We start from the raw sequence: 57,671 nt of genomic DNA, 5'->3' as shown, positions 1-57,671 counted from the left end.
GGTAAAGAATACGCAGAACTTGAATGGCCAATCGATATTGCTATTACTCTTGTGTGGGTAGCTTATGCGGTCGTGTTCTTCGGAACCATGATTAAACGTAAGACATCGCACATTTACGTAGCAAACTGGTTCTTCGGAGCCTTCATTATCACGGTTGCCGTGTTGCACATCGTTAACAGCCTAGCTGTTCCTGTCTCTGCGTTTAAATCGTACTCGATTTATTCCGGAGCGATCGATGCAATGGTGCAATGGTGGTACGGACACAATGCGGTAGGCTTCCTATTGACAGCTGGTTTCCTAGGTATGATGTACTACTTCGTTCCTAAACAAGCTGGTCGCCCTGTTTACTCTTACCGTTTGTCGATTGTTCACTTCTGGGCTCTCGTGTCTCTGTATATCTGGGCTGGTCCTCACCACCTACACTACACTGCACTTCCTGACTGGACTCAATCTCTAGGTATGGTTATGTCTTTGGTTCTGTTTGCTCCATCTTGGGGTGGTATGATCAACGGTATTATGACTCTATCTGGTGCGTGGCATAAGCTTCGCTACGACCCAATCCTACGTTTCCTAATCGTTTCTCTATCATTCTACGGCATGTCGACTTTCGAAGGCCCAATGATGGCAATCAAAACGGTTAACGCACTATCTCACTACACGGACTGGACTATCGGTCACGTTCACTCTGGTGCGTTAGGTTGGGTTGCAATGGTTTCTATCGGTTCGGTTTACCACTTAGTTCCTAAACTATTTGGTCAAGAGCGTATGTACTCTGTATCCCTAATCAATGTTCACTTCTGGTTAGCAACGATTGGTACGGTTTTCTACATTGTAGCAATGTGGATCTCTGGCGTGATGCAAGGTCTGATGTGGCGTGCAGTTAACTCTGACGGTACATTAACTTACAGCTTCGTTGAATCTGTAGAAGCGTCTTACCCGTTCTACTTTGTACGTTTCTTAGGTGGTTTCATCTTCCTATCTGGTATGTTCTTAATGGCATACAACACGTACAAAACTGTTTCTGCACCTAAAGATAGCCTTAAAGCTATCCCTCAACCGGCTTAAGGAGATTTAGAATGAGCTCAAATTCAAATAATCGCCATGAGTTGGTAGAGAAGAATGTTGGCCTACTAGCGATTCTTATCGTTATTGCTATCAGTTTTGGTGCTTTAGTAGAAATTACCCCACTTATTTTCCAAAAGCAGACTACTGAACCTGTAGAAAATCTACGTGTTTACTCTGCTCTGGAAATGGAAGGTCGTGATATCTACATTCGCGAAGGTTGTAACGTATGTCACAGCCAAATGATTCGTCCTTTCCGCTCTGAAACTGAACGTTACGGTCACTACTCTGTAGCTGGCGAAAGCGTTTGGGAACACCCATTCCTATGGGGTTCTAAGCGTACTGGTCCTGATTTAGCGCGTGTTGGTGATCGTTACTCTGATGAGTGGCACCGCGTTCACCTTATCGACCCTCGCGAACTTGTTCCTGAATCAAACATGCCTGGTTTCCCATGGCTTGCTGAGAATGTACTTGATGGCAAATTGACTAAACAGAAGCTTGAAATCTTCCGTAATCAATTTGGTGTTCCTTACACAGACGAACAAATTGCTAACGCTAAACAAGATGTTGAAGGAAAAACAGAGATGGATGCAATCATCGCTTACCTTCAATCGCTTGGCCACGCAATGAAATAAGGAATAATTATGGACATTATTACATTTCAAAGTGTTTGGACTGTTACTGTTTTTGCTTGTTTCATCGGCATCGTTTGGTGGGCTTTCGGTAAAAATCGTAAGTCGCGCTTCGACGAAGATGCAAACCTAGTGTTCGCTGATGAAGCACCTGCGAAAGATAAAAATCAAGGAGTGACGAAGTAATGAGTACATTCTGGAGTATTTGGGTAACAGTAATCACAATCGGTACATTGATTGGCTGTGCAGCCTTACTTCGTTGGTGTTCCAACGATAAAACAGGTGTAGAAGAAGGTCAGGATATGGGCCATGAATACGATGGTATTCGTGAGCTTAATAACCCGCTACCTAAATGGTGGACATACCTTTTCGTTAGCACAATTGTGTTTGCAGCTGTTTATCTAGCTCTATACCCAGGCCTTGGCAACTTTAAAGGTCTACTAGGTTGGACGAGTTCAAACCAAACAGTTCGTAGCGTAGAAGAGTCTCGCTCTGCAATCGCTGCTGCGCAAGCAAACAAACAGTTAGACGCATACGCGAAAGAGCTTGATGATGCAGACACCTACTTTGGTGAAGCATTCAGAAAGCTAGCTCACGACGAAAATGGTCTACGTTCCGTCCCTGACATTGCATCAGATGCTGATGCAATCAAAGTGGGCCAACGTTTGTTCCTACAAAACTGTTCTCAGTGTCACGGCTCTGATGCACGTGGTCAGAAAGGTTTCCCGAACCTAACTGATGACGCATGGTTATATGGTGGTGAACCACAAGCTATCGTTACTACCATCATGCATGGTCGTGTCGGTCAAATGCCAGGTTGGAAAGACGCTCTTGGCGAAGAAGGCGTAAAAGAAGTAGTTAGCTACACGCTTAGCCTTTCAGGTCGTAGCGTAAACGCACGTGAAGCAGAAGCTGGTAAAGCGCGCTTTGTAGTGTGTGCAGCGTGTCACGGTACTGATGGTAAGGGTAACCCTGCTGTTGGCGCCCCTGACCTGACTGACCGCGACTGGCTATTCGGCGATTCTCGCGCTGATGTGACGGAAACAGTCATGTACGGACGTTCTGGTGTAATGCCGGCTTGGAAGGACATCCTCGGTGAGGATAAGGTTCAGCTCGTCTCTGCCTACGTCTGGAGCCTCAGTAACTCAGATAAAGAGTAACATAATAATAACAGCCCCTTCTTAAGGGGCTGTCTTTCTTTTACAGTTATAACCTTAAGTGTTTGTAAAAATTAGTTTTATTTCATTGTATATATTGAGAATAATAATATGGAACAACCTTGGTATAAGCAGTTTTGGCCGTGGTTTTTGATCTTCCTAACCGTTGGCGTTTCTATGCTGACATTGGTTCGAGTCGCGATACTTACCAACCATTCAGTTAACGTTGTCACTGAAGATTACTATAAAAAAGGTAAAGGTATTAATGTCGACATTTCGAAAGTAAATGTTGCTAAAGAGCTTGGCCTGTCAGCTTCAGTTAGCGAGAAAGGTAACTCAGTTATCATTACCCTAGACAAAGGCAAGCTAGACCACTTCCCTGCTATTAGCGCAATGTTCGTGCACCGAACGCTGCCTGACCGTGATTTTACTCAGCTACTGACCGCTGATGCGAGAGGCAACTACACGTTGACTCTGGACCATGAAATGCAAGGTCCATGGTTTATTGAGCTTTCTCCGCATGATTCTGAATGGTTAGTGCAAGGTCGCATGAACTTCCCTATTGATACTCCTACTCAACTAACGAACTAAAGCTTATGTGTGAATCCTGTTATCACTGCGGTGAAGATGTACCAGCGGAAACGGATTTTAAAGTAGAAATCTTAGGATCGGTGCGACCTATGTGTTGTCCGGGTTGCGAAACCGTAGCCCAGACAATCGTTGATAGCGGTTTGGTCTCTTACTACCAATATCGTACCGCTCCAGCTGAAAAAGCGGATCTCGTGCCAGAGCAACTTCTGGCACTTAGTCATTACGACAACGAAGATGTTCAATTGGAGTTCGTCCGTAACTCTGAAAACACCTCTGAAGTGACATTGTCACTAGAAGGTGTATCTTGTGCTGCTTGTGCATGGCTTATTGAGAAGCAAGTCTCTTCAAAGTTAGGGGTTGTTAGTATTCGTGTTAATACCACGACTAACCGCGCCCTGCTCAGTTGGGACAACACTCAGACGAAACTGAGCGAGCTGTTGTCTTCAATCCATACCCTAGGCTACAAAGCCGCACCTTTTGAGGCTGATCAACAAGAAGCCGCCTATCATCGTTCGATGAAGAATTATCTCTATCGTCTTGGTATTGCTGGTTTAGCAACCATGCAGGTCATGATGCTGGCTGTGGCGCTTTATCTTGAAGTCTTTGGTAACCTTGAACCCGAATTCAAAAGCTACTTCCGCTGGGTGAGCTTAATCTTCGCAACGCCGGTTCTGCTCTACTCTGCATTGCCTTTCTATATCAATGCGTGGCGTAGTCTCAAAGGTCGAACATTGGGTATGGATGTACCTGTATCGATCGCTCTGTTGTTTGCTTACGTTGCAAGTTTGGTCGCAACGGTGACTGAAAAAGGTGAAGTCTTCTTCGAATCTATCTCGATGTTTACCTTCTTCCTACTGCTTGGTCGTTTCCTTGAAATGCGCGCTCGTCGTAAAGCAGCCGCCGCTAGTGGTAACCTGCTTAAGCTTGTTCCTGCTATGGCAACAACGTTAGATGGCGAACAAGTTCCGGTAAAAACCTTAAAAGTTGGCGACCAAATTCGCGTGCTACCGGGTGAACACATTCCTGCCGATGGCAAAGTATTGTCTGGCAGAATTCATATCGATGAATCGATGCTGACTGGCGAATCTATCCATGTGGTCAAAAACGAAGGCGATACCGTCTTCGCTGGCACATTGAATGGTGATGAATCATTTGAATTGGAAGTAATGACGTCTAAAGCGGATTCGGTGATTTCCAACATCGTTCGCCTGCAAGACGAAGCGCAATTGTCTAAACCCCGCATTGCAGAAATTGCTGATGTTGTGGCTCGATACTTTGTTGCGGTGATCTTAATCATCTCATTCGGTACTTGGTTTTACTGGCACCAAACACGACCAGAAGACGCTTTCTGGATCATGCTTTCGGTATTGGTAGCAACGTGTCCTTGTGCTCTGTCACTGGCAACACCGACGGCGATTACTTGTTCAACGTCTCGCATGGGTAACTTCGGTATTTTGCTGCGCAAAGGCCACGTATTCGAAACCTTGTGCAAAGTGAATCACTTGATCATCGATAAAACAGGTACATTGACTGAGGGTGATATTCGTATCAGCCAAGTTGAAACCTTCGCTGAACTTGATAAAGACACTTGTCTCAAAGTAGCGGCGAGCCTGGAACAACACGCTAACCACCCTATCGCTAAAGCGTTTAAGACTCATATTTCAGATTATATCGAAGTAGAGTCAGTTAATAACGTGATTGGTTCAGGTATCACTGGTGAGTGGAATGGCCAAGAAGTTGCGATTGGTAGTAGTGAATTCATTCTAGGTGAAGCTCAACCATCGGAAAGCAACGGCATTTACTTGTCGATGGCGGGTCGTCATATCGCTACATTTACTTATGAAGATCCAATCCGTAAAGAATGCATCGAGTTTATTAAGCAATTTAAAGAAGCGGGCATCAAAACAACTCTGCTTACTGGCGATTCTTTGATTAACGCGAAGCCTGTTGCTGAAGAGATAGGTATTACCGATATTGTTGCTAACGCGAAACCTGAAGATAAACTTGCTTACCTGAACTCTCGAGATGCAAGTGACATTACCATGATGGTTGGCGATGGTATTAACGATGCCCCTATTCTTGCGGGTGCACACCTTTCAGTCGCTATGGGCGGCGGAACCGATGTGGCTAAAGCCTCTGCGGATATGGTGTTACTGGGTGATAAGCTTGATAGATTACTTAAGTCGCGTACTTTGGCATTAAAAACGCGTAAGATAATCCGTGAAAACCTAGCTTGGTCATTAGGATATAACTTACTTATCCTTCCATTGGCTGTCGCGGGTTTGGTTGCTCCATACATTGCCGTTGTTGGCATGTCTGCCAGCTCTATTATTGTTGTGTCTAACTCGTTAAGGCTTTTAAAAGAGCAAGGTAAATAATGGAAAGTTTATACATCCTGATTCCCATTGCGATTGTACTAGTGTGCATCGCTGTTGGTATTTTTCTATGGGCGGTGAAGAGCGAACAGTTTGAAGACTTAGAACGTCAAGGCCACAACATTCTATTTGATGAAGACGAAAAGGCTCACAACCATTCTGATAGCAAACCTGTCAATAATGAGAAAGCTTACAGCGAAAGCCAAACTAACGTAGACAAAAAGAACGATGACGCCTGATTGGATCGGAGCCTTTGTTGTTGGATTGATCGGCGCAGGCCACTGCATGGGAATGTGTGGTGGTATTGCGTCGCTTCTTTCGATTGGCAACAGTAAACCTTCCCCTGTTATTCCCCTACTTTATAACCTAGGCCGTTTGCTGAGCTATGCCATGATTGGCGGTGTGATTGGCGGTGCAATCTCTTCGATAGGTCAGCTAAGCGATTTTAACGCTCTGCTGGGTTGGCTGCGATTATTTGCTGCTGGCTTTATGATCGTCTTAGGTTTGTATATCGGTAAATGGTGGTTCGGCTTGTTGTTCTTTGAAAAAGTCGGACAGAAGCTATGGCGCTATATCTCTCCTTTAGGTAAATCATTTCTACCATTGAAGCGCCCTAGCCATGCTTTGCCGTTTGGCTTTATTTGGGGTTGGCTGCCATGCGGCTTGGTTTACTCTATGCTTACGTGGGCAGCCGTGTCAGGAAGTTGGTATAACGGAGCCGGTATCATGCTTGCTTTCGGTTTAGGTACGCTTCCGGCAATGCTCACAGTGGGTATGGGCGCTAATTTCCTCAAAAAACTGCAACAAACTGACTTATTTCGCCAATTAGGCGCAATTTTAATCCTCCTTTATGGTTTCTATACCGGATATATGGCATTGCAGCTCATTATTTATACCGTATAGGCAATCTTTAAATCCGGTTTTTTTACTACCCAACTGGATAAAGGAATGCTAAAATATTGACGTATATCAAATAGTGAAAGATTGTTATGATTTCTGAAAAGCCTGTGACGAAACGTGTTCAGTCTGGTGGCTGTGCGATCCATTGCCAGGATTGTAGTATTAGCCAGCTCTGTATTCCGTTTACTTTGAATGAATCTGAACTCGATCAACTTGATCAGATCATTGAGAGAAAAAAGCCTATTCAAAAAGGCCAAGAGTTATTTAAAGCTGGTGACGAGCTTAAATCTCTATATGCTATTCGCTCTGGAACGATCAAGAGCTACACGATTACTGAGCAAGGTGATGAGCAGATTACTGCGTTCCACCTAGCGGGCGATCTTGTTGGCTTCGATGCGATTACTGGTGACCAACACCCTAGTTTCGCACAAGCGCTAGAAACTTCTATGGTATGTGAAATCCCATATGAGATTCTTGATGACCTATCAGGAAAAATGCCTAAATTGCGTCAGCAAATTATGCGCCTGATGAGTAATGAGATTAAAGGTGACCAAGAAATGATTCTGCTTCTTTCTAAGAAGAACGCGGAAGAGCGCCTTGCTGCATTCCTTTACAACCTTTCGACTCGCTTCTCTCAACGTGGCTTCAGCCCGCGTGAGTTCCGCCTAACGATGACTCGTGGCGATATTGGTAACTACCTTGGTTTGACTGTTGAAACAATTAGCCGTCTTCTAGGCCGTTTCCAAAAAGCAGACATCTTGAGCGTTAAAGGCAAATATATCACTATCGAAGATCACGATGCGTTGATGGAACTTGCTGGCGTTTCAAAAGAATAGTCTAGATATCAATGATGTAGTTCAATAATGAGCTACATCATGTTTCTCTCTTAAAACCTCTTATATTTCTCTTAATCTCTCCATAACTACACTACATTATTTATATGTTCGGTCTGAAAAGTAGGCTTAGTTATGAGTATCTATAACAAAATTTTAGTTGTCGCAGACATTAATCACGATGAGCAACCTGCTCTAGTTCGTGCTATCCAACTTGCTAAGAAAAGCACCTCAACAAGCCACATCACTTTCTTTTTGTCGATATACGACTTCTCGTATGAAATGACATCTATGCTCTCTATCGATGAAAGAGACGCAATGCGCAAAGGCGTAATTCACCAACGCGAAATTTGGATGAATAAAGTCGCAGAACCTTACCTAGATGATTCTATTGAATTTAATGTACAAGTGGTTTGGCATAACCGCCCGTACGAAGCGATCATTGCTGAGGTTTACAGCGGCGAGCACGACATCTTAATCAAAGGTACGCGTAAACACGATACTTTGGAATCTGTCATCTTCACTCCAACCGATTGGCATCTGTTGAGAAAGTGCCCTAGCCCAGTGCTATTGGTTAAAAACGATTTCTGGCCAGATCACGCGAAGATTTTTGCTTCAGTTCATGTAGGTTCTGAAACAGAAGCTCATTTAGAGCTTAACGATACGATGGTCGACAGATTGCTAGAGATCACCGGTCGTTTGGATGCGGAACCGTTCTTGGTGAATGCCTACCCTGTGACACCTGCGAATATTACCATTGAACTGCCAGAGTTTGATCCAACGTCTTATACCGATGCGGTTCGTGGCCATCACTTAACGGCAATGAAAGCATTGCGTCAGAAGCACGGTATGTGTGAAGAACAAACTGTGGTTGAACAAGGCTTGCCAGAAGATGTTATTCCTCGCGTCGCTTCTGAAAATAACGCTGCGATGGTGATTCTGGGTACAACGGGTCGTACTGGCTTGTCAGCCGTGTTTATTGGTAATACCGCGGAACATGTTATCGATAAGATTAACTGTGATGTGTTGGCTCTTAAACCGTCTGGTTACGTCAGCCCACTAGACCCTAACCTTTCGAAAGGTTAGGTCAGGGATAGTTTAACTTATAAAAAAACGCCTCAAGCATTGCTTGAGGCGTTTTTGTTTGTCTGTTGTAGGCGCATCTATTGCTCTACAACGATTATTCTTATTATACGTTCGTTACGTCGATGAACATTGACTCATCGATGTTAGAAGATGAAATTTCAGCTTCTTCGAATTCGTACGCTTTGCGGTCTTCACTACGGTCTAGTGGAAGGTTCACGAAGTCAAACAGCTCGCGGTCAGCCAGTTGGCTTGGACTTACGTTCTGGATTGACTTGAAGATCTTCTCAACACGACCTGGCGTTTTCTTATCCCAATCAATTAGCATCGCTTTAATGTTCTGACGCTGTAGATTCTCTTGAGAGCCACATAGGTTACAAGGAATGATTGGGAACTCTTTATGTTCTGCGTATTTGATTAGGTCCGTTTCACGACAGTAAGTCAGTGGACGAATAACAACGTTACGACCATCATCTGAACGAAGCTTTGGTGGCATAGCCTTTAAGCGCGCACCGTGGAACATGTTTAGGAACATGGTCTCAACGATGTCGTCTAGGTGGTGACCCAGAGCGATCTTAGTTGCACCAATCTTCTCTGCGAATGAGTACAAAGTACCACGACGAAGACGAGAACATAGGCCACACGTTGTTTTACCTTCTGGCACTTTCTCTTTAACCACTGAATACGTGTCTTTATCTACGATGTAGTAAGGAATGTTCAGCGTTTCAAAGTACTCAGGAAGAATGTGTTCAGGGAACCCAGGTTGTTTTTGATCTAGGTTTACTGCCACAACATCAAATTTGATCGGTGCTGCTTCACGTAAACGTAGCAAAATATCTAACATCGCAAATGAATCTTTACCGCCACTAATACATGCCATTACTACGTCATTCTCTTCGATCATGTTGTAGTCGATGATGGCATTTCCAACATTTCTTCTCAGACGTTTCTGAAGTTTGTTGAATTCAAGTGTTTCTTTTCTATTATCGTTTTGGTTCATTGCGACTCTCACACCGTCGTATTACCGACTGTAGATTGCTAGTGGGACTGTTTTAGGGCGTGGATTATACGGATTTTTATTTGATGTTGAAATAGTAACGGCCGGATAAACAAGCTGAGTAATAGAAAGATTCTGCTTTTATTGTTCGATAAGCGCCTAAACGGCAGAGAAACGCGGCTTCACAAGCTCTCGGTTGGTATCATAGATAAAGAAAAGCAGCCTGCTCTAATTCGATCAGGCTGCTTTAAGATATGTCATGAAAGTTTGGAGACTGATTCTGCTAACAATAATTCCTTTAAAAATTATTGCGCGGGAATGTACGGCAATACGCGAACTGTTGGTTCTGGTAACGTGATGCTGTCACTTCCATTCAGTTCTTCTAAGGTGAATTTCGCTCGCCCTTCTTTGATTGGTAGTTGCTTGCCGTTTGAAAGCTCTATGTTGCCTTCAAGCTTATTAGCGAATTCCAGCGTTAACCCTTGGATATCAGGCGTGAACCAACCAGAGAACATACCGCTGACGTCTTCAAGCATCGCCTGCATCTGTGGCAATAGGTTTTCTATCTGTGCAACTTCTACTGTGCCAGCTAAAGGCTCTTGAGTCATCACCACAAAAGAATACGCACATTCCTGTTCTTGAGTTTGTACAAAGATAAGAGGGTTTGCTGAGCGTAGGTTTTGATCTACCGGTAGAAGCAGTTCATTGGCCGGAGAGACTTTTAGCTCTTCGTAGTGCTCTTCTTTTTCCATCCAAGCTTTGCTGATGTGACAGGTTTGCTGAGCTTGTTGATCAACAAAGAAGACCGCAACTTTGACATCATCATGCCCTTCTTTGGTGTTGTTTTTCAGCTGAGTATAAAGCTTAGAATACGTGAACATGTATTCTTGCGCTGAAGCAGGAAGAGAAACCCCAAGGCTTAATGAGGCTAATAAAGCGAGTGCTGTCTTTTTCATTATTATAATCTTGTCGAAGTTGAGCGTTTATAAATAGAAAGAGCAGCCAATGAGCTGCTCTTTTTGTGATATTACTGGTATAAGCCGACTATCGAAGGCAACCAAGTTGGTATCAAAATGAGTTACTTTTTCCAGTATACCTCGTTGTGACGGATCATAGCTTGTAAATCAGTCACATAGTCGGAACCTCGCTCAGAATATTTTAACAAACCATTGGTGAGCTCTGTCGCCGTTGCGGTTGTTAAAAGATCATCACCTTGCGCATCAAGTTTTGCACGAATCACTCTTAGATCGGCGTAAGCACGATTACGATTAAGGTTCATGAAATACCGATGTACGGATTCTTGGCTTGAAGAGAATGTTGCGACTTCATGCGAGCTACCTTCGTTACGTTGTAGCGGAACAAGGCCACAACCTTTGGTGTAACACCAGTGTCCAAAATAGTTATTTGCTTTAGTGGCGAAACGAGATGTACCCCAAGCTGATTCATTGGCCGCCTGAGTTAACACAAGCGCTTCAGGTAGCACGTTTACACGATTCAACATTTCTTTCAGCCAAGCGTCATCTAAGCCCGATGAAGGTACAGGCAGGCTATACAGCTTCCCTAGTCTCTTTGCGTATGACGCGTCTTCAGAGTCAACATTGTTCAACCCCGTCTCTGAAAGCTTGGTTAGAAACGCACGTTCTTTGGTGATTCGCTTGTTTTCGATGTTGATACTTGGGCGAAGATAAGAAAAGAAGGTGTCTTTCTTTTTATTTACATCTTCAATCGCTGCGAAATCTGGCTTATCAGAAGAGACGGTCAAGTCACCAACGTTTTGCTCTGAGTCTGGAGCCTTTTGCCCCGCTCGCCTGCGCTCTTCTTCTTGTTGGTAAAGCATTGGGCCAACTAACGAGATCGAGCCAACTAAGGCTAATGCTGTCACTTTTAGCGCAAGTGATTTACTTGCGCTTAATTTAGAGTTGTTATGCATCGAATACCTGTGGGTCTTTATTGTTGCTACCGTTGTGGTCGTCGTCGCTCTTTGGTCTGTCTGACGCGATCAGTTTGAGTTTAATGCCAAACATCTCGCGGTAAAGAATCCCTTTCACGTGGAAGAAGAAAGGTAAAACGAAGATAAGGCCAATGCCGTACATCATTGCCGCGACGATGAACATCAGCATTACTAATAGGTAGATAGAAGCAACGGTGAAGATTTTTTTGTTGACAGCACGCAGAGAAAGCAGCAGCGATTGCATTGGCGGCACTTTCTTATCACAAATCAGCAGAATCGAATGGCTGAACGCCAGTGAGAAGTAGATAGACAAGAACGGCAGAATCATACCTGCGATGCCTTGAAGCATCAGGCTGAACAGAGTCACAAGAATTACTGGAATCGTAAACTGTAAGCCTTTACCAATGTGGCGTACTTTGGTTTGTAGGCCAGCGGCGTGACTCATTGCCATTAAACAGATACCCGCATAGATAGGCGCACTGATCACTTCATAGCTAAAGTTCGCGATAAAAATCGATTCAACGATTTGTGGCGTAAACGACTCTGGGTCGATAACTGCATCTAAGATAACCGCGGGATCACCAAGCTGTAGTTTTAGTGCGATATAAAAGATAGCGAGTTGCACAAACATCAAAGCAATAATCGCAGGGGAAAACGAAAGAAAGTGACTTATCGTATGTTTCCAAGCTTCTTGGAATACAGCCGTTGCTTTGAGCTCATAATCGCCAGAAAGTGCACGGTTGATACTACCGCCCAAATTAAAATCTTTTTCGATGTCGTTGTTCATATTGATACCTAGGTGTGCCGATTAAGCGAAGCCACCTAACTTATTGATAAAAAATTACCTTCATTATACTCATATGTCGGATACAAACTAAAATATGAATCTGTAACAAGGCTTGCTTTTGCGTCTTGATGGTTAATAATTAGACACTTGTTAGGGTGTAAACCCAGTAAATAACAGTATGGTAAAGGATGTTTACTTTTACCTGCGAAATTTTTTATCTTCGAAAGGTAAAAAATGCTTTGAATTCACGTTTTTGGTGATTATGATGCGCGCCTTAAAGGTGTATAGCAACAGGTCTCAAATAGAACCAAGGTGGAGAAAAACAGACGTTGAACGCTAAAAAATCAGTAGGAAAGCCAGTAGTACAGCTAACTGGCATCAGTAAAAGTTTCGATGGTAAGGAAGTCATCGGCAATCTGGATTTAAACGTAAATCATGGTGAGTTTCTCACGATTTTAGGCCCATCAGGTTGTGGTAAAACAACCGTGCTAAGAATGATTGCGGGTTTTGAAACGGCAGATAGTGGTCAAATACTATTAGCTGAACAAAACGTAACCCAAGTTCCTGCTGAACAAAGGCATGTAAACACTGTATTCCAAAGCTATGCCCTATTCCCGCATATGACCGTTTTCGACAATGTGGCATTTGGCTTACGCATGCAGAAAGTTCCAAACAGAGAGATTGAACCTCGTGTAATGGATGCTTTGAAAATGGTGCGCCTAGAACAAATGGCACAACGAAAGCCACACCAGCTATCTGGTGGCCAACAGCAACGTATCGCAATCGCTCGTGCTGTCGTTAATAAGCCTAAAGTTCTTTTGTTGGATGAATCTCTATCTGCTCTGGATTACAAACTACGTAAACAGATGCAAATCGAGCTGAAACAATTACAACGCCAACTTGGTATCACGTTCATTTTTGTAACGCATGACCAAGAAGAGGCGCTGTCTATGTCTGACCGTATTATTGTTATGCGTGATGGCGTGATTGAACAAGACGGAACACCAAGAGAGATCTACGAAGAGCCTAAGAACCTATTTGTAGCGCGTTTCATTGGTGAAATTAACGTATTCGAAGCGACAGCGAAATCTCGTCAAGATTCAAAACGCATTGTTGCGACAATCGAAGGTGAAGAGTCCATTATCTATCACGATAAAGACGTAACACCGGGTCAAAAACTGCAAGTATTGCTTCGCCCTGAAGATCTTCGAATCGAAGAAATTAAAGAGTCAGAGCAACGCGGTATTGTTGGCCACATTGTCGAGCGAACCTATAAAGGCATGACATTAGATTCAGTCGTAGAACTTGAATCTGGTATGCGTGTCATGGTTAGCGAATTCTTCAACGAAGATGACCCTGATGTTGATCACTCACTGGGCCAAAAAGTTGCAGTAACTTGGGTTGAGAGCTGGGAAGTGGTATTAGAAGATGAGCAAGAAGTTTAATTTACAAAACGCAATTGTTGCTTTAATCACAGGTTGGTTAGTGTTGTTCGTGATGATTCCAAACATCATGATCATTGGTACTAGCTTCTTAACTCGTGATGAAGCGAACTTGATCGAGATGACCTTCACTCTCGATAACTACGTGCGTTTGGCTGACCCGCTGTATTTTAAAGTGTTGATGCACTCTTTCTATATGGCAATTGTCGCAACCCTACTTTGTTTGATTATTGGTTACCCATTCGCTTACATCGTGGCAAAAATGCCGGCGAAGTGGCGTCCAATCATGTTGTTCCTAGTGATAGTACCATTCTGGACGAACTCTTTGATTCGTACATACGGATTAAAAATTGTACTGGGTACGCAAGGTGTCTTGAACAAAAGCTTGTTAGCGTTAGATATCATTGATAAACCGCTACGTATCATGTACTCAGAAACCGCAGTAATGATCGGTTTAGTGTACATCCTACTTCCGTTTATGATTCTGCCGCTGTATTCAGCGATTGAAAAACTGGACGATACGTATTTAGAAGCGGCTAAAGATTTAGGTGCGAACAAACTGCAAACGCTATTGAAAGTGGTACTACCACTAACAATGCCGGGCATTATTGGCGGCTGTTTGTTAGTGCTACTGCCAGCGTTAGGTATGTTCTACATCTCTGACCTATTAGGCGGAGCTAAGAACCTATTGATTGGTAACGTGATTAAGAGCCAAGTGCTCAACGCTCGAGACTGGCCGTTTGGCGCAGCGACGAGTATCGCACTGACCATGGCAATGGCTGTGATGCTGTATGCCTACTACCGAGCAGGTAAGCTATTGAACAAGAAAGTGGAGCTAGACTAATGGGGCGCACAGTTAAGTTCAGCTTTATGGCGCTGGTATACGCCTTTCTATACCTACCTATTATCGTATTGATCGCTAACTCGTTTAATGCCAATAAGTTTGGTATGAAATGGGGTGGCTTCACCACTAAATGGTATGACGCGCTTATTAACAACGACAGCCTAATGCAGGCTGCGTGGCACTCGATCAACGTAGCGGTGTTCTCAGCAACAGCCGCAACGATTGTCGGGAGCCTTACAGCAGTAGCCCTATTCCGTTACCAATTTAAAGGGAAAGGCATCGTAAATGGCATGCTGTTCATCGTAATGATGTCTCCAGATATCGTAATGGCGATTTCGCTTCTTGCGCTATTCTTGGTAATGGGTGTTCAACTTGGGTTCTTTACCCTACTTGCTGCTCACATTACCTTCTGTCTACCGTTTGTTGTAGTAACGGTATACAGTCGCTTGAATGGCTTTGATGTGAAGATGCTAGAAGCAGCAAAAGACTTAGGTGCAAGTGAATGGACGATTCTAAAACAGATCATTCTGCCTCTTGCTAAGCCAGCGGTTGCTGCGGGTTGGTTATTGAGCTTCACTCTGTCTTTGGACGATGTAATCATTAGCTCTTTCGTAACCGGCCCAACGTATGAAATCTTACCACTGAAGATTTACTCAATGGTTAAAGTGGGTATCTCTCCTGAGGTAAACGCCCTAGCAACAGTGATGTTAGTGGTGTCGTTAATACTGGTGATCATTTCTCAGTCATTAGCGAGAGAAAAAATCAAGTAAGTCTCCTACTCTATATAGAGACTGGCTTGATTAAGAAGTTAAGAGACTTCAAGTTCAAAAAAAGTGTTAATCATAAACAGAATGGTAAATTGCCATTCTGTTTTTCTATCTACTGCCTTCGGGCAACGTTTAGTTTGGAGCTAACGTCAATGAAAAAATGGGCTACTCTATTAGCTGGTAGTGCATGTGCGCTTTCAATGTTATCTGCACCATCATTTGCAAAAGATAACAAAGAATTGGTATTCATGAATTGGGGACCTTACATCAACAGTGAGATTCTAGAACAGTTCACTGATGAAACTGGTATCAAGGTGATCTACTCGACTTACGAGTCGAACGAAACCCTGTACGCAAAGCTAAAAACACACAACAAAGGCTATGATCTAGTTGTGCCGTCGACTTACTTCGTATCTAAGATGCGTGACGAAGGTATGCTACAAAAGATCGACAAAACTAAGCTGAACAACTTCAAGAATCTAGATACTAACTATCTAGATAAGCCGTACGACCCAAGCAACGACTACTCTATTCCACACGTAGTTGCGATCACAGGTCTTGCTGTTAACACTGACATGTACGATCCAGAAGATTTCCAAAGCTGGGCTGATCTATGGAAGCCAGAGCTTGAAGGTCAACTGATGATGATGGACGACACTCGTGAAGTGTTCCACATCGCACTGCGTAAGTTAGGTTACTCTGGTAACACAACCAACGAAAAAGAGATCGACGAAGCGTACGCTGAGCTACAAAAGCTTATGCCAAACGTTCTAGTATTTAACTCAGACAACCCAGGCGCGCCTTACATGTCTGGTGAAGTGGGTCTTGGTATGCTGTGGAACGGTTCTGCTGCTGCAGCGCAAAACGAAGGTCTACCAATCAAACTGGTTTTCCCTAAAGAAGGCGGTATCGGTTGGGTTGATAACTTTGCGATTAGCTCTGGTGCGGTAAACGTAGAAGCAGCTCATAAGATGATTGATTTCCTACTTCGCCCTGAAATTGCTGAGCAAATTTCTCGTGACACAGGCTACCTAACGGCCGTTAAAGCGTCTAACGAGAAGTTCAAAGATAGCCCTGCGCTATTCCCATCGCAAGAAGACCTTGATCGTGTTGAATGGCAAGCTGCGGTTGGCGATAAGACAGTGAAGTACGAAGATTACTTCATGAAACTTAAAGCAGGTCAGTAATTTAGCTTATTATCTAACTGTGGCTAAGTAACCAGTTTACTTAACAGGTCAACGTAGATAATCAATAAGTTAAAAATAAGAATATCAATGAATAGGCAGCTTAGGCTGCCTATTTTATTATATCGCTGCTATAATATAGCGCGATTTTTCGAAATCCTTTACCTTGGGTTCACTACCCAGCTCCAAATCAAACAAATGAACGGAACAGTAATGAAAAAAACACTGTATACCGGCGCATTGTGTGCTGCTACTTTACTTTCTACACCCTCTTTCGCAGCTGACCAAGAACTGTATTTTTACAACTGGTCTGAATATATTCCAAATGAAGTACTAGAAGACTTCACAGAAGAGACGGGCATTAAAGTCTACTACTCAACTTATGAGTCTAACGAAAGCATGTACGCTAAGTTAAAAACTCAAGGTACGGGTTACGACTTAGTGGTTCCTTCTACTTACTTCGTTTCTAAGATGCGTAAAGAAGGCATGCTTCAAGAGCTTGATAAAACCAAGCTAAGCCACTTTGCAGATTTGGATCCAAATTACTTAGATAAGCCATTTGACCCAAATAACAACTACTCAATCCCATACATCTGGGGTGCGACGGGTATTGGTATCAACTCAGACATGCTAGACAAGTCTTCAGTTAAAAACTGGGGCGATCTGTGGGATACGCAGTGGGAAGGTCAACTGATGATGATGGATGACTCTCGTGAGGTTTTCCATATCGCTCTATCTAAACTGGGCTACTCTCCAAACACGACTAACCCTGAAGAAATCAAAGAAGCCTACGAAGAACTTCGTAAGCTAATGCCAAACGTATTGGTATTTAACTCAGATTTCCCAGCGAACCCTTACCTAGCAGGTGAAGTGTCTCTTGGTATGCTTTGGAATGGTTCTGCTTACATGGCACGCCAAGAAGGCGCAACGATTGACATTATCTGGCCAGAAAAAGGCGCTATCTTCTGGATGGACAGCCTAGCAATTCCAGCAGGCGCTAAGAACACTGAAGCGGCTCATAAGATGATCGACTTCCTTCTTCGCCCAGAGAACGCTGCGAAAATTGCTCTAGAGATCGGTTACCCGACACCAGTTAAAACCGCTTACCCTCTTCTTCCTAAAGAATTTGCTGAAGACAAGAACGTTTTCCCACCACAATCAGTGATGGATAACGGTGTGTGGCAAGATGAAGTTGGTGAAGCGAGCGTTATTTATGACGAGTACTTCCAAAAACTTAAAGTAAACAACTAAGTTATTGTTAGTTAAGAAGTTAAGTAAATAAAGCGGCGTAAGCCGCTTTATTTTTTCAGATTCAGAAACTGATGTGTGTTATTAAAGACAAGGCTTAGGCCGTTAAAGAACCTTTCTCTGAACATAATAACTCGCCAACCAGTTTAGGCACCTCGATACTCGCCTTGCCGTAGCGCTTCTCTTCAAATTCACTTTCAACCGCACTTGGTTCGAGGTTTATCTCGATAGTATGTGCACCATGCATTTTCGCATCGTGAACAAAGCCTGCCGCTGGATAAACAACACCTGAAGTTCCGATAGAGATAAACAGATCCGCTTCTTCCAGTGCGGAATAAATGTCGCCCATTCTTAGTGGCATTTCGCCAAACCAAACAATATGTGGACGCATTTGTGCAGGGATTTGGCAGCAATGACAAAGTTCACCCGTTTCAATATCGCCTTTGTGCTCTACAACTTGATTGGATTCACTGCAACGCGCTTTTAAAAGTTCACCATGCATGTGAATAATGTTGTTGCTACCGCCTCTCTCGTGCAAATTGTCGATGTTTTGAGTAATGATGGTAACTTTGCCATCAAGCTTGTCTTCGAGCTCTCCTAGCGCCTTGTGGGCTGAATTGGGCTGAATGCTCTCACTTTGCAGGCCGTGACGACGCTTGTTATAGAAGGCTTGTACCAAGTCAGGATCTTTTGCGAACCCTTCAGGCGTCGCTACATCTTCGATTTTGTGGTTTTCCCATAGCCCGTCTTGTGCTCGGAATGTTTGTATCCCCGACTCTGCAGAGATGCCAGCGCCAGTAAGAATTACGATATTTCGATATGGGAAATGCATATAACGTCCTTTTAGATATGTCACTTTGTAACAGCTTAGCACTGTTCAAATTCCAACAATAGTTTTGGGGATTAGACCATAGTCTTAGGCAACTGAATTCATTGGCTATTTGTGACATAACTCGCTTGATAGTTGTGGTTGTTGTTACTCAAATTCTCTGTTTTGCTATCCATAGAAACAAAAAAGCGACCGAAGCCGCTTAGTTCTGTTCAACAGTTGTCTACTTGATGTGCTTTACCCCACCAAGTGAACAACGTTAGTCTTCGTTGATAGAAGAGATCTTATGGATAGAAAGATCCGCACCGTTGAATTCATCTTCTTCACTTAAGCGTAGGCCTGTTAGTTTGCTCAACACACCGTATACGATTAACGCGCCGACGAAAGCAACAGCAACACCTGCGACTGTACCAATCAACTGAGAAGCAAAGCTCACGCCGCCTAGACCCCAGAAAGCTTGTTGGCCGAAGATACCAGCAGCAACGCCACCCCAGGCACCACATACGCCGTGTAGAGGCCATACACCCAGTACATCATCGATCTGTGTTTTGTTTTGCATATAAGTAAATAGGTAAACAAACAGCGCACCTGCCACACCGCCCGTCACCAAAGCGCCAAGTGGGTGCATCAAATCTGAGCCCGCACAGATAGCGACGAGACCAGCCAAAGGACCATTGTGGATGAAGCCCGGGTCATTTTTACCTGCAATTAGAGCCGCAAGAATACCGCCAACCATGGCCATGAGAGAGTTCATTGCCACGAGACCGCTGATGCCATTGATCGCTTGAGCTGACATCACGTTAAAGCCAAACCAACCCACACATAAGATCCAAGAGCCTAGTGCTAAGAATGGGATATTCGATGGTGCGAAGTTGGTGTGTTTGCCTGCACGGATTCGACCTTTACGCATCCCTAAGAAGTAAACTGCGACCAAAGCAATCCAACCACCTACGCCGTGAACCACTACCGAGCCTGCGAAGTCATGGAACACGTAACCAAACTGACCTTCTAGCCAATCTTGGAATCCAAAGTTGCCGTTCCAAATGATGCCTTCAAAAAATGGATAGATGAAACCAACCGTAAACAGTGTCGCAATCAAAATTGGATAGAAACGAGCACGCTCTGCGATACCACCAGAAACAATCGCAGGAATTGCCGCTGCGAATGTCATTAGGAAGAAGAACTTAACCAGTTCATATCCGTTGCCTTGCGAAAGTGTTTCTGCGTCTGCAAAAAAGTGTGCACCGTAAGCAACCCAGTAACCGATAAAGAAGTAAGCAATGGCGGAGACACCAAAGTCGGAAAGGATCTTAACCAGCGCGTTGACTTGGTTCTTCTTTCGAACGGTACCGACTTCTAGAAATGCAAAGCCAGCGTGCATCAAGAAAACCATGATGGCGCCGAGTAATAGGAATAAAGTATCTGAACTTTGGGTAAGGGTTTGTACTGCACTATGAACTTGAGTCACCGTTTCACTCATTAAAGCATTCTCCTTCGCTTTATTTGATTTGCACTGATATCGTGCGATTCAATGTTGTAATTAATTAAAGACTCAACAGTGAACGCAAGATGCGTTCCAAGTGTGTGGTGTAATTTTCGTGCAACAGTTTTTGCTTTTAACTTACTGATTAATTGATAATAAATTTATCGGTGCACTTTCTTGGTTCTTAATGAGCGTGAAAATGGAAACAAGAATTGCACCAATTAAGGGAGTTGCACCATATTGAAGCGGTCAATACTATGCTTCATTAAGTTTCGTTGCTGATTAGAAACAAAAAGCCCAATGACCGAAATCATTGGGCTTTCAAAAGGACTATTGTGCTAGATAATTCGCTATCTAGTGAGCCGATACTCGACTACAAGTTTGGACCTGTTGTCGGGTTTTGCGGTAGGTTTTGACTTAAACGCTGCATACCTTGATACATGCGGATAAACCAGACCACAATCGCAACACCACCAAACAGCATGCCTACATACGGAATGTAGTAAGCGATGTCATCGATAATATGGTTTTGATACCAGTAATCGTTCACACCGATTAACACCCCGTTAGAGGTCGCTACCGTTACGATAAGAACGACGAAGAACGTCAGGTTCAAGAAGAAAGAGCGAATTAATCCGTAGTAATGAGTATCCACTACTTCGCCATCTTCGCCTTTGTCTAAACGATAACCCGCGTAGATAATCGCAATCACACCAGAGATAAGACAAGTAAATGGCGTAAAGCAGCTTAGTATGTAAGCGACCCAAATACCTTTATGAGGTTTGTTCATTCTTATTCACCCCTTCCGTTTTCTCTGTTGCTGCGTTAGCGCTTTGTTCAACGCCGTTTTTCTCTTGTTCCATCACTTCTTTGTACCAAAGATCATGGTGCTCTTTAGCCCAAGTCTCATCAACTTCGCCTGTTACCATGCCTTCTAGTGCCCCTTCCATACCGAACAAGCCGATGTAGATGTGGAACACAAAGCCACAGATAAGGATCAAAGCAGCCAACATGTGGACTAGGTTTGAAAGCTCCATATCACGACGCGTTTGACCGAAGATTGGGAAGTCTAAAACCAAGCCACTGATCGCAGCCACACTACCCATTACAATCAATAGCCAGAACAGCGCTTTTTCACCCGCGTTCGAAAACTCTGCAGATGGATGAGAACCTTTATGTTTCCCAACCATACCGCCCAGTTTCATGAACCACTGTACATCGACCATCTTGAAAATAGACTTGCGCCACCACTTGATGAGAACAGCCATCAACAGCACATAGAAAATCGGGCCGATGTAGTTGTGGTATTGCTTCGCCAATAGAACGATGAAGCCCCAAAGGTCTGTTGGAATGTACGGCTTCAAGAAGTGCTTACCGTAAACCAACATCAAACCACTGAACGCCAGTGTTAAGAAGGTAAACGCCATACTCCAGTGCAAGGCACGGTCTAGTCGAGACCAACGTTTGATCTTACGGCCTGTTCTTGGCGCGCTTAGCATTAGCGGGCCAATCACAACGTACATCAAAGTCACGAAAGCAATACTGCCAAAGATAGCGACAGCACCGGCTGGTGACATCCACTTCTCTTTCAATATGTACCACGTTTGACCTGGAGTACTGATCAACACACCATGCTCAGCTGATTGAGATGTGGTGTAACCTTCCTCACCGTTTCTCACTTGTCGCCAAAAATCGGCGCCAGCAAGTTGTGTGATTTCTCGTTGAGCAGAGCTCGATTGAGTTTGTGATGAGTTCGTCTCAGATGCATGACTCATAGGAGAAAGCATTGTTAGTGCTGCCAACATTGGCAGCACTACAAGGAAGAGACGCTTAAACATTGTAAGCATATGTCTCTCCTACTTAGCTCTTAGTCGCATCGTAAGAAAGGTCGTTGCCGTCTGTCCAACCTGCACCTTTCGCACCACGTTCAACAACACGCTGACGGAAAACATCAGAAACTTTCTCTGCGTCACCCGCTAGCAGTGCCTTAGTTGAACAAAGCGAAGCACACATTGGCAGTTTGCCTTCAGCAATACGGTTCGCACCGTATTTTTGACGCTCTTCAACAGAACCTGGCTCTGTTTCTGGGCCGCCAGCACAGAAGGTACATTTGTCCATTTTACCGCGCTCACCAAAGGCTTCCTGTTTAGGAAATTGAGGTGCGCCAAACGGACAAGCAAACAAGCAGTAACCACAACCGATACACAGATCTTTATTGTGAAGTACGATGCCGTCTTCCGTATGTTCAAAACAGTCTGCCGGGCAAACTGCCATACAAGGGGCATCAGTACAGTGCATACATGCGACTGAGATAGAGTTTTCACCCGGTTCGCCATCGTTCAGTGTGACAACGCGGCGACGTTGAATACCCCATTCCAGAGCATCATCATTTTCATTCTTACATGCAGTGACACAACCGTTACATTCGATACAACGCTTGGTGTCACAAAGAAATTTCATTCTAGCCATTTTAAGACTCCTTACGCTTTACGAATATTACAAAGGGTTACTTTCGTTTCCTGCATCAACGTGACAGGGTCGTAACCGTATGTGGTTGCTGTGTTAGCAGCTTCACCAATAACGTAAGGATCAGTGCCTTCTGGGTATTTAGAACGCAAATCTTCGCCTTGGAACTTACCACCGAAGTGGAATGGGATGAATGCCAGACCCGGTTTCACACGACGTGTAACCATCGCTTTCACCTTAATACGGCCCTTCTCTGCACCCTCAACCCAAACATCGTCACCGTCTTTAAAGCCGATGTCGTTTGCATCTTTCGGGTTCACTTCAACAAACATCTCTTGCTGTAGTTCTGCTAGCCAAGGGTTAGAACGGGTTTCTTCACCACCACCTTCGTACTCAACCAAACGACCAGAGGTCAGGATAATCGGGTATTCACCAGATTTGTCTTGCTCTTGAATCGACTTGTAAAGCGTAGGAACACGGAAGATAGCTTCTTTGTCGTCCCACGTTGGGTAATCAGCAACTAGGTCGCGACGTGGCGTGTAAAGTGGCTCACGGTGCAGTGGTACACGGTCTGGGAATGTCCAAACAATCGCACGTGCTTTCGCATTACCAAATGGGATACAGCCGTGTTTAATTGCCACACGTTGGATACCACCTGAAACGTCAGTCTTCCAGTTTTTGCCTTCAGCAGCCGCTTTCTCTTCTGCAGTTAGATCATCCCACCAACCCAGTTGTTTCAGTAGTTTGTCACTGAACTCTGGGTAGCCGTCTTTGATCTCACAGCCTTTCGAGTAGCTGTCTTCTGCCAGTAGGCTTTGACCTTCAAACTCAACACCAAAACGAGTACGGAAGTTACCACCACCTTCAGCAACCGTCTTAGACGTATCGTAAAGGATGTGTGTACCCGGATGTTTCATCTCTGGTGTGCCCCAACATGGCCAAGGTAGACCGTAAGTCTCGCCATTTGCTGGACCGCCTTCTGCTTCTAGAGACGTTTTGTGGAATGTGTGCCAATTCTGTTGGTGTTCTTTCAAACGCTCAGGGCTTTGGCCTGTGTAGCCGATTGTCCACATACCTTTGTTGAATTCACGTGTAATATCTTCAATCAGTGGTTGGTTGTTCTCAACACGGATGTTTTTGAACAGCTGATCAGAGAAACCAAGCTTCTTAGAAAGCAGGTACATGATTTCGTGGTCAGGTTTAGATTCGAATAGAGGATCAACAACCTTGTCACGCCACTGTAGAGAACGGTTTGACGCCGTTACACTGCCGTAGGTTTCAAACTGAGTCGTTGCTGGTAGCAGGTAAACGCCGTCGGTACGATCATTCATTACCGCTGCAACCGTTGGGTATGGGTCAACAATAACCATCATATCCAGCTTCTGCATCGCTTTTTTCATCTCTGGACCACGAGTCTGAGAGTTCACCGCGTGACCCCAGTAGAACATGGCACGGATGTTTTCGCGTTGGCGAATCTTGTCTTTGTCTTCAAGTACGCCATCAACCCAACGAGATACAGGAATACCTGCACTGTTCATTGGTTTTTGACCGCCGTATGCGTTGTCGTCGAAACGGCCTTTCACCCAGTCAAAGTCGATATCCCAAACTTTTGACCAGTGACGCCAAGAACCTTCAGACAAGCCGTAGTAGCCTGGAAGTGTGTCTGACAGTACGCCAAGGTCAGTTGCGCCCTGTACGTTATCGTGACCACGGAAGATGTTTGCACCGCCGCCTGACTTGCCGATGTTACCTAGCGCAAGCTCAAGTACACAGTAAGCACGTGTGTTGTTGTTACCCGTCGTGTGTTGAGTACCACCCATACACCAAACGATACAACCCGGACGGTTTTCAGAAAGCAGTTTTGCTGTGTGGTAAACGTCTTGTTCACTTACGCCAGTAACGCGCTCAACTTCAGCTGGGCTCCACTTCGCGACTTCTTCACGGATCTCGTCCATGCCGAATACACGTTGGCGGATGAACTCTTGGTCTTCCCATTTGTTAGCAAAGACATGCCATAACACACCCCAGATAAACGCAACGTCTGAACCTGGGCGAAGAGAAACATAGTGATCAGATTTCGCAGCAGTACGCGTACGACGAGGATCCGCAACAACGATCTTACAGTTGTTCTTCTCTTTCGCGATCAAGATGTGCTGCATCGCAACCGGGTGAGCTTCTGCTGGGTTCGAACCAATGAACAGCATCGATTTACAGTTGTGCATGTCATTGAACGAGTTTGTCATTGCACCGTAACCCCAAGTGTTCGCAACACCGGCTACTGTGGTTGAGTGACAAATACGTGCTTGGTGGTCAACGTTGTTGGTGCCCCAAAGCGAAGCCATCTTACGGAATGCATAAGCTTGCTCGTTACTGTGTTTCGCACTACCTAGGAAGTAAACTGAATCAGGGCCAGACTCTTTACGAAGTTCTAGCGCTTTGTTACCGATCTCTTCAATCGCTTGTTCCCAAGAAAGCTTCTTCCACTTACCGCCTTCCAATTTCATTGGGTACTTAAGACGACGTTCACCGTGGCCGTGCTCACGCAGAGCTGCGCCTTTCGCACAGTGTCCACCAGCGTTGAATGGGTGATCGAATGCAGGCTCTTGACCCGTCCAAACACCGTTTTGAACTTCAGCGTAAATACCACAACCCACAGAACAGTGGGAACAGATAGTGCGTTTCACTTCTGTTTTCGCTTCAGGGTCGACTGACTTAGCTTGTGCCTTTTTCATCATACCCGGAGCGAATAGACCAGCGCCTACTACCGCACCACCAGCCGCTAGAGAGGTGTTTTTCATGAAGGCACGTCGAGACACACCCAGTTGATTGGTTTCTTTGCTCACACTATCGGAGCGTTTGACAAGTTTCATCCGTTATCTCCTAAAGCGTGTCGTAGTAATCGCGAATGTGTTGCGTTTCACGATAGCCCGTCTTCTTCATGTCTTCTTTCGGCATTTCAACCGTTTCTGAAGCAGTTGCCACTTTCGTTGTTCCAGCGACAACGGCACCCGCTACGGCTGCAGTTGTTAAGCCTTTGAGTAAGTCCCTACGGCTTGTGTTTATTTCTTTATTATCTTTCATCATTGCTTCCTTACCTTGCGGTAGATCTTTTTGGAGGCTTAATGCCCCTCTATCGATATAATCGCGTACTGCTCGATTACTCGTAATCAGTGACGTTTTTCACATCAATCTTTAATTTGTGCTTACTGCTTTTTGTATTCACGCTAAAACGCACTTGTTCTAACGTTAAGAATGCTTCACACAGTTGAGCGGCCGATTTGTAGAAGTTCGCGCTTTCTGCCCCTTCAAGCTGACGCGTGAAAGAGTTAAACCAAGGGCCAAGGTGCTTATTGAATACCGCCTGTTGCAGTACTTCTTCTTCAGCCGTTAGCATCGCCATCACTTCACACAGTGCTGCGATATGATCTTCCGGCTCTTTCACTTGATCGTCACGCTCAATGCCTAAAAGCTCTAAGTCATGACGAATCTCTGCCAATGGTTTTTCCATCATGGCGCCAGTGCGATGCCAAGAACCAAATGGAACGACTTCTCCACGCCCAATACCGATGAACAAATCTTGATATTCGTCTTCAAGAGCTTCACGGTTTGATTCTGTTGCCGCTTGTTGAATGGCAATCCAAGCCTTTTGCATTGCGCTTTCAGACGCTTCAATATCGAGTGTTTTTAGAAAGTCGATCACCTCTTCAGAAGGTGCGCTGCGAAACAGTGCGGATAGAACCAAATAGATCTCAGTTCTTAGTGTCTGTTCTTGTGCCTGATCCAAATTCGTTTCCAAGGCTAACTCCTAGTATTTCAATTGTTTCAATGGGTCTTGAGCCATTGAATCGAACATATCCACCACACGGCAGTCTTCACACATAGCAATACGATTAATCGCTGCTTCATCTGAAAAGTGAGAGTGACCGCGTAACTTGTTCTGTAACATGTCAATCATAGACTGAGGTGCGAATGGTTTATGGCAACGTACACATTCCGCAGCTTTCTCTTCATGAATCACAACTGCTTTTTGACGTTCTTCTTTTACCCAGTTCATACGAGGCGTAAGAGTCAGAACATTTTCAGGACATGCCTTTTCACACAAGCCACATTGAATACAGTCTTGTTCTACAAATTTAAGTGATGGAGAAGCCCCGTCGGTATGAAGTGCACGTGTCGGACACACAGCCACACAGCTCATACATAACGTACAATCTTTGCTATCACACGAAACGTTGCCGTAAGGTGCGTTTGACGGAAGCTCAACAATATTTTCAACAGGAATACGAGCTGAAGACATCGCATCAAGTGCTGTAAATAGACGTTGGCGCTTGTTGCCTTGAAGATCGCCAAGTGCAAGGTCGAATGAATCCACACAAAGTGTTGGAGGACATTCACGTAGAGATTCTAAGTACAGAATATCGATGGTTTCTTTTGGAATACCGATTTGATCTAGTAGTTCTTGAGCAATCCCTACTTCGTTATTTAGAACACGAATGATCGTTTCTGGCATAAAGCGAGATGCGGCAAACAGAACCTGAGTTGCGCCATTAACTAAAGCTGCAAACCAAGTATCGATACCAATAGATGGCAGTTCTTCTACGACAATTGGAATCACGTTATCTGGTAGCGCTTTAAGAGCCATCACGTTGTAAGTCTCATGACGTGAGCTACAGATAAGCACTATGGGATCCAGACCACCCGCTTGCTCGTAGTTAGCTAGCGTACGTTCAATGAATTTTTGAGTATCGTCAGGGTTAGGTAATGCGTAAGAGATAGCTTCTGTCGGACAGCTCGTTGCACAAGTACCCACGCCTTGACATAGGTAAGGGTTAATCTCGATCTTGTGACCCGTCTTATCAGAGCCTTCACTTGATAGTGCGCCAGCAGGACAAGCATCTACACAACGCTCACAGCCTTTTACGCCACGAGAACTGTGCGCGCAAAGGTCAGTGTCGAGACGGAAGAACTTAGGCTTATCAAATGTGCCCATAAGCGTTGGAATCTCTTCCAGTGCTTCAGCAAGTTTTGGATAGCCACGACCTACTGGGTAATAACCCGGTACAGGTACTTCTTCTGTCATGCAGCTATTCAGACATAGGTCTAAAACAACATCGAAACAATCGTGATTAATCGCGACTTTCGCTAGATTGCTTGATGTGCCTTTGTTTTCGATCACAACTTCAAACGTGCCAAGGAAACCGGATACTTGAACCGAATTCGCGAAGTACAGTTCTGGGTTTGTGCCCTTTTCGCCATCTGTTGACAATAAGGTTAGGCTCGTCAATTGAGGTAATTGAGCCGCAGCACTTTCAATGATCGCAGTTGGACCAATAACAAGTGTATTACCGCCGCTTTCGTAGCTAACAGTAGGTGGAATCAGATTTGTTAACTCAACTGTATTTTCAAATGCATACAGTCTTGCTTTAGCGTTATTTGAATTTGCTTGTTCTAATAATTGTTTAAGCATTGCTCAGTTCCATCTTTGGACATGGATAATCTGTTCAACCTTTATTGTAGTAAGCGAGAGAGAACTTGCTGAGTAATCCGTTAACAACTAACCCTTTAGCCAGTGTGTCGTTCGTCAGACCGTGAACTCGTCTATCTACAAAAAAGTTGATAATGAACGTTATTTTGCAAATGCCATGCCAATTTAATATGCCTTATATTTCAGTGATTTAATCCTATATAACGTTTATTGTGCGTATAAAAAAACCGCTTGGGACATTTTGTCGCAAGCGGTTCATTGAGTGTTTAGTCAAAATGTACCTATTCTTTGTGTGGTATATTTTGTCCCACCTCTTTCAGGTCTGCTTCGTCTGACATTGTAGCGTTATTATCCGATACTGTTTTTTTATACAGTTCTTTTTCTTGTTCGGTTATTTCGGCACTTTCTGACGTTTCAAGTTTATTATCAGATACCTCAAGATCGCTTTCAGAATTTTCTAAAACTTCACCTTCGTCTTTATTATCAATGATTTGCTCTTCTTCTGGCGCAGTTTCTTCTTCCGTTTTGTCTTTAACCCAATCACGCAAGGTTTCCGCAACCCCTTCAGAAAGAGACTTCAAATTACTGTAATCGTCGTCGTAATCATCTAAACCATCACGAACGTTGAATTCTTCTGAGAGGAATAATTTACGCAATGCCGCTTTTTTTACGCTTTCTGAAGCTTCTGACACCAATAATTGAGCAACAGACAAGTCTTCAGTCGTTTCTGATGCTATCTCCTGAGAGTCAATAGTTTGAGAATCGACAGCGTGTTCTGGAGACTCTTTTTCCAAAGTTCCACGTTCTAGTGACTCCGATGTTTCTGCGTCTATAGATGAAGCAGCAGACGAAGCCTCAGTGGAAGTAAGCTCAGTTTCCTCAAGCGTTTGTTGCGCTTCTAAAGGTTGGTCGGTTGATTCATCAAGCTTTCGTTGAGACCAACGGCTAAAAAAGTTAGTTGCCATTTGATCGACCCGCGCCTTTACGTTTCTTACGTCTTGCTTCTAATAACTCGCCATGACGACCGATGAATGCTTCCATCCAAGCTTGTACAGGCAATGGCATGTCGTAAGACAATACTTGGTTATCTCCGTCCATGTATTGGCCTGCGACTGTTTGTGATGCTGTCAGTAATTGAATAATAGGTTTACCGGAGTCAACATTATCCATAACTAAGAATAGCTTAGGTTGTTGAGAGCTTAGATTGAAGCGGTAGTCGGTACGTTCGTCTTTGTGCAACTGAAGCAAACATACGTCTGGGGTTTCATGTTCAGGTGATAATTCAAAACCGATGAGTTCCCATTGAGTTGTTACCCAAATGCCAGTTTTGATCTCTTTCTCTATTCTTTGGACACCGATTGGCCAAGCTGCTTCTGTTTTTTCATATTGTTCTTTGAATTCTTTTATCTCAGACATACTTCACCCAATTGATTTTCTTTGGTCTGAATGCACTTAGGACATTTTGTACTGTGTGCATTCATATACACCCCATAAAGCAATAAACACGCCAATACGGATTAACTGCGAGAGCGTATCTATAGCGTTCGTTATCAAGTTGTCACTATAACGTTAGTCGATACTGGTTATTTCAGACAACTCCACCCGGTGAACTCTCATATTTTGCGCTATTTTAATCTAATGCTTCATGTTTCCATCAATCCCCGTTATTTTGGAATAAGATTTGCTTTAGCTAATTCGCTAATGTTCTTCACAGAGCTATGTATTCACAGATCTATGGCATGTTCGAGAACGATAATCGAAATCTAGGCCATAGCGAATCAACAAACTAGCGCATTAATGAATGAGAGCCTTATTGCTCTTGTTGACTTCTTATCTCATAAAATCGCTATCTCATTAAGTAGGAAATGACTGTGGTAAAACCAAACATAATAAAAACCAGTGAAAACCCACTTCAGACCATCGAAGTTGAAGTGTTTGATGAATATGGCGAAAAGCTAACGAAACAAATTGCGTGCGAGCGCCCTCTTACCGTTATGTTGAACTGGAAAGAGATCGTAACTCTAATGACATTGGGTTCACGCCCGGAAGCATTAGTCTTGGGTTATTTGAAAAACCAAAGCTTCCTTTCTGATCCAGAAGCCGTTGAATCAATCATCATCGACTGGGAAACCAGCTCAGCAGCGGTTATCACCAAAGAAGATACGAGCCAACTTGAGCAAGCGCTTAAGAAGAAGACAGTTACCTCTGGCTGTGGCCAAGGTACCATGTATGGCAACGTGATGAAGCAATTGGAAGATTACCAAGTGCCTCAAACCAAGATTAAGCAATCTGAAATCTATACGGCTCTAGAAGCGCTGACTCATTATAACGACACCTACAAGAAAGCGGGTGCGGTTCATGGCTGTGCTGTTTGCAAAGACGACAAGGTTCTATCGTTTGTTGAAGATGTTGGCCGACACAATGCCGTTGATACATTGGCTGGTGAGATGTGGCTTAACAAAGAGACAGGTGAAGATAAGATCTTCTACACCACAGGCCGTTTAACGTCTGAGATGGTGATTAAGGTTGCGCAGATGGGAATCCCTGTTCTACTGTCACGCTCTGGCGTTACACAAATGGGCTTAGATTTAGCGCAGAAGTTCGGCATAACAACGATTGCTCGTGCTAAAGGCTTGCGCTTCCAAGTCTTTACAGGTGCAGACAAGATAGATTTTGACGTCAAAGGCGAGCAGTAAACGTAAAGTTAACTCGTGCTTAGTTAATTTGTTAAACGGGTGCAGTATCAGCTGCACCTTTTTTATATCCTTAAGTTTCCATTCCAATTCGTCCCCGATACAGGTTTCACGCTTCAGACCATCTAAACCTACACGTATCATGTCTTAAATTAGCTTTTCCTAAAGCAAATCTTGATTTAACACTCCAATAAGCTATTAGTTACATATTCATCAATTTAATGAATCTATTAATAAAAGTTAAAGATGAATATCAACGTCACCGGCTTAAAGGGAATTAACCATGAGTAATCAATCGGAACCTCAGCGTAGACCGCTGTCTCTTTCTATTCGCAGTAAGTTTATTTTAATCAACCTCACCCTGTTTATTTCTGTTTTTATCTATGCCATCTACGAGCAGTTCAGCTTAGACAAATTGGAATCATTGGAGATCGCTGCAACCGAAAACCTCAGAAGCTCAGTCGATTTATTAACGCTTAGGCGACATGAGAAAGACTTCTTGTCTCGCCACGATCAAAAATACGCAGAGCGTTTCGATAAAACCGCCGCCACATTGAATCAAAGATTGGTAACGTTGAACCAAACCCTAACCTCGCACGAACTTCACCTGACCGATCAAATGACCAAGATCTCCGATACTCTTCATCAGTACCAGAAACAGTTCCACCAGATCGTCAATCAAGTGAACGACATTGAACGTACAACCCCACCTTTGGGTTTTGTAGCAGCTCTTGATGGAAAAAGAACAGCGCTAAAATCAGCAATCGAATCAGAATCAGAATCAGAATCAAGTTTGGCACTGGAACTTGCGTTGTTAGAACTGATCGAAAAAGACTTCCATTACCTCGCACATATTAATAGCCAAACGAATGCGGCGTTAACCACTGCTCTTGTTGAGTTTGAACCCTACTCCCAAACCTCGATTGCGACTGAACAAGCCTATTCCGAATATAAGGCTGCGGTTGAAACTCTGTTGGTTGCTAACAGCAATCTAGGTTTGTCTGCAGAGTTGGGGCTTAGAGGCGCCTTACGTAGCAATGTCCATAAAACGGAACAAGCCATTGAAGAAGTGCAGAATGAGATAAGCCAAGCGATTACAGCGGCAGTTAGAAACACACAAAACATGTTACATCTGTTTGGTGCCGCTATCGTCGCTCTACTTTCTCTGTTATTGGTGTTCATCGGTCGCAACATCCTGGGTCGTATCAAAGCGATAAACGTGATGATGGAGTCTATTGCAAATGGAGATGGAGACTTAACCGTCAGAATGAACGCCAAAGGTAACGACGAGCTCGCTCAACTTGCCCGCTCGTTCGATACCTTCATCGATAAACTGCACGGTAACATCAAAGAGCTATCCGGCGTGATGACGGTGCTGACAGACAGTTCATGCAGCTCTGAAGAAGCGGCAGTCAAAAGCATGAGCAATGCAGAGAAACAAAAGCAGCAATCTGAATCGGTAGCGACGGCAGTTAACGAGTTAGTGATGACGAGTAATGAGGTGACGGCGAACATCGAAAATGCCGCAACCAATGCCGAGAAGATCAAAGAAAATGCCCATCAAGCGCTGCAAAAGACACAATCAACAAACGACAGTATTAATGTCTTGGTAGAAAACATTGCAGAGTCTCAGGATCTCATCGTTCAGCTCGAAGAACAGAGTCGTGAAATCAATCAGGTGGTGACGACTATTCAAGGTATTGCTGAGCAAACTAACCTATTGGCGCTTAATGCTGCGATTGAAGCAGCGCGTGCTGGCGATCATGGACGAGGTTTCGCTGTGGTTGCCTCGGAAGTGCGAGAGCTTTCGTTAATGACTAACGATTCAACCCATCAAATAGAATCAACGATTCATGGTTTAACCACTGGGATAGACAAGACTGTCGCTAAGATGACAGCGAGCTTAGAACAAACTGAGCTGGTGAAAAGCCAAACCAAAGACGTGGTGAATGCGATAGAAGGAATACACTTCCAAGTTGGCGAGATGTTCGACTTAAACAGTCAGATCTCAACAGCGTCCGAAGAGCAATCGATGGTTTCCGTTGAGATTGACCGAAACATTACAGATATCGCTCACCTTGCCAGTGATACTTATACCGTGGTTTCTGGATCAGTGCGTTGCAGTGAACAAGTCTCGAGTGTGAGTGTGAAGCTAGAGAAGATTGTGGCGCAATTTAAGTACTAGCGATTAGTGATTAACGCAAGCTAGTTGATTTATGCGGTATGGAAAAACAAAAGGCCTCTATCTGATTGCTAAGATAGAGGCCTTTCTAATTTTGAATACGTACTAACGTGTTATTACGTATTAGCTCTTGCTATACGGTATTAGCCGCGTGCTTTCAAGAACTCAGCGTAAGTACCGCGGAAATCGTTGATCTTGCCATCTTTGATTTCAAGGATACGAGTTGCAAGCGAGTCTACGAATACACGGTCGTGAGATACGAAGAACAATGTGCCTTTGTAGTTCTCAAGAGCCAAGTTAAGCGCTTCGATAGATTCCATATCCATGTGGTTTGTTGGCTCATCCATTAGCAGGATGTTTGGTTTATGCATCATGATCTTACCAAGAAGCATACGACCTTGCTCACCACCAGAGATAACCTTTACAGATTTCTTAATGTCGTCTTGACCAAATAGCATACGACCTAGGAAGCCACGAACAACTTGCTCGTCTTCGCCTTCTTGGCGCCATTGGCTCATCCAATCAAACAAGTTCATGTCTGTCTCGAAATCGTGTGCGTGATCTTGAGCGTAGTAACCGATGTTTGAGTTTTCAGACCACTTGTACTCACCTGTGCGAGGCTCAAGAGCGCCAGCTAGTGTGTTAAGTAGTGTTGTTTTACCCACACCGTTCTCACCGATGATAGCAACACGCTCACCTACTTCGAAAATACCGTCGAACTTGTTGTATAGGTCTTCTTCAAAACCTTGAGATAGGTTTTCAACCACAAGTGCGTTACGGAATAGCTCTTTAGACTGTTCGAAACGGATGAATGGGTTTTGACGGCTAGACGCTTTAACTTCGTCTAGTTGGATCTTATCGATCTGCTTAGCACGTGACGTTGCTTGCTTCGCTTTAGATGCGTTAGCAGAGAAACGAGATACGAACGTTTGAAGTTCAGCAATTTGTGCTTTCTTCTTAGCGTTGTCAGACAGTAGACGCTCACGAGCTTGAGTCGCAGCCGTCATGTACTCATCGTAGTTACCTGGGAATAGACGAAGTTCGCCGTAATCAAGGTCAGCCATGTGTGTACAAACAGAGTTTAGGAAGTGACGGTCGTGCGAAATGATGATCATTGTGCAGTTACGTTGGTTTAGCGTGTCTTCCAACCACTTGATGGTGTCCATGTCCAGGTTGTTCGTTGGTTCGTCAAGAAGCATGATATGCGGGTCTGCAAACAGTACTTGAGACAATAGAACACGAAGTTTCCAACCCGGTGCTACTTCGCTCATCAGACCGAAGTGCATTGATTCTTCAATACCCACCGCTAGAAGAAGCTCACCAGCTTTAGCTTCTGCCATGTAACCGTCCATTTCAGCGAACTGAACTTCAAGGTCAGCCACTTTCATGCCGTCTTCTTCGCTCATTTCTGGCAAAGAGTAAATGCGGTCACGCTCTTGCTTAATAGCCCAAAGCTCTTTGTGACCCATGATAACCGTGTCGATTACCGTGAATTCTTCGTAAGCAAACTGGTCTTGGTTTAGCTTAGCAACGCGCTCGTTTGGATCGTAGCTTACGTTACCAGCACTTGGCTCAAGTTCACCAGATAGGATCTTCATGAACGTCGATTTACCACAGCCATTCGCGCCGATTAAACCGTAGCGGTTGCCTTCGCCGAACTTAACTGAAATATTTTCGAAAAGTGGCTTAGCGCCGAATTGTTGGGTGATATTTGCTGTGGAGATCAATGCCATTACCTTTTTAATGTGAAAAACGCCGCAACGTTACTTGTTCAGGGCTTTAACTGCAAGTATTGATTGCAATTACTGGCCATTAAGTGAGTGATAACCTAGCCAAATCATAGTTTGAACTGACTCACATTTTTGGTTTTCTATTTATCGCCGTAAAACCGTCGATTTTAAGGAAAAACAAAATATCGAACAGCGCACCATAATGGGCGGTATATAACGTCCCAAATCATGCCAACCATTGAATATATCGTATGCTGATTGGTCACAGTAAAAGCCAACCCGATCAACGCAACAGAAGACATAATAAAGATGCTCAAATACTAGCCTAATCCCTGACAATTTCATGACAAAATCGCTCGAAACAGGAATAAAGTACTCGCCCCCGACACGGGGTTGGATTTCACAAAGTCAGATTATCTAACTATAGTAATCCTAACCTCATAATTCTAAGAGACTTTTATGCGTTCACTATCGCGCTTCTTAATCCTCACTTTGGCCATTCTCTCTTGGCCTAGTCATGCCAACTTGGAATATGACTTACAATCTCAGCCGCAGGTATCCGATTCTGCTGTTGATCTCGATGATCGAATTGATTCGTTACCCGACCCCCTCTTTATGGAACCGTCGGACAGACGCCAAGTCAATATATTGCTCGCTGAAGTGCTACAAGTTCAAAAGCAGGAAATCAAAACCTTCGAGCAACAGATAAAAGCCTACAGAGCGAACAACGACGCCGATCAATGGTTTGCCGTTCAAACCAGTTACGTCACTTTGAATAGCTTGAATGTGAGCAAGCAACACCTGTTAGAGCAGACGAATTCCGCTAATAAAGAGCGCCTAACGGGTTTTGGCCCCTACGGCGTAACTCAATTTAAGCAAGAGTGGGAATTAACCAAGCTCAACATTGAGTATCTTGTTTACTTCCAAATTCGTAGCTTTAAAGCGCTCGTTAAAGACATCTTTATTTCGCCAGTGCCTGTGATTGGTGCATCGTTAAAAGTGTTGTTTATCTATTTTGGTTTAGCGTGGTGGCTTGCCAATAGCACTCGTTTGATTGAGTTGTTCAGAATTAATTTTCTTGAAGCGAAAACGAACCCTCCATTTTTAGTACGTGTGATCTGGTACATCAGCCGCGCTGATCGTGCGATTGCTTGGTTAATTGCGATTACGCTTTCTCTAAGAGTGCTCTCCAGCATCCCTAGCCTGCAACACCTGATTTTCCTTGAGATCTTCACTTGGTGGATTCTAGGTGGTTCGATTGCTATCAGCTTTATTTTGGAATTTGCGTATCGTTTGGGCCGCACATCTAATCAAGAAGTGATTGCGCTGCGCCTATCGACCATTCGCCGTTATGTTTGGAGCTTCATTGTTGCGGGTGTGACTTTGCAAATATCGAGTATCACGCTAGGCAAAGGCACTATCTATAGCTGGATCTACAGCGCCCTATTTTTCTGGTTTGTACTGGTTACCATTTCAGTGCTTAGATTATGGCGTGCGAAAGTCTTCGATACGCTGCAACACATCTCTGATCGTCCGGTATGGGTGAACTGGGCAGTAAACCGCAAGGATACCTTCTTACTTAATATATTGGCGACGGCCATTGGCATCGTATGGTTGAGTGTTTACAACTTCCAACACCGCATCATGGCCTTACTGTCTAATTACACACTGTTTAGCCAAGCTTTGGCGTACCTGTTTAGAATTGAAGTGGCTAAGCAGTCTGACCTTGACAAGAATCAGCAAAACTTGGTTCGAATCAAAGGCGATCAAACCTATGAATACATTCTTCCGGGTAATATCGACAGCACGCTGATTGATTACGCCGGTGATGAGGTTAAGCAACTGTCTCGCTACTTGATGTCAGACAGCCCTGCTATCTGTATTGTTTCAGGTGAACGTGGTGTGGGCGCAACAACGCTGCTTTATACACTGCTGCACAAAGTCTCTAACGCTGAACCTGTCTACGTAAGTTGCCCTTACGCTGGTTATCAAGAGCTGTTAGCGCATCTAGCGGTGAGCATCGGCTTGGAAGAAAAAGCGACTGAGATTCAGATCTTGGCACACCTTCGTAAAAGCAAGACCACGTACTTGATTGCGATCGACAATGCACAGCGATTGGTTAAACCAATGGTTGGCGGCCTGTCTGATTTGATCCGTTTAACCAACCTACTGCGTCGCTCTAAAAAGAACCACCGTATCGTGATTTCGATTGCTAAGTCGAGCTGGCGATTTGTTGATAGAGCGCGTGGTGAGCGTCTGCTGTTTGATTTGGTGTGTTTCCTACCACGTTGGACAGAAAAACAAGTCGGTGAGCTTCTAAATAGCCGTATCAATACCGAACTTGAAAAGCCGTTATCGTTTGATGGTTTAGTTGTCCCTAAGCAGTGGGATCAAGATGACATGAGTGAAGAAGAACGCGCACGCCAAGGCTTCTATCGAATCTTGTGGCACTACTCTGATGGCAACCCTACCGTTGCGCTGCGATTCTTTAGGCTCTCTTTGAACCGCAATAAAGAGACAGATCAAGCCGTGGTACGTTTGTTCCATGTTCCTGAAGCGCAGGAACTCGAGAACATGCCGAAACCTATGTTGGCTGTACTTCGTTCTATCGTGCAATTGGAAATAGCTTCTCCGGAAGTGTTGTCTGAATGTACTCAGCTGAGCATTGCAGAGATAACCGGGATTCTACGTTATTTTGAAAGCCGTGGTTATATTGGTTGGCATGAAGAAAAGGCTCGAATTTCTGAGCACTGGTTCCGCCACATTACAAACGTTCTCGACCGTCAACATCTACTGGTGAAGTAAAATGAAGAAGTTATTTATCCTACTATTTGTTGGCTTGGCAAGTGCTGTCAGTTTCCCGACCTTTGCGACGGAAGAGTTAGCTAACGTAGAAAACATCTCAAAGATTGCGAGTTTGGTGCGTTGGAGCGGTGTGTTCTTCTCCATGATCGTTATTGCCGCAATGTGGTTGTTACTTAAGTTCATCAATTCGTTGGTGACCAGTTTTGGTAGTCAGTTCGTGCAATATCGAATGCTGCTACAGAAACTGCAGTCATTTACTCAGTTCTTTATTTACGTGAGCACCGGCCTTATTGTGTTCATGATGAGTTTTCGAATCAACGATCAAATACTGGCTTTGATTGGTGGTACCCTCGCCGTGTCGGTCGGCTTTGCGCTTAAAGACTTGGCTGCGTCATTCATTGCTGGTATCACGGTGATGATTGATAGACCTTTTCAAGTTGGTGACCGCGTCACGTTCGAAGGTAACTATGGCGACATCATTACCATTGGTTTGCGTTCTGTTCGAATGAGAACCCTGAACGACGACATTATCACGATCCCGAACAACAAGTTCTTAAACGAAGTAACGACCAGTGGTAACTATGGCGCGCTGGATATGCAGGTGGTGATTCCATTTTATGTCGGTATGAATGAAGACATCACCCTAGCCCGTGACTTGATTCAAGAAGCGGCGTCTTCAAGTCGTTACATCCACTTGCCGAAGCCTGTTACGGTTCTAGTCAAACAGACGATTACGGATAATTACTTAGCGATACAGTTAACTTGTAAGGCCTATGTGGTCGACACGGCGTATGAGAAGCTGTTTGAAACCGATATTACCTTGCGTGTGATGAAAGAGTTTAGAAAACACAATATCAACCCTCCGAAGATTTCAGTGACTGCACATTAACAAGATTGGCTTAACGCGCTTCTTTTTCTTAACGCTCTTCTTTTGTTGAGCAAGTTAACAATCCAGTCATCTACAAACAAAAACACCTCCGAACTTGTCTCAAGTGCGGAGGTGTTTTTTTATGGGCTTCTCGGATTCATCTCTTGAAGATAAGAAACCTGTGACTGGCATAGCCCGGTATGAAAAGCCTTTGCGGTTAAACCTTAAAGTACTTTAACTGATCAGTAAGGTGTTCTGTAGTGTTGGCCATTTTCTGGCTATCCTCAGCTAACGACTGTGAAGCTTGCAGTACTTCGTTAGCCGCCAGATGAATCCCAGTGACACTTTCACTCATTTCGGTTGCTACCGTGCTTTGTTGCTCTGAGGCTGCGGCGATCTGCGCGACCATGTCGTTAGCGTTGTGCAGTTCATTTACAATCACATCGAGTTGTTGGCGAGTTTCGTTAGACGCGACAACACTGTGATCGACTTTCTCATTGCTGCTTTGCATTGCTTTAAAGGTACGCTCGGCTTGCTGAGTCAGTTTTTCAATCGTCGATTGAACTTCATTGGTTGAGTTTTGAGTGCGGCTTGCGAGGTTACGTACTTCATCTGCGACTACCGCGAACCCTCTTCCTTGCTCACCTGCTCGGGCTGCTTCTATTGCCGCATTAAGTGCTAACAAGTTCGTTTGCTCAGAGACATCACGTATCACGCTCACCACTTGGCTTATCTCTGTGACACCAGATTGTAAGTCTCTGACGAGATCGTTCGCCGTCGAAATATTTTCTGAAACTTGAGATATGGTTTTAGACGTTACTTGCATGTTCTGGTCGTTCTGATTTGCGTGCTCGACAACCTTATTGGTGCTTGCGGCAGTATTTTCAGCATTAACAGCGACATCAGAAATGGTGGCACTCATTTCTGTCATCGCTGTCGATAGCAACTCAAGCTGTGCATGCTGTGAGTTAACACTGGTCGCAGCCTCTTCACTGGCCTGTGCAATGTGACTCGCCATATTGCTGGATAAACCTGCTGATTCATTCGCTGTACGAAGCGTGCTTTGTAACTTGTTGAGCATGGTATCAATTTGATTACTCATATCGCCCAGTTCATCTTTGCGTGTCATGTTCATGCGTACACGAAGATCCCCATCGGCAATCTTATGGGTGTTGTCGATAAGCTTGTTAAGTGGCACAAGGATATTGTTAGAAATCGCGTAGCCCATAGCAAATAACAGGCCTGATAATACAACCGCGACCAGTCCTTCTTTGAGCGCTAGTGCATAGAAAGCATCTTGAATATCCGCAACTAAGATTCCCGAGCCAACAATCCAATTCCACTCAGGGAATAGCTGTACATATGAGATCTTGTCTTTGAGTTCACCTTGCGGGCTCATCCATTGATAATCAAGAAACCCTTTCTCCTCTGGGGTACGTGAAATGTTGACCATCTCACGCCAGTGGTGTTTACCTGCACCATCTTGAAAGTTACCTGCGTTCTTGCCATTGAGTTCAGGTTTTAATGGATGGATAACAACGTTGAGTTGTTGGTTTAAGATCCAGAAATAATTGGTGGTGTCGTAACGAAGCGTTTCAATCGCTTGCAGTGCTTGTTTCTTTGCTACTTCTTCACCGAGTACGTTACGTTGGCTGTAATAGTAGCTCGCTAAGCTGACCGCGGTTTCGACTTGAGCACTGAGTTTATCTTGGCGCTCTTGCATTGAGCTTTCACGTTGTTGCATTAGGTTGAAAGATGACGCCATTACCAATAGAACAACCGATAAAATGACGATGGAGATAAGTTTTGATTTAATAGATAGATTACTTAATTTCATAGCTGACTGACTTTATTATATTTTTTGATTATGAATTTGGGGTCAATGTATCAAAAATCCGTACAGTTCAGATGATATGCATCAAGATCAAAAGATATACACTGTGTTACATATTCAAAAAGAGGTGCTCGTCAAACAGTCAGAGGTTGAGATTTAGTTGGCGATAGTTTAGTAGTGCAGGATTTTCGTGCTTGGGCTGAAACGTTCATGTAACAGCCCAAGCGCAGTAGAAATATTATCAGGTGATAATATGGTTGGATTCGATTCGAGCTTAAAGCTAAAAAAATTATAGGTTAGACACCAACAACTGCGGTGTGGCCTTTTGTTGAAGATAGATGCTAAAGCGACTTCCTTTGCCTACCTCAGATTCAACTCGGATCTCGCCACCCGTTTGGCTCAAGATACTTTGAGATACTGATAAGCCTAAGCCTGTACCGTCACGTTTGGTGGTGTAGAAAGGTGAAAAGATGCGTTTCAATTGTTCTTCTTTGATACCACACCCTTCATCTTGAACATGAACGATTGCACCATGAGACACGCCATTCTCCACCCAGTCTTCACTTGAGATAGTCAATGTGCCCTGTCCGTCCATGGCATGAATCGCGTTCATCTGTAGGTTAACCAAAATCTGCAAAAGTTGGTTTCGATTAACTTCCACAGACGTTTTAGCATGCAGTTGTGATACGTAGACAATGCCTTTCTTTTTCGCGCCTGTTTTTACGAGCGTAATACTTTCATCCACGATTGGATTAATGTGTTGCCAAGTGATCTCATCTTGTACACCGCCATGACGGCTATATTGAAGCAGGCTTCGTGTGATATTTCGAATTCGGTCGATCTGTTCCATGATGGCGTGGACTTCTTCGTCTACACGAGCGACTTCATCACCGAGTTCAAACTTCATTAATTCGACATTGCCAAGAATCACCGCTGTCGGATTATTAATCTCATGGGCAATGCCCGCGGTTAATTCGCCTAGCGCGGCTAACTTTTCGTTGACCACCAGCTTGTCTCGAGCTTGGTTTAATAGTTTGATATGCAGTTCGAGTTCTTCGGTTTTCTCTTTCAAGCTAGCAGTACGAGAATGAACCTTACATTCGAGTTCTGAAGCGGCTTGTTGGATCTCTTGATTACGTTCGTGCAGCAAATCCAACATCTTATCGAATTGTTTAGCGAGCAAAGTCAGCTCGTGTTGATCGTTCAAACCAAGAGTACCAATTCGCTTGTCTTGCCCCATCTGGACTAGCTTCACCACTTTGTGAATGCGTTCAATTGGGTTGAAAAGATCACGCGCACCACGGTGAACGATCAAACCAGAAGCCAGTAACAACAACACAATCGTAATGCTGATTTCACCAAGGTTGGTTAAGTACGTTTCCACCAATGGCCAAATCAGATAACCGGTATAGAGCATGCCGATGACGTTATCGAATTGGTCATGAATCGGTTGATACGCAGTGATGTACCAAGCGTCGTAAACATACGCTCTATCTAGCCACTCTTTGCCTTCATTCAATACTTTAGAATGAACCTCGTGAGAAACACGAGTACCAATTGCGCGCCCTGCACTTTCTTCGCTGCTCAACGGTACATTAGTGCTGACACGTAGGTCATCAAGGAACACAGTGACGGTACCAATGCGGCGATTAAAGCCCTCGCGTTGCGGATAAATGAGATTGCTGATCTGATCAACTAACTGTGTGCTGTTATTAAGGAGGATCCCGCCATCAAGAAAACCAATTACATGATCATTCTTGTCACGAATCGACACAACGGTGCGGCTAACTAAACCTCGAGTTTCAACATTTTGACTATTGAGCATTGGGACTTCGGCTTGCCTGGCAAGGTTTTGGTCTAAATCGTTGAGTTCGTTTTGGCTCAATACACTAAAGAACGATTCTTTGTGTGTCAGGTTGAGGTATTCAAGCTTTTTCTCCATGCTCTCGACGCTACGCCAGCGTAGAAAATCGAGTTCATAGCGAGATTTGTTTTCTGAAACCCAACGTGTGAGCTCTTCTTTCGAAATATCACTCGTGAGTTTGATTCGGAAGTTGTAAGACTCAGCAAATGCTTGAACGTTATAGGCCTGTTGGTTCTGAATTAAATGGATACTGTTGTCGGCAACATCCAAACGCTCATCGACATCAATCAGAGCACCCTGCCACGTGTAATGTACTGACCAATACAGTGTTATAGCGACAAGCGCACACAAAGTAAGAATGATGGGAGCGGATGTTAGAAATAGCAGGCGATAACGCACCATGGTTTTGAACCGGAACGCCCACTTTGTCCACCAATGACGTCTAATCGGCATATTCAGAGCCTTCTGTGTTCCATTCTTTGTACTTACGCTCTAGTGTTTTACGCGCCACACCGAGATCTCTCGCTGCTGCAGATTTATTGCCATCATGAAAACTCACCAGTTGTTCTATGTGAGATTTCTCGACTTCTTTGAGTGTCCAAGTGTTCGGGTAACCCTCAGCTGCGTCTACATTATTCAAGTTTGGTATTTCCGCCCCATGTGACACCGTCACTGAAATGCTGGTTGGGGCTGGATCACCATTCACTTCTCGCCAATAGTGTGCTGGTGGCTTGTCTAAAAGAATGCATCTTTCGACTAAGTTCTTAAGTTCGCGGATATTGCCCGGCCATTCGTATTCATTCATTGCCAAGATATCTTCATGTGCCCAGTTTGGAACCGGCATACCCAGTTCACTAGATAAAAGACGAGTGAAGTATGGAACAAGCTCTATCAGATCAGACGGTCGTTCTCTCAATGGCACAACATCAATCTTAAGTACATTGAGTCGGTAGAACAGATCGCGACGGAAGTGGCCTTTATCGACCTCTTCTTGAAGGTTTCGGTTTGTTGCTGCGACGACACGTACATCGACAGCGATCTCTTTCTCACTGCCAACTGGACGAATAGTACGTTGCTCTAACACACGTAACAGCGCTGCTTGCATTGGCAGTGGCATTTCACCTATTTCATCTAGGAACAAGGTGCCGCCACTTGCGACTCTGAACAGACCTTCACGGTTTTTCTTCGCACCAGTAAAGGCACCAGACGTGTGGCCAAACAATTCGCTTTCTAAAAGTTCAGGCGCAATTGCACCACAGTTGATTGGTACAAATGGGCCGCTACGCTTGCTGGCTTCATGTACACCACGAGCAACTAACTCTTTACCCGTACCCGACTCACCTTCTATAAGAACTGATGCTCTTGACGGTGCAAATTGACTGATCAGCAATTTGAGCTGTTTAGTCTTGTCTGAATTGCCGATCAATTCGGTCTTGATATGACGGCTAACATCGCGCTTCAACGCGTACTGCATTCTTTGGTCAAGGCGCTTGTCCATACAACGCAGAACCGCTTGTATCATTTGTTCGAGGTTGAACGGCTTAAGAATAAAATCTGAAGCACCAAGCTTAAGCGCGGATATAGTCATCTCTAAATCAGCATAACCTGTCATGAAAATCACATCGGCACGTTTGTCGTTGTCGTTAAACGCCTCTTCCCACTCAATACCAGACCGACCTGGCAGGTTGATATCAAGAACAATCAGATCAAAATGTTCGCTCGAACGCAGTATTTCGGCTTCTTCAACCGACCCTGCACTCGATACCTTGCCAAAGAACTTACCCAGAGCTTTCTTTAAAATAGCCTGCATACCCATTTCATCATCCACAACCAAGACGGAAAACGCTTGATATTGAGTCAATGTGTTCGGATTGAGGTTAGGTGCAGATGAACTAGGTGAAGACATAATGATTAGCCGGTGGGGAAAGTTGGGACAGAGTGTACCAATTAACCTTTTGTGCAACAGGGACAATGTGCGACATTTTGTCCTAGCTCATGTTTTGATTCATTTTAGAGGGCTAAATGACGCAGTTTTGTCCGAAATAACAGCAATTTAATGAGATCTGATGCATGATTTATTGGCATTAAGATTGCTTATAAGGTGTAGATTTCTAATTACAACAATTAGCGTCTTATGCACATGCCCTTTTTTGAGCCCTTTAAAACTGAAGGCATGTCATTCATTTATAACAGAATGGACATAATAATAATGAAAGCAATTCCCCTAACTATTGCAGCTCTATCTATCGTCAGTTACACGGCTAGCAGCGCGGAAGACACCACCCATATCAAATTGGCGACAACCACAAGTACCTACCACTCAGGTCTACTTGACTACTTATTACCTGAGTTCGAAAAAGATTCTGGTATCAAAGTTGATGTTCTAGCGGCGGGTACAGGTAAATCACTTCGCATGGGTGAGAATGGCGATGTAGACCTAGTGATGACTCACGCACCAAAGGCTGAAGCGAATTTCGTTGAGCAAGGTTACGGGGTTCTACCTCGCAAGCTGATGTACAACGACTTTGTCATTGTTGGTCCTCAAAGCGATCCAGCGAAGATTGAATCTCAAAAAGCAGTGACTGATGTGTTCAAAGCAATCGCGAACAATAACGTGACCTTTGTTTCTCGTGGTGACGACTCTGGTACTCATAAGAAAGAGATGGGTATTTGGGCACAAACTAAAATGGAACCAAACTTCGGTGGTTATCGCAGTGTTGGTCAAGGCATGGGCCCTACTTTGAACATGGCGTCAGAGATGCAAGGCTACACCATGACAGACCGTGGTACTTGGTTGGCTTACCAAAACAAATTGGATCTTAAAATCCTTTTCCAAGGTGACAAAAACCTGTTTAACCCTTACCAAGTGATTCTTGTTAACCCAGAACGCTACCCGAGCATCAACTACCAAGCTGCGAAAGTATTCAGTGATTGGCTGGTTAACCCTAAAGGTCAGAAACTGATTAACGACTTTAAACTGCACGGCAAACAGCTGTTTGTTGCGAGCGCAGAATAGCTGATTGTAAGCAATGAGTCGTTGCTTGTAAGTAAAGCGTAGCGTTGAAGGTGTAGTCAAAACCAACAAGCACTACACTTAGCTAAACAGTTAACGAAACACTCTTAAAAACAATAGCTGGCCAATTCAAGCTCAAATAGTTTGTGTCAGCTATGATTAACATCAGTCATTACCGATAAAGATCTATTATCGATTCACACGAGATACTTCATGACCCTATGGCAAACAACGATTGATGCAATGAACCTACTAGTGAGTTTTGACCACGAATTGTGGAAAATCGTCGCGGTATCCTTCAGCGTATCTTTGTCCGCCATCTCATTAGTGATTGTTCCTGCAATCCTTATGGCTTTCTTATTGGCTTATACTGAGTTCCCCGGGAAGTGGGCATTGTTATCGGTGATCAACACCCTGCAAGCTATCCCAACCGTGGTTATCGGTTTGTTGATGTACATGATGCTCTCTCGTTCTGGCCCACTCGGTGATTGGGAATTACTGTTCACCCAAAAGGCGATGATTCTAGGTCAGATGCTGATCTGTTTCCCAATCCTAGTCGCGATGATGCACGGCGCTCTCCAAGCCAGTGACCGCCGAGCGGTTGAAACGGCGCGCACGCTTGGCGTATCAACGACTCGTGTGGCGTGTACGTTAATTTGGGAAACGCGCTTCCCTCTTTTAGCTGCAACTATCGCTGCCTTCTCTCGTATCGTCACTGAGGTTGGTTGTTCAATGATGGTCGGTGGCAACATTATGGGGATGACAAGAAACATCCCAACAGCTATCGCTATGGAAAGCCACAAAGGCGCATTCGCTCAAGGCGTCGCCCTCGGTATGGTGTTATTAGCATTGGCATTAGCCCTTAACTTTTTCCTTTCCAGTGTGAGAGGAAAAGGCTATTTAAGAACTTAGGAACGCTGTCATGAGTATAAAAATAACAACGCAGCAAATTTCAATGCGCTACAAAGAGCGTGTTTTGTTCCATATCCCTGAATTGTCGATCGGTCCCAACGATGCCATTTATCTCAAAGGAGATAATGGTGTGGGTAAAACGACCCTACTTAAAATATTGTCTGGACTGATTCAGCCAAGCTCTGGCCGCATTCAGTCTCCGACACAAAGCTGGCAGCAGATCTTATTCCCTAGGCTCAAGTTCAAAGACATTATCTACCTGCATCAAACCCCCTATCTTTTTGATGGTTCGGTGTACCAAAATGTCGCTTATGGCATTCGCTTTAACAAAGAGAGCCAAAAAGATAAGCGAGCTCAAATAATTAATGCGCTGAGAATGGTAGGTTTAGAAACCTTGGCAGATGAACACATTTCTGTGTTGTCTGGTGGTGAGCGTCAACGCGTTGCAATGGCACGAGCCTGGATTCTTAAGCCGTCAATCTTGCTTATGGATGAACCAAGTGCCTCTTTAGACAAAGAATCTATTGAAAGATTGGTGATAATGGCCGAAGATCTTCTTCAAAGAGGCGCGAGTTTAGTCATCACTAGTCACCAAACTAACGCGTTAACCGACTTATGTAAGAAGCAATGGTGGATCAAAGACAATACTTTGACCGAATCGCCGCTTCTGCAAGTTATTCAGAAAGATAAAGCACAAGAGAATATTTATGCTGCTTCCAACGCAAACTAGTTGGGTTATTTTGGCTGGCGGACAGGCCAGCCGCATGGGCGGAAAAGATAAAGGACTTGTTGAGCTCAACGGTTCTCCGCTTATTCAATACGTTATAAACAAGCTGTCACAACAAGATGTCAGCATCACCATCAATGCCAACCGTAACTTAGACAGTTACCAAGCATTTGCTCCGGTTGTTTCCGATTCCTTCCCTGACTATCCAGGTCCATTGGGCGGCATTCATGCTGGCCTTAAAAACGCGAGTACAGACTGGGTCGGCTTTGTCCCTTGCGACAGCCCACAAATCAGTGACGACCTTGTTGAGCGTTTTTGTTCTGCAGTTAAAGAAGACAGTGACATTCTTGTCGCGCATGATGGCGAATTTAAGCAACCTGTATTCACCCTATTCCACAAACGTGTTCTGCCAAAGCTAGAAGCGTTTTTGGAACGTGGTGATCGTAAAATCATCTTGCTATACAAAGAATGTGTTACCGAATACGTTGATTTCAGCGATTCTCCTAACTGCTTTGTTAATCTGAACACGCCAGAAGAACTCACCCAATTCGGAACGCTTCAATAATGAAAGATTCAAAACAACGCCCTAACCTTCCTCTATTGGGCTTTGCTGCTTATAGCGGGACAGGTAAAACAACGGTACTTGAAGCGTTACTGCCTCTGCTGACTAATGCGGGTTTAAAAGTGGGTGTGTTAAAACATGCTCACCACGATTTTGATGTCGATAAGCCGGGTAAAGACAGCTACCGTTTACGTAAAGCGGGCGCAAACCAAATGCTGATTGCATCGCGTAATCGTCACGTGATGATGACAGAAACGCCAGAAGCCGAAGCTAATTTTGATTACCTTCTGACACGTTTCGATACCAACACGCTGGACTTGATTCTGGTTGAAGGCTGTAAAAACATCGCCTTCCCTAAAATTGAATTGCACAGAGATGAAGTCGGTAAACCTTGGTTGTACCCGAACGATAACAACATTATTGCTATCGCGGCAGACATCCAAGTTGAATCAGAGCTGCCACAAATGGCGATCAGCGACTTAGAAGCGATTCGTGATTTCATCATCAATTACGCACAGTCCTTTGACCTTTCCTCAACAGCAGGCAAAGCCGTGTCATGCTCATCTTCAAAAGACGCTGCGCCCGCAGTGTGTTGTGATTCGTTCTCTCCTGCTGGTTTAACCGTTACTCAAGGCCAACAAAAGATTGTTGATAGCATTGACGCGCTTGATCTCACAGAGAGTGTTGAACTATTGCAGGGCTACGGTCGTGTTTTGGCTGAAGATATAATCTCGCCAATCAATGTGCCTCAAAACACCAACTCAGCAATGGACGGCTACGCAATTCGTAGTGAAGATTTAGAACTGGATAGTTACCAACTGGTTGCTGAAGTTATGGCTGGTCACAGCTACGAGCAAACTGTTCAACAAGGTGAAGCCGTTAAGATCATGACGGGTGCACCAATGCCTGAAGGCGTTGATGTTGTTGTGATGCGCGAGCAAGCCGTCCAAGATGGCGATAAGGTTAGCTTCCCAGGTGCGAAAATCTCAATTGGACAAAATGTCCGTATGGCTGGTGAAGATTTAGAAATCGGCCAACCTGTCTTTACACGTGGTACACGCATCGAAGCACCTGAAATGGGCATGATGGCGTCGTTAGGTTTTGGTGCCTGCCCTGTTCTGCGTAAAGTTAAAGTGGGTGTGTTCTCCACGGGTGATGAAGTTCAAGCACCGGGCAGCGAGCAAAAACCAAACTCTATCTATGACTCAAATCGTTTTACTATTATCGGCATGCTTCAAAAGCTTGGCTGTGACATCGTAGATTACGGCATCATTGAAGATGATGAGCAGAAGATGATGGACGTGCTGCACTCTGCGTCGTTAGAGACCGACATGGTTCTGACTTCTGGTGGTGTATCTGTTGGTGATGCGGATTACATCAAGCTTGCGTTAGATAAGCTGGGTGAAATCAACTTCTGGCGTATCAATATGCGTCCGGGTCGCCCTCTTGCTTACGGCAAAATTGAAGACAAACCTTTCTTCGGTTTACCTGGCAACCCAGTAGCCGTGATGGTGTCATTCATTAACTTTGTAGAACCCGCGATCCGCAAGCTACAAGGTCAAACGAACTGGACGCCAGTGAAAGCGAACGCGATAGCAACTGAGCAATTACGTTCTCGTCAAGGTCGTACTGAGTTCAGCCGTGGTGTGTTCTCAATGAACGAATCAGGCGTACTTGAAGTGAAAACAACCGGTAAGCAAGGTTCAGGTATTTTACGTTCAATGAGCGAAGCGAACTGCTTAATCGAAATCTCGCCCGCGGTTGATACGGTGAAAGTTGGCGAGACAGTGACGATCATTCCGCTACAAGGTCGCGTTTGATTCAAAGCTCAAACACCTAAATTGACTTGGCCGCTTTTTAATTGACTTAGAAGCTCTTTGCCAAAACATAGATGAAGCCCCTTCTATCGAGCTTTCGATGTTATGGGGCTTTCTTTTCTGTTCGTTTTGTAAAAGACAACCTGTTCGTTCCTTAAAAGACGAAAAGCTTAAATAGCGATAAGCCTGAAGAACGATAATCTTAAGATTTTTTATCATAACCTTGAGCCACGTACTGTTTTTATGTAGAGTGCGCGCAAAGTAATAATTCTATTGGAGAGCACCATGGCTCGTACCATTCTGTACACTTACAAAGACGAAGACAAAGAGTTACTGTTTTCGAAACAAGAACACCGCACGATCCAAGAAGCCGTCGCTGCAGCTGAAGGTATCGACATCACTGAGTATCTAAAAACTGAGCAACAGCTTGAGTTTATTTCTGATACTAAAGCGGTTCGTAACTACCAAGACAACTATTTCCGTAAGCTAGGCTTTACTAAGCTTACGTTGAAGCAAAAAGACAACCTTGGTGTTGGTAAAAAGAAGAAGTAAGCCCTCTGGTTTCTTTTTTTGTCGATCTGTAGTTTCTAGCTTTTCGTTTGCACTTGAGAGCTAAGAAGTTAAGAGCTAAAGAAACGAAAACACCGAACAATAAAAAATGCCGCAACCTATTTTGAGATTGCGGCATTTTTGTTTGTGCTTTTAACTATCTAACCTTAGCTAGCTTAACTTAAGCCACGACTACTTAATGTTAAGGAATGCAGCACCACGCACGCCGCCTGAATCACCGTGCTTCGCTTTGATGATCTTTGGACATTTCGCTACAGACAGTAGGTATTTAGGGATACGTTTTGGCATCTCTTCGTAGATAAGTTCGAAGTTTGAAAGACCGCCGCCCAATGCAACTACGTGTGGATCAAGACCGGTAAACAGGTTCGCGAAACAGATAGCCAATAGCTCCATGAAACGATCAACGTGCTCAGCCGCTTTTGCTTCACCTTCGTTGTACGCTTGAATGATCTCGATCGCTTTCTTCTTCTCACCGAAGTAGTGCTCGTAAATCAATTCAAAGCCACGACCTGATAGGTAGCTGTCTAGACAACCTTTCTTGCCACAACCACAGCCTAGTAACGGTGCGTTGTCGCCAAGGTGGAACCAAGCATCAATAGGAAGACGCATATGGCCCAGTTCACCAGCAACGTGGTTACGACCAGAGAACACTTTTCCTTCGTAAACTAAACCGCCACCAAAACCAGTACCTAGAATTAGGCCTGCTACTGATGGTTCGTCTTTAAGCTCGTCATCCCACGCTTCTGAAAGCGCAAAACAGTTCGCATCATTTTCAATTTTCACACTACGACCAATAAGCGCTTCTAGGTCTTTACGTAGTGGTTTCCCCGTTGAAGCTGGCACGTTAACAACCAGCATTGTGCCGTCGTCAGCATCTTCCATACCAGGAAGACCAAGACCAATTTTACCTTCGCAAGAAAATTCGTTGTCGTACTTCTTTACCAAACCGGCAATCGTATCAAGTAGCAGTTGATAATCTTCAGTAGGCGTTGGTACGCGTTCTGTTGCTACTCGCTCAAGTTTTTCATTGAACGCACCAAATTCAATTTTTGTGCCGCCAACATCGAAGCCGTAATACATGAAATCTCTCCAATTTTTCCCTAAATTCGGGCAAATAAATTTTTCAAACTAAACATCTAGGAAGCATTATCCATAACACTCCCCCTACAAACCGTGATAGATAACAAACTTATCTCGTGTTCGAATCTGTTTGAACAACAAGTCAGCACAAAGCGGTTAAAGGTTAGAGTGACGTCTCATTTTTAGTGTGCTCTATGAAAGCGTTCAGGCTTGGTTTGGTTGGATCGGACTTATAACGCGTCTTGCTTAGCATGTAGCTTTCGCGAAATGTCTCAAACCACAACTGTAAAGTCTGAGCGCCCTGCTCTTCACCTGCCTGTTTCAAAACCAAGCTCGCCACTTCTGCAGTCGAAAGATGTTGTTCGTTGTCTGACTTACGCATCATGTATTGCGAAACCGATTCTGGTTCAATCGACAACACGGGTAAATCTTGCAGATACTCTGAACGACGGAAGATACGTCGTGCTTCACGCCAACTGCCATCAATAAAAATCAGCAGCAACGTCTTGTTCGAATCTCGCATCTCACCAAGGTCTGCAACCACGCGCGATTTGTCATCGGTATAATCTTCAGGAAAGACTACGACTGGCTGATATTTATCGTCTTTCAGCACCTCAATCATCTCTTGATTCGGTTCAGTGCGGTGCCAAAGGTAGGCATAGCTGTCTTTAACGGTATCAAGGATTAAACGGCCGGTATTACTTGGCTTGAGTATTTCATTGTCCGATAAGATCAACATGGTCGCGACGTTCGTATTTACGTCTGGTTGATGTTCACAGATACAGCTGTCTTGTTTGATTTTACAGAACTCACATCGAACCACTTTACACCCGCGCGCGTTAAACGGCTTGGTAGAAAGAGACAAACGGTGTTGATATAAACGGTGAAAAGCGTGGATTCTCATGGACAATAACGATAAATCTAGAAAAGTGGCACGATTGTACTTACAGTGTCCCTAGAATGATAGAAGGAATTCCCATGCAAGACCCATCACTGCTTCGCCTTGTTTGTTTTATTGTCGTTTTCGGACTGTGTGCGCTTTGGGAATACCGTTTTCCTCGTAAAGCACTGACTCAAAGCAAATGGTTTCGCTGGGGAAACAACTTTGCGCTGGTTGCTTTGAACAGCTTTCTATTGGCCACTTTAATTCCTATCGCAGCCTTCCAAGCGGCGGTTATCGCACAAGAAAATCAATGGGGTTTGTTCACTACCCTGTCACTTCCGAAAGAACTCACCATTTTGATTTGTGTATTGCTCTTGGATTGTGCCATTTACCTACAGCACTTGGTGTTTCACCGTGTTCCTTGGTTGTGGAAGCTACATCGAGTTCACCATGCGGACCTTGATATTGATGTCACAACCGGAACGCGCTTTCACCCTATTGAGATGATTCTTTCAATGCTTATCAAAGTGAGCTTGGTGATCGCGCTAGGTGTGCCTGTCATTGCTGTCGTGATCTTTGAAATTGTTCTTAATGCGAGCGCGATGTTTAACCATAGCAATGCAAGTCTTCCGCTATGGTTCGATAAACGATTGAGAAAAGTGATTGTGACACCAGACATGCACCGCGTTCATCACTCGGTCATTGTTAAGGAAACGCACTCAAACTTTGGCTTCTTTTTATCAGTGTGGGACATCTGGTTTAAGACTTACCGCGCCCAACCCAAGCTTGGTCATGACAAGGTGCATATTGGTGTTCCCGAGATTCAAGATGGTAAAGAGCAACGGCTAGATTTAATGTTACGCCAACCATTCGCTTCCTTCCCTCATTCGAAAGACAAGACCTAACGCCTCAAGAAAATAATAAAAAATGGCGCAAACTCATAAGAGATTGCACCATTTTTATATGCGTAGCTTCTCACCTTTCAGCGGCAATTCCCACTTCCGGACGACGTTGACACACTTACTTCAATACGTACTTATGAAGCATGGCTTGTTGGTGCCCTGCTATCTCTCCGACTTGCTCTGAACTCTCGATCATAGATTCAAGTTGCAGCTTAGTATTCTCGCCCTGCTCAGATACTCGGGTGATTGAATGGGTTACATCGACAGTCGCACGAGCTTGTTCTTCGGTAGCCACCATGATTTGCTCAACACGCCCTTTGATCTGGTTTACTGCAAATTCGATTTTCTCGAAGGCTTGTCTTACATCACCACTGGTTTGCAGTGCATTGGCCATCTCACTTCTCGATTCCGTTACAGAAGCACGTGAGCGATCGGCTGCTGCTACTAGTTCGTTCATCATGCTACGAATATTGGTGGTTTGCTGGGATGTGCCGCTCGCCAATTTACGCACTTCGTCTGCAACTACCGCAAAACCTCGACCTTGTTCACCTGCTCGCGCCGCTTCTATCGCAGCGTTCAATGCCAACAAGTTGGTGTTTTCAGCGATACCACTGATCATGTCGACCATTTCACGAATCTGTTTCACTCGACCATCCAAGTCAGCCATCGACTCTTCACTCATGCTAAGAGACTGCTCAAGCGCTTGTAATCGTTGTTGGTTAAGGCCAACCACTTGGCTGCCATTCACTGATTCATCTTCTGCTATTTGTGCATCGTCGTTCGACGCGTTAGAGATACGAGCTATCTCACCAATCGATGCTTCTAGTTCAGTAATGGTGGTGATCATATTCTGAAGTGATTCGTTCTGTTCATTCAAGCTCGAATTAGTTTGTTCTGCAGCGTCATGACTCACTTCAGCCGTTTGGTAAAGCGCCTCACAGTTACGCGTTACTAAACGAACCGAATCTGCGGTTGAATCAACAACCGTATTGAGTTTTGAAGTAATAACTTGCAGCTCAAGCGGCCCAAGCAATTCGCTCTGCTTAGAGAAGTCATGATCTGCCAGTGAACTCAACTGTTGAGTAATGTTTTTAAGCCCTTTATTCATCCAACGGCGTAACACGAACCATGAAATCACAATGATTACAGCAATCACTAGCCCGCTGATAAACAACACACGATCAATATTGGTGATGGTTTGATTTACAATCAGTTCACTTTCATCAATCAGGTGGGAAGCGGTAGAAGACAGCTGATTCAATGTGCTAATAACGGTGTTCGCTAAGTTAATGACTTGCGTTAAGTTCTGCTCTTGCTGCTGAACCAGTTCGAGTTTCAAGAGGATTTGTTTGATTACGCCTTCTTCTGTAAAGCCTTCTTTCACCATCTCATAAGGCGCCGTCAAGCTCGCGAACTCAGCGATGTCTGGGTGCCAATCGGCAAAATCGCTGTAAGCCAAGTTAAGGCCTGCGATTCGGTTTCTCAATTGACGGTATTCGTCTTGTGCTTTATCAATGTCAGATTGCATCATCAGCATCAAGAAGGTGTTCGCCATAGCAGACGCGCTGGATGTAAATCGGTTCGCTGCATCGCTCGCTTCTGGGTTGTCTTCAACCAAGAATGAGCTGATTCTATTCATTTCTGGTCCGATAGACCCAACGCCATAACGGAACTCGCCCATTTTACTGTCGATCAGATTTTGCTTACTTTGAATTTCGATCTGCGCCAGCAGTACCGTGTTGGTCATGGTTTGCAGTTGCGCCATGTCATCGACAAGGATTTGTTGTTGCTCTAAAGAGATCGCATCAGGAAAAGATTGGGAAATAAAAAGAAGTTCCTCTAGCGTGGTATTGCTCTCTGTCGCGAGTTGGTCAATTGAGCCCCTTGTGGCATTCAGTGTATCTAAGTCGGTTGATTGGGTGCTGTAAGTGAGAAGTTTTACTTGTTCTAATACGCTTTGCGTTAATTCGGCGTTATGTAGAGCAAGGGGTAATGCTTGTTCCGAGAGTGCATCAAAATGTCCCCCGACCCGTTCAACGCCCCGAATGCTAACCATTGATAAAAAAGTAACAAGTAAAAGAATGGAAATAAATACAGCAGTGACGGTTTGAATGAGCGAGAATGTATAACGTGAGGGTTTTATTGATAAATTTGTGTCGGGCATGTGAAATCCAGTTTGACTACGAAAAGAGATATCCTTAAGTTAGGTCGTATACTAGAAGTCCTTGATGACGTTTTTATTTCAGTTTTTTGTCAGAAGAGTTACATATGAAAATCAGAAAAATGGCTGTAGTTACAATAACTTTAGCAACATTGGCTGCTTGTAGCTCGTCACCATCGCCTTCTCAGCTCAGTCAAACCGCACAGAGACCCTTATCAAAATCAGAACAATTGACTACAAACGCTTATATGAGCGTGTATGAACAGTGGAAAGGTGTGCCATACCATTTCGGTGGGACATCATTTCGAGGTATAGATTGCTCTGCTTTTGTTCAAATCGCCGTGCAAAATGCGACTCAACAAGCTCTACCAAGAACCACAAAAGACCAGAGTAAAAAGGGAAAAGAAATTGCGTATGGGCAGGCAACAAGCGGTGACTTGGTGTTTTTCAAGACTTCGATGACGGTGCGACATGTAGGCGTTTACTTAGGAAACAACCAATTTCTACATGCCTCGACATCGAAAGGTGTCATTATTTCTAGGTTAGATAACCCTTACTGGGCATCCAAGTTTTGGCACTTTAGGCGTTTATAGCGGTTCGAAAGATAAACCGCTGAGCGAGGTAACTCTAGAAAGATACGACTTAAACGCCCGTTGTTATTATGCTGATTAATTACGACGATAAATGAGCAAACAAACCGTTAATCGTATTTAGCAACAGCAGTATCAAACAGGTTCTTCACTAACGCGATGTACTCATCGAGGAATACAATTTGTTCGTTAGTCGCTTTCTTAGCCCACACACCCGCTAATACTTCACCAAGATCCGCTACTACGGCATCTGCTTCTTTCAAAAGTTGAAAACGAACGCTCGAATGCAACTCTGGGTTTTGCTCGAAAATAGCCATGATGTTTGTTGAAATCATGTCGGTAACAATGTCTTCGACACTTTCGTTTCCAGTATCACCATTACTATTGGTAAACACATCAAGGTTGAATGATAGGTGCTCGATTAAAGCCAAATAGCCATCGGTTTCTACAACCACAATAATTCTCCGTTTTAAGCTCTAGAGCAGATTAATACGTACTTGCCTAATACTATGTAAATGAAGCTATTTGTCATCACTTTATTGCCCAAAAATACATTTAAATGATCCTAGTTAGTATTTCAGCTTAAAATTAAATCGATATAGCTTTATGTGGTATACCTGCCTACTTACGACATAAGTAAATTCACGCTAAAGAAGTGTAAGACAAACTTTGAAGCAAAGTATTGCGCCAGTTAACAATAGCCCTTTCAACTTACTCTAAAAGCTCATTTGATTTAGTCGCTAGACAATAACAAGCTCAAACCTCTTTTCCAGTTTGTGGCGTTCAAAACCGTTTCGATTGTGAGACCAGTTCCAAACTATTTCATCACGTCAGGTTTTCAATTTATGTTTGTATTTCAAAGAGCTTGAATCAGTTCGAGTTCACAATTCGGCCAATTGATTCTACGTAAGATGAAGAAGAGCTAAGAACATTGACGAGTGCGTCTATAAATTGTTCAGATTTATCCTAAACTATTGCTATTAAACAAACAGTATTTCTAACCTTCAATCTTTTTAACTTTCAGTCTTTGAGGATTTCCTATGTGGCAGGCCATTTCTCAACAACTTTCAGATACTCTTCTATTTAACTTTCAGATTACTGAACGTACCAAGGTTTCTGGTGGCGACATTAACGATTGCTATATGATCAGCGATGGTAATGAGCGTTACTTTGTGAAAGTGAATCAGCGAGAATTTTTACCTAAGTTTGAAATTGAAGCTGAGAACTTACGCTTGTTAAGAGAAACCTCCACTGTTTACGTTCCTGAGTTGGTGCTTATTGGCAAAACCAAAGAGTGCTCGTTCATTATTCTGAATTACTTGCCGACCAAACCGCTCGAGACGGGCAACAATAGCTTCGATTTCGGCGTTCAGCTTGCGCGGCTTCATCAATGGGGCGAGCAAAAAGAGTTTGGTTGCGACCAAGACAACTATATCGGCAGCACACTTCAACCCAACCCTTGGCATAAGAAATGGGGTCGCTTTTTCTCTGAGCAACGCATTGGTTTCCAACTGCAACTGCTCAAAGAGAAAGGCATCGAGTTTGGTGATATCGATGACATCGTTGATGTGGTGAATATGCGTCTTGCTGGCCACAACCCTCGCCCTTCTTTGCTTCATGGGGATCTTTGGAATGGCAATGTTGCTAACTCTGCGTTTGGCCCAATTTGCTACGACCCTGCTTGTTACTGGGGGGACCATGAGTGTGATTTGGCGTTAACTGAATTGTTTGAAGGTTTCCCTAAAGAGTTTTATGAAGGTTACCAGAGCGTCAATCCACTCGACGTTGGCTATACTGATCGGAAAGACATTTACAACTTGTACCATCTTCTTAACCACTGCAATCAATTTGGCGGCGAATATTTAGCACACACTGAAGCATGCATTCAGAAGATACAGGCCGTTTAATACCAATTACAGCTGTTTATAACCGAATACGATTGGTATCAGTTACAGTGAGGAGAATTTGCCATGCATAAATACACAGAGAAACATGTCTCCTGTCCGCATTGTGGGCACGGTATTAACATCACGCTTGATGCATCTAATGGTAGCCAAGACTTCTATGATGATTGTCCAGCGTGTTGCAATGCCATTCATTTGGATATGCAGGTTGACGAAATAAGAGACAGAATCAACCTTTCGATTGATGCCGATGATGAACAAGTATTCTGACAATCAGTTTCTCGTTTAAACCATGATCAAAAAAGAGCACCTCACGTGCTAATGCCGATCAGTTAAAGCCAAAGCGATCGGTTGAAGGATCCTTCAGAGCTGTCAAAATCCAAGTGTATTTAATGCACTTGGATTTTTTTATGGATGTTTCTCAAGCTCTAAACATAATTAATGATTGGAAACCTAGC

General features: G+C 44.1%; 52 protein-coding genes (1 of these 52 running past the window's edge). 29 read left to right on the top strand and 23 right to left on the bottom strand.

The window, feature by feature from the left end; genetic code table 11:
- From ccoN to uspE, 10 genes are all read left to right on the top strand, one after another.
- Nucleotides 1-1,065 carry the 3' portion of a cytochrome-c oxidase, cbb3-type subunit I gene (gene ccoN / locus AB4503_RS12250; RefSeq protein WP_009846707.1) on the top strand. 369 nt of this gene lie to the left of the window's left edge, so 1,065 of the gene's 1,434 nt are visible here — the last part of the coding sequence; its start codon lies beyond the left edge, outside the window; the stop codon is at nucleotides 1,063-1,065.
- An 11-nt stretch (nucleotides 1,066-1,076) separates the two neighbouring features.
- Complete coding sequence (gene ccoO / locus AB4503_RS12245; RefSeq protein WP_017059643.1) at nucleotides 1,077-1,697, top strand: cytochrome-c oxidase, cbb3-type subunit II; 621 nt, start codon at nucleotides 1,077-1,079, stop codon at nucleotides 1,695-1,697.
- A gap of 9 nt (nucleotides 1,698-1,706) precedes the next feature.
- Complete coding sequence (locus AB4503_RS12240) at nucleotides 1,707-1,880, top strand: CcoQ/FixQ family Cbb3-type cytochrome c oxidase assembly chaperone (protein ID WP_004733679.1); 174 nt, start codon at nucleotides 1,707-1,709, stop codon at nucleotides 1,878-1,880.
- Nucleotides 1,880-2,854: a cytochrome-c oxidase, cbb3-type subunit III gene (ccoP, locus tag AB4503_RS12235; protein ID WP_017063857.1), complete on the top strand. Its 975-nt coding sequence runs from the start codon at nucleotides 1,880-1,882 to the stop codon at nucleotides 2,852-2,854. Before AB4503_RS12240 ends, ccoP begins: the two co-directional genes overlap by 1 nt.
- A gap of 108 nt (nucleotides 2,855-2,962) precedes the next feature.
- On the top strand, nucleotides 2,963-3,442 hold the full coding sequence (locus AB4503_RS12230) for a FixH family protein (RefSeq protein WP_017059641.1): 480 nt from the start codon (nucleotides 2,963-2,965) through the stop codon (nucleotides 3,440-3,442).
- A gap of 5 nt (nucleotides 3,443-3,447) precedes the next feature.
- Nucleotides 3,448-5,820: a heavy metal translocating P-type ATPase gene (locus tag AB4503_RS12225; RefSeq protein ID WP_372114826.1), complete on the top strand. Its 2,373-nt coding sequence runs from the start codon at nucleotides 3,448-3,450 to the stop codon at nucleotides 5,818-5,820.
- Entirely contained in the window at nucleotides 5,820-6,056 is a 237-nt protein-coding gene (gene ccoS, locus AB4503_RS12220; protein WP_248369525.1) for a cbb3-type cytochrome oxidase assembly protein CcoS, read from the top strand. Before AB4503_RS12225 ends, ccoS begins: the two co-directional genes overlap by 1 nt.
- Entirely contained in the window at nucleotides 6,046-6,720 is a 675-nt protein-coding gene (locus tag AB4503_RS12215) for a sulfite exporter TauE/SafE family protein (RefSeq protein WP_372114823.1), read from the top strand. The genes ccoS and AB4503_RS12215 overlap by 11 nt, the downstream gene beginning before the upstream one ends.
- A gap of 86 nt (nucleotides 6,721-6,806) precedes the next feature.
- Nucleotides 6,807-7,553: an FNR family transcription factor gene (locus AB4503_RS12210; RefSeq protein WP_017059637.1), complete on the top strand. Its 747-nt coding sequence runs from the start codon at nucleotides 6,807-6,809 to the stop codon at nucleotides 7,551-7,553.
- 132 nt (nucleotides 7,554-7,685) lie between these two features.
- A complete protein-coding gene (gene uspE, locus AB4503_RS12205; protein ID WP_017070547.1) occupies nucleotides 7,686-8,636 on the top strand; it encodes a universal stress protein UspE in 951 nt (316 codons plus the stop codon).
- 103 nt (nucleotides 8,637-8,739) lie between these two features.
- Here the strand turns inward: uspE and ttcA are convergent, their stop codons facing one another.
- The 4 genes from ttcA to AB4503_RS12185 form a co-directional block, all read right to left on the bottom strand.
- The gene (gene ttcA / locus AB4503_RS12200) at nucleotides 8,740-9,633 is read right to left on the bottom strand and encodes a tRNA 2-thiocytidine(32) synthetase TtcA (protein WP_017059635.1); all 894 of its coding nucleotides are present in this window, start codon (nucleotides 9,631-9,633) and stop codon (nucleotides 8,740-8,742) included.
- A gap of 302 nt (nucleotides 9,634-9,935) precedes the next feature.
- Nucleotides 9,936-10,586, bottom strand: coding sequence for a DUF2987 domain-containing protein (locus tag AB4503_RS12195; protein WP_017063862.1), 651 nt, complete (start codon nucleotides 10,584-10,586; stop codon nucleotides 9,936-9,938).
- A gap of 122 nt (nucleotides 10,587-10,708) precedes the next feature.
- The gene (locus AB4503_RS12190; protein WP_372114820.1) at nucleotides 10,709-11,560 is read right to left on the bottom strand and encodes a glucosaminidase domain-containing protein; all 852 of its coding nucleotides are present in this window, start codon (nucleotides 11,558-11,560) and stop codon (nucleotides 10,709-10,711) included.
- A complete protein-coding gene (locus AB4503_RS12185) occupies nucleotides 11,553-12,368 on the bottom strand; it encodes a hypothetical protein (RefSeq protein ID WP_371724613.1) in 816 nt (271 codons plus the stop codon). The genes AB4503_RS12190 and AB4503_RS12185 overlap by 8 nt, the downstream gene beginning before the upstream one ends.
- Nucleotides 12,369-12,697: 329 nt before the next feature.
- Between AB4503_RS12185 and potA the strand changes: the two genes are divergently transcribed.
- The 5 genes from potA (at nucleotide 12,698) to AB4503_RS12160 (ending at nucleotide 17,856) form a co-directional block, all read left to right on the top strand.
- Complete coding sequence (gene potA / locus AB4503_RS12180; RefSeq protein WP_372114817.1) at nucleotides 12,698-13,813, top strand: spermidine/putrescine ABC transporter ATP-binding protein PotA; 1,116 nt, start codon at nucleotides 12,698-12,700, stop codon at nucleotides 13,811-13,813.
- Nucleotides 13,797-14,654, top strand: coding sequence for a spermidine/putrescine ABC transporter permease PotB (gene potB / locus AB4503_RS12175; protein WP_017059630.1), 858 nt, complete (start codon nucleotides 13,797-13,799; stop codon nucleotides 14,652-14,654). Before potA ends, potB begins: the two co-directional genes overlap by 17 nt.
- Complete coding sequence (gene potC / locus AB4503_RS12170; protein WP_017059629.1) at nucleotides 14,654-15,424, top strand: spermidine/putrescine ABC transporter permease PotC; 771 nt, start codon at nucleotides 14,654-14,656, stop codon at nucleotides 15,422-15,424. The genes potB and potC overlap by 1 nt, the downstream gene beginning before the upstream one ends.
- 149 nt (nucleotides 15,425-15,573) lie before the next feature.
- Nucleotides 15,574-16,608 carry an extracellular solute-binding protein gene (locus tag AB4503_RS12165; protein WP_017059628.1) on the top strand — a complete coding sequence of 345 codons (1,035 nt, stop codon included), beginning with the start codon at nucleotides 15,574-15,576 and terminating at the stop codon, nucleotides 16,606-16,608.
- A 210-nt stretch (nucleotides 16,609-16,818) separates the two neighbouring features.
- Entirely contained in the window at nucleotides 16,819-17,856 is a 1,038-nt protein-coding gene (locus AB4503_RS12160) for an extracellular solute-binding protein (RefSeq protein ID WP_017059627.1), read from the top strand.
- 94 nt (nucleotides 17,857-17,950) lie between these two features.
- Here AB4503_RS12160 and cobB read toward each other — a convergent pair whose 3' ends face one another.
- The 11 genes from cobB to AB4503_RS12105 form a co-directional block, all read right to left on the bottom strand.
- Nucleotides 17,951-18,685 carry a Sir2 family NAD+-dependent deacetylase gene (cobB, locus tag AB4503_RS12155; RefSeq protein ID WP_372114815.1) on the bottom strand — a complete coding sequence of 245 codons (735 nt, stop codon included), beginning with the start codon at nucleotides 18,683-18,685 and terminating at the stop codon, nucleotides 17,951-17,953.
- Between the two features lie 256 nt (nucleotides 18,686-18,941).
- Nucleotides 18,942-20,162, bottom strand: a complete 1,221-nt coding sequence (locus AB4503_RS12150; RefSeq protein ID WP_017059625.1) for an ammonium transporter — start codon at nucleotides 20,160-20,162, stop codon at nucleotides 18,942-18,944.
- A 376-nt stretch (nucleotides 20,163-20,538) separates the two neighbouring features.
- Nucleotides 20,539-20,955 carry a hypothetical protein gene (locus AB4503_RS12145; protein WP_017112083.1) on the bottom strand — a complete coding sequence of 139 codons (417 nt, stop codon included), beginning with the start codon at nucleotides 20,953-20,955 and terminating at the stop codon, nucleotides 20,539-20,541.
- A complete protein-coding gene (locus AB4503_RS12140) occupies nucleotides 20,939-22,012 on the bottom strand; it encodes a formate dehydrogenase subunit gamma (protein ID WP_017068194.1) in 1,074 nt (357 codons plus the stop codon). The genes AB4503_RS12145 and AB4503_RS12140 overlap by 17 nt, the downstream gene beginning before the upstream one ends.
- 13 nt (nucleotides 22,013-22,025) lie before the next feature.
- A complete protein-coding gene (gene fdh3B, locus AB4503_RS12135; protein WP_004742271.1) occupies nucleotides 22,026-22,634 on the bottom strand; it encodes a formate dehydrogenase FDH3 subunit beta in 609 nt (202 codons plus the stop codon).
- A gap of 11 nt (nucleotides 22,635-22,645) precedes the next feature.
- On the bottom strand, nucleotides 22,646-25,501 hold the full coding sequence (locus AB4503_RS12130; protein WP_372114810.1) for a formate dehydrogenase subunit alpha: 2,856 nt from the start codon (nucleotides 25,499-25,501) through the stop codon (nucleotides 22,646-22,648).
- A 10-nt stretch (nucleotides 25,502-25,511) separates the two neighbouring features.
- Nucleotides 25,512-25,712 (bottom strand): twin-arginine translocation signal domain-containing protein, encoded by a 201-nt coding sequence (locus AB4503_RS12125; RefSeq protein ID WP_004733728.1) that lies wholly within the window; start codon nucleotides 25,710-25,712, stop codon nucleotides 25,512-25,514.
- 76 nt (nucleotides 25,713-25,788) lie between these two features.
- The gene (locus AB4503_RS12120) at nucleotides 25,789-26,427 is read right to left on the bottom strand and encodes a molecular chaperone (RefSeq protein ID WP_372114808.1); all 639 of its coding nucleotides are present in this window, start codon (nucleotides 26,425-26,427) and stop codon (nucleotides 25,789-25,791) included.
- Nucleotides 26,428-26,436: 9 nt separating this feature from the next.
- Entirely contained in the window at nucleotides 26,437-28,098 is a 1,662-nt protein-coding gene (locus AB4503_RS12115) for a 4Fe-4S dicluster domain-containing protein (RefSeq protein ID WP_372114806.1), read from the bottom strand.
- 299 nt (nucleotides 28,099-28,397) lie between these two features.
- A complete protein-coding gene (locus AB4503_RS12110) occupies nucleotides 28,398-29,081 on the bottom strand; it encodes a DUF3306 domain-containing protein (RefSeq protein WP_229647976.1) in 684 nt (227 codons plus the stop codon).
- Nucleotides 29,071-29,532, bottom strand: coding sequence for a DUF3305 domain-containing protein (locus tag AB4503_RS12105; protein WP_017059618.1), 462 nt, complete (start codon nucleotides 29,530-29,532; stop codon nucleotides 29,071-29,073). The genes AB4503_RS12110 and AB4503_RS12105 overlap by 11 nt, the downstream gene beginning before the upstream one ends.
- A 455-nt stretch (nucleotides 29,533-29,987) precedes the next feature.
- On the opposite strand from AB4503_RS12105, the gene AB4503_RS12100 reads away from it, so the two are divergent.
- Nucleotides 29,988-30,812 (top strand): formate dehydrogenase accessory sulfurtransferase FdhD, encoded by an 825-nt coding sequence (locus AB4503_RS12100; RefSeq protein ID WP_017063873.1) that lies wholly within the window; start codon nucleotides 29,988-29,990, stop codon nucleotides 30,810-30,812.
- 280 nt (nucleotides 30,813-31,092) lie between these two features.
- Nucleotides 31,093-32,994: a methyl-accepting chemotaxis protein gene (locus AB4503_RS12095; protein WP_372114802.1), complete on the top strand. Its 1,902-nt coding sequence runs from the start codon at nucleotides 31,093-31,095 to the stop codon at nucleotides 32,992-32,994.
- A gap of 140 nt (nucleotides 32,995-33,134) precedes the next feature.
- Here the strand turns inward: AB4503_RS12095 and AB4503_RS12090 are convergent, their stop codons facing one another.
- Nucleotides 33,135-34,718, bottom strand: coding sequence for an ABC-F family ATPase (locus AB4503_RS12090; RefSeq protein ID WP_009846736.1), 1,584 nt, complete (start codon nucleotides 34,716-34,718; stop codon nucleotides 33,135-33,137).
- Between the two features lie 462 nt (nucleotides 34,719-35,180).
- Between AB4503_RS12090 and AB4503_RS12085 the strand changes: the two genes are divergently transcribed.
- Both AB4503_RS12085 and AB4503_RS12080 read left to right on the top strand, forming a co-directional pair.
- Nucleotides 35,181-37,526 carry an ATP-binding protein gene (locus AB4503_RS12085; RefSeq protein ID WP_372114800.1) on the top strand — a complete coding sequence of 782 codons (2,346 nt, stop codon included), beginning with the start codon at nucleotides 35,181-35,183 and terminating at the stop codon, nucleotides 37,524-37,526.
- Between the two features lies 1 nt (nucleotide 37,527).
- A complete protein-coding gene (locus tag AB4503_RS12080) occupies nucleotides 37,528-38,415 on the top strand; it encodes a mechanosensitive ion channel family protein (RefSeq protein WP_004733762.1) in 888 nt (295 codons plus the stop codon).
- Nucleotides 38,416-38,611: 196 nt separating this feature from the next.
- Here AB4503_RS12080 and AB4503_RS12075 read toward each other — a convergent pair whose 3' ends face one another.
- From AB4503_RS12075 to AB4503_RS12065, 3 genes are all read right to left on the bottom strand, one after another.
- Entirely contained in the window at nucleotides 38,612-40,231 is a 1,620-nt protein-coding gene (locus tag AB4503_RS12075; protein ID WP_372114798.1) for a methyl-accepting chemotaxis protein, read from the bottom strand.
- 286 nt (nucleotides 40,232-40,517) lie between these two features.
- Nucleotides 40,518-42,545, bottom strand: a complete 2,028-nt coding sequence (locus AB4503_RS12070; protein WP_004733766.1) for a cache domain-containing protein — start codon at nucleotides 42,543-42,545, stop codon at nucleotides 40,518-40,520.
- The gene (locus AB4503_RS12065; RefSeq protein WP_102510931.1) at nucleotides 42,535-43,998 is read right to left on the bottom strand and encodes a sigma-54 dependent transcriptional regulator; all 1,464 of its coding nucleotides are present in this window, start codon (nucleotides 43,996-43,998) and stop codon (nucleotides 42,535-42,537) included. Before AB4503_RS12065 ends, AB4503_RS12070 begins: the two co-directional genes overlap by 11 nt.
- Before the next feature lie 303 nt (nucleotides 43,999-44,301).
- Here AB4503_RS12065 and AB4503_RS12060 point away from each other — a divergent pair, with 303 nt between their 5' ends.
- The 6 genes from AB4503_RS12060 to AB4503_RS12035 all read left to right on the top strand — a co-directional run bounded on the left by AB4503_RS12060 (nucleotide 44,302) and on the right by AB4503_RS12035 (nucleotide 49,675).
- Complete coding sequence (locus AB4503_RS12060; protein ID WP_017077255.1) at nucleotides 44,302-45,108, top strand: substrate-binding domain-containing protein; 807 nt, start codon at nucleotides 44,302-44,304, stop codon at nucleotides 45,106-45,108.
- A 210-nt stretch (nucleotides 45,109-45,318) separates the two neighbouring features.
- Nucleotides 45,319-46,017 (top strand): ABC transporter permease, encoded by a 699-nt coding sequence (locus tag AB4503_RS12055; protein WP_017068184.1) that lies wholly within the window; start codon nucleotides 45,319-45,321, stop codon nucleotides 46,015-46,017.
- 10 nt (nucleotides 46,018-46,027) lie between these two features.
- Nucleotides 46,028-46,747, top strand: coding sequence for an energy-coupling factor ABC transporter ATP-binding protein (locus AB4503_RS12050; RefSeq protein WP_004733775.1), 720 nt, complete (start codon nucleotides 46,028-46,030; stop codon nucleotides 46,745-46,747).
- A complete protein-coding gene (gene mobA, locus AB4503_RS12045; protein WP_004733776.1) occupies nucleotides 46,725-47,309 on the top strand; it encodes a molybdenum cofactor guanylyltransferase MobA in 585 nt (194 codons plus the stop codon). Before AB4503_RS12050 ends, mobA begins: the two co-directional genes overlap by 23 nt.
- Complete coding sequence (locus tag AB4503_RS12040; protein ID WP_372114794.1) at nucleotides 47,309-49,126, top strand: bifunctional molybdopterin-guanine dinucleotide biosynthesis adaptor protein MobB/molybdopterin molybdotransferase MoeA; 1,818 nt, start codon at nucleotides 47,309-47,311, stop codon at nucleotides 49,124-49,126. The genes mobA and AB4503_RS12040 overlap by 1 nt, the downstream gene beginning before the upstream one ends.
- 282 nt (nucleotides 49,127-49,408) lie before the next feature.
- The gene (locus tag AB4503_RS12035; RefSeq protein WP_004733780.1) at nucleotides 49,409-49,675 is read left to right on the top strand and encodes a DUF2960 family protein; all 267 of its coding nucleotides are present in this window, start codon (nucleotides 49,409-49,411) and stop codon (nucleotides 49,673-49,675) included.
- Between the two features lie 189 nt (nucleotides 49,676-49,864).
- Here AB4503_RS12035 and nagK read toward each other — a convergent pair whose 3' ends face one another.
- Together nagK and AB4503_RS12025 are read right to left on the bottom strand one after the other, a co-directional pair.
- Nucleotides 49,865-50,773 carry an N-acetylglucosamine kinase gene (gene nagK / locus AB4503_RS12030; RefSeq protein ID WP_050621335.1) on the bottom strand — a complete coding sequence of 303 codons (909 nt, stop codon included), beginning with the start codon at nucleotides 50,771-50,773 and terminating at the stop codon, nucleotides 49,865-49,867.
- Between the two features lie 163 nt (nucleotides 50,774-50,936).
- The gene (locus AB4503_RS12025; RefSeq protein WP_372114790.1) at nucleotides 50,937-51,683 is read right to left on the bottom strand and encodes a tRNA-uridine aminocarboxypropyltransferase; all 747 of its coding nucleotides are present in this window, start codon (nucleotides 51,681-51,683) and stop codon (nucleotides 50,937-50,939) included.
- Between the two features lie 68 nt (nucleotides 51,684-51,751).
- Between AB4503_RS12025 and AB4503_RS12020 the strand changes: the two genes are divergently transcribed.
- The gene (locus AB4503_RS12020) at nucleotides 51,752-52,561 is read left to right on the top strand and encodes a sterol desaturase family protein (RefSeq protein WP_372114787.1); all 810 of its coding nucleotides are present in this window, start codon (nucleotides 51,752-51,754) and stop codon (nucleotides 52,559-52,561) included.
- A gap of 115 nt (nucleotides 52,562-52,676) precedes the next feature.
- Here the strand turns inward: AB4503_RS12020 and AB4503_RS12015 are convergent, their stop codons facing one another.
- Nucleotides 52,677-54,722 (bottom strand): methyl-accepting chemotaxis protein, encoded by a 2,046-nt coding sequence (locus AB4503_RS12015; RefSeq protein WP_372114786.1) that lies wholly within the window; start codon nucleotides 54,720-54,722, stop codon nucleotides 52,677-52,679.
- Between the two features lie 104 nt (nucleotides 54,723-54,826).
- Between AB4503_RS12015 and AB4503_RS12010 the strand changes: the two genes are divergently transcribed.
- On the top strand, nucleotides 54,827-55,312 hold the full coding sequence (locus AB4503_RS12010) for a C40 family peptidase (RefSeq protein WP_065584422.1): 486 nt from the start codon (nucleotides 54,827-54,829) through the stop codon (nucleotides 55,310-55,312).
- Between the two features lie 107 nt (nucleotides 55,313-55,419).
- On the opposite strand, the gene AB4503_RS12005 is transcribed toward AB4503_RS12010, so the two are convergent.
- The gene (locus tag AB4503_RS12005) at nucleotides 55,420-55,764 is read right to left on the bottom strand and encodes a DUF3802 family protein (RefSeq protein ID WP_010440912.1); all 345 of its coding nucleotides are present in this window, start codon (nucleotides 55,762-55,764) and stop codon (nucleotides 55,420-55,422) included.
- A gap of 585 nt (nucleotides 55,765-56,349) precedes the next feature.
- On the opposite strand from AB4503_RS12005, the gene AB4503_RS12000 reads away from it, so the two are divergent.
- Together AB4503_RS12000 and AB4503_RS11995 are read left to right on the top strand one after the other, a co-directional pair.
- Nucleotides 56,350-57,216: a fructosamine kinase family protein gene (locus AB4503_RS12000; RefSeq protein ID WP_017059601.1), complete on the top strand. Its 867-nt coding sequence runs from the start codon at nucleotides 56,350-56,352 to the stop codon at nucleotides 57,214-57,216.
- Between the two features lie 63 nt (nucleotides 57,217-57,279).
- Nucleotides 57,280-57,483, top strand: a complete 204-nt coding sequence (locus AB4503_RS11995; protein ID WP_171732998.1) for a CPXCG motif-containing cysteine-rich protein — start codon at nucleotides 57,280-57,282, stop codon at nucleotides 57,481-57,483.
- Nucleotides 57,484-57,671 lie beyond the last annotated feature (188 nt).

This window comes from Vibrio sp. 10N.222.55.B11 (genome assembly GCF_041473705.1).
Taxonomy (GTDB): Bacteria; Pseudomonadota; Gammaproteobacteria; order Enterobacterales; family Vibrionaceae; genus Vibrio; species Vibrio crassostreae_C.
This window is presented reverse-complemented; position numbering and strand designations above follow the sequence as displayed.

What these genes read in the sequence shown, in the direction of transcription:
- ccoO (WP_017059643.1), top strand. Translation starts at nt 1,077, where the DNA reads ATGAGCTCAAATTCAAATAATCGCCATGAGTTGGTAGAGAAGAATGTT.
- AB4503_RS12240 (WP_004733679.1), top strand. Translation starts at nt 1,707, where the DNA reads ATGGACATTATTACATTTCAAAGTGTTTGGACTGTTACTGTTTTTGCT.
- ccoP (WP_017063857.1), top strand. Translation starts at nt 1,880, where the DNA reads ATGAGTACATTCTGGAGTATTTGGGTAACAGTAATCACAATCGGTACA.
- AB4503_RS12230 (WP_017059641.1), top strand. Translation starts at nt 2,963, where the DNA reads ATGGAACAACCTTGGTATAAGCAGTTTTGGCCGTGGTTTTTGATCTTC.
- AB4503_RS12225 (WP_372114826.1), top strand. Translation starts at nt 3,448, where the DNA reads ATGTGTGAATCCTGTTATCACTGCGGTGAAGATGTACCAGCGGAAACG.
- ccoS (WP_248369525.1), top strand. Translation starts at nt 5,820, where the DNA reads ATGGAAAGTTTATACATCCTGATTCCCATTGCGATTGTACTAGTGTGC.
- AB4503_RS12215 (WP_372114823.1), top strand. Translation starts at nt 6,046, where the DNA reads ATGACGCCTGATTGGATCGGAGCCTTTGTTGTTGGATTGATCGGCGCA.
- AB4503_RS12210 (WP_017059637.1), top strand. Translation starts at nt 6,807, where the DNA reads ATGATTTCTGAAAAGCCTGTGACGAAACGTGTTCAGTCTGGTGGCTGT.
- uspE (WP_017070547.1), top strand. Translation starts at nt 7,686, where the DNA reads ATGAGTATCTATAACAAAATTTTAGTTGTCGCAGACATTAATCACGAT.
- ttcA (WP_017059635.1), bottom strand. Translation starts at nt 9,633, where the DNA reads ATGAACCAAAACGATAATAGAAAAGAAACACTTGAATTCAACAAACTT.
- AB4503_RS12195 (WP_017063862.1), bottom strand. Translation starts at nt 10,586, where the DNA reads ATGAAAAAGACAGCACTCGCTTTATTAGCCTCATTAAGCCTTGGGGTT.
- AB4503_RS12190 (WP_372114820.1), bottom strand. Translation starts at nt 11,560, where the DNA reads ATGCATAACAACTCTAAATTAAGCGCAAGTAAATCACTTGCGCTAAAA.
- AB4503_RS12185 (WP_371724613.1), bottom strand. Translation starts at nt 12,368, where the DNA reads ATGAACAACGACATCGAAAAAGATTTTAATTTGGGCGGTAGTATCAAC.
- potB (WP_017059630.1), top strand. Translation starts at nt 13,797, where the DNA reads ATGAGCAAGAAGTTTAATTTACAAAACGCAATTGTTGCTTTAATCACA.
- potC (WP_017059629.1), top strand. Translation starts at nt 14,654, where the DNA reads ATGGGGCGCACAGTTAAGTTCAGCTTTATGGCGCTGGTATACGCCTTT.
- AB4503_RS12165 (WP_017059628.1), top strand. Translation starts at nt 15,574, where the DNA reads ATGAAAAAATGGGCTACTCTATTAGCTGGTAGTGCATGTGCGCTTTCA.
- AB4503_RS12160 (WP_017059627.1), top strand. Translation starts at nt 16,819, where the DNA reads ATGAAAAAAACACTGTATACCGGCGCATTGTGTGCTGCTACTTTACTT.
- cobB (WP_372114815.1), bottom strand. Translation starts at nt 18,685, where the DNA reads ATGCATTTCCCATATCGAAATATCGTAATTCTTACTGGCGCTGGCATC.
- AB4503_RS12150 (WP_017059625.1), bottom strand. Translation starts at nt 20,162, where the DNA reads ATGAGTGAAACGGTGACTCAAGTTCATAGTGCAGTACAAACCCTTACC.
- AB4503_RS12145 (WP_017112083.1), bottom strand. Translation starts at nt 20,955, where the DNA reads ATGAACAAACCTCATAAAGGTATTTGGGTCGCTTACATACTAAGCTGC.
- AB4503_RS12140 (WP_017068194.1), bottom strand. Translation starts at nt 22,012, where the DNA reads ATGCTTACAATGTTTAAGCGTCTCTTCCTTGTAGTGCTGCCAATGTTG.
- fdh3B (WP_004742271.1), bottom strand. Translation starts at nt 22,634, where the DNA reads ATGGCTAGAATGAAATTTCTTTGTGACACCAAGCGTTGTATCGAATGT.
- AB4503_RS12130 (WP_372114810.1), bottom strand. Translation starts at nt 25,501, where the DNA reads ATGAAACTTGTCAAACGCTCCGATAGTGTGAGCAAAGAAACCAATCAA.
- AB4503_RS12125 (WP_004733728.1), bottom strand. Translation starts at nt 25,712, where the DNA reads ATGAAAGATAATAAAGAAATAAACACAAGCCGTAGGGACTTACTCAAA.
- AB4503_RS12115 (WP_372114806.1), bottom strand. Translation starts at nt 28,098, where the DNA reads ATGCTTAAACAATTATTAGAACAAGCAAATTCAAATAACGCTAAAGCA.
- AB4503_RS12110 (WP_229647976.1), bottom strand. Translation starts at nt 29,081, where the DNA reads ATGGCAACTAACTTTTTTAGCCGTTGGTCTCAACGAAAGCTTGATGAA.
- AB4503_RS12105 (WP_017059618.1), bottom strand. Translation starts at nt 29,532, where the DNA reads ATGTCTGAGATAAAAGAATTCAAAGAACAATATGAAAAAACAGAAGCA.
- AB4503_RS12095 (WP_372114802.1), top strand. Translation starts at nt 31,093, where the DNA reads ATGAGTAATCAATCGGAACCTCAGCGTAGACCGCTGTCTCTTTCTATT.
- AB4503_RS12085 (WP_372114800.1), top strand. Translation starts at nt 35,181, where the DNA reads ATGCGTTCACTATCGCGCTTCTTAATCCTCACTTTGGCCATTCTCTCT.
- AB4503_RS12080 (WP_004733762.1), top strand. Translation starts at nt 37,528, where the DNA reads ATGAAGAAGTTATTTATCCTACTATTTGTTGGCTTGGCAAGTGCTGTC.
- AB4503_RS12075 (WP_372114798.1), bottom strand. Translation starts at nt 40,231, where the DNA reads ATGAAATTAAGTAATCTATCTATTAAATCAAAACTTATCTCCATCGTC.
- AB4503_RS12070 (WP_004733766.1), bottom strand. Translation starts at nt 42,545, where the DNA reads ATGCCGATTAGACGTCATTGGTGGACAAAGTGGGCGTTCCGGTTCAAA.
- AB4503_RS12065 (WP_102510931.1), bottom strand. Translation starts at nt 43,998, where the DNA reads ATGTCTTCACCTAGTTCATCTGCACCTAACCTCAATCCGAACACATTG.
- AB4503_RS12060 (WP_017077255.1), top strand. Translation starts at nt 44,302, where the DNA reads ATGAAAGCAATTCCCCTAACTATTGCAGCTCTATCTATCGTCAGTTAC.
- AB4503_RS12055 (WP_017068184.1), top strand. Translation starts at nt 45,319, where the DNA reads ATGACCCTATGGCAAACAACGATTGATGCAATGAACCTACTAGTGAGT.
- AB4503_RS12050 (WP_004733775.1), top strand. Translation starts at nt 46,028, where the DNA reads ATGAGTATAAAAATAACAACGCAGCAAATTTCAATGCGCTACAAAGAG.
- mobA (WP_004733776.1), top strand. Translation starts at nt 46,725, where the DNA reads ATGCTGCTTCCAACGCAAACTAGTTGGGTTATTTTGGCTGGCGGACAG.
- AB4503_RS12040 (WP_372114794.1), top strand. Translation starts at nt 47,309, where the DNA reads ATGAAAGATTCAAAACAACGCCCTAACCTTCCTCTATTGGGCTTTGCT.
- AB4503_RS12035 (WP_004733780.1), top strand. Translation starts at nt 49,409, where the DNA reads ATGGCTCGTACCATTCTGTACACTTACAAAGACGAAGACAAAGAGTTA.
- nagK (WP_050621335.1), bottom strand. Translation starts at nt 50,773, where the DNA reads ATGTATTACGGCTTCGATGTTGGCGGCACAAAAATTGAATTTGGTGCG.
- AB4503_RS12020 (WP_372114787.1), top strand. Translation starts at nt 51,752, where the DNA reads ATGCAAGACCCATCACTGCTTCGCCTTGTTTGTTTTATTGTCGTTTTC.
- AB4503_RS12015 (WP_372114786.1), bottom strand. Translation starts at nt 54,722, where the DNA reads ATGCCCGACACAAATTTATCAATAAAACCCTCACGTTATACATTCTCG.
- AB4503_RS12010 (WP_065584422.1), top strand. Translation starts at nt 54,827, where the DNA reads ATGAAAATCAGAAAAATGGCTGTAGTTACAATAACTTTAGCAACATTG.
- AB4503_RS12000 (WP_017059601.1), top strand. Translation starts at nt 56,350, where the DNA reads ATGTGGCAGGCCATTTCTCAACAACTTTCAGATACTCTTCTATTTAAC.
- AB4503_RS11995 (WP_171732998.1), top strand. Translation starts at nt 57,280, where the DNA reads ATGCATAAATACACAGAGAAACATGTCTCCTGTCCGCATTGTGGGCAC.